This is a genomic window from Serratia sp. TSO36, assembly GCF_057808395.1.
The window spans coordinates 392893-449213 of record NZ_JBJZOU010000012.1 but is presented as its reverse complement, the minus strand read 5'-3'; the positions used below and the strand labels follow the sequence as shown (position 1 = coordinate 449213).

General features: G+C 59.3%; 55 protein-coding genes, 1 other RNA gene and 1 other annotated feature (2 of these 57 only partly in view). Of the genes, 20 read left to right on the top strand and 36 right to left on the bottom strand.

All coding sequences use genetic code 11. The features are described from left to right. A protein-coding gene (gene sufB / locus ACK3CV_RS11570) for a Fe-S cluster assembly protein SufB (protein WP_033638360.1) crosses the window boundary here: on the bottom strand, positions 1-67 show its start. The gene continues 1430 nt to the left of window position 1, outside the view; 67 of the gene's 1497 nt are visible here — the first part of the coding sequence; it begins with the start codon at positions 65-67; its stop codon lies beyond the left edge, outside the window. Positions 68-81: 14 nt separating this feature from the next. Next, complete coding sequence (sufA, locus tag ACK3CV_RS11565) at positions 82-453, bottom strand: Fe-S cluster assembly scaffold SufA (RefSeq protein WP_004931368.1); 372 nt, start codon at positions 451-453, stop codon at positions 82-84. Positions 454-980: 527 nt separating this feature from the next. Between sufA and ACK3CV_RS11560 the strand changes: the two genes are divergently transcribed. Further along, positions 981-1385, top strand: a complete 405-nt coding sequence (locus ACK3CV_RS11560; protein ID WP_004931369.1) for a hypothetical protein — start codon at positions 981-983, stop codon at positions 1383-1385. Between the two features lie 45 nt (positions 1386-1430). Here the strand turns inward: ACK3CV_RS11560 and menI are convergent, their stop codons facing one another. Both menI and ydiJ read right to left on the bottom strand, forming a co-directional pair. Continuing rightward, on the bottom strand, positions 1431-1847 hold the full coding sequence (menI, locus tag ACK3CV_RS11555) for a 1,4-dihydroxy-2-naphthoyl-CoA hydrolase (RefSeq protein WP_016927938.1): 417 nt from the start codon (positions 1845-1847) through the stop codon (positions 1431-1433). Continuing rightward, positions 1844-4900, bottom strand: a complete 3057-nt coding sequence (gene ydiJ / locus ACK3CV_RS11550) for a D-2-hydroxyglutarate dehydrogenase YdiJ (protein WP_164038289.1) — start codon at positions 4898-4900, stop codon at positions 1844-1846. The genes menI and ydiJ overlap by 4 nt, the downstream gene beginning before the upstream one ends. Before the next feature lie 244 nt (positions 4901-5144). On the opposite strand from ydiJ, the gene ydiK reads away from it, so the two are divergent. Then, positions 5145-6245 carry an AI-2E family transporter YdiK gene (ydiK, locus tag ACK3CV_RS11545; RefSeq protein WP_033646299.1) on the top strand — a complete coding sequence of 367 codons (1101 nt, stop codon included), beginning with the start codon at positions 5145-5147 and terminating at the stop codon, positions 6243-6245. 258 nt (positions 6246-6503) lie between these two features. Continuing rightward, positions 6504-6613, top strand: an RNA gene (gene rprA, locus ACK3CV_RS11540) — antisense sRNA RprA. A 109-nt stretch (positions 6614-6722) separates the two neighbouring features. Here the strand turns inward: rprA and ppsA are convergent. Further along, positions 6723-9101: a phosphoenolpyruvate synthase gene (gene ppsA, locus ACK3CV_RS11535; protein ID WP_041034881.1), complete on the bottom strand. Its 2379-nt coding sequence runs from the start codon at positions 9099-9101 to the stop codon at positions 6723-6725. Positions 9102-9560: 459 nt separating this feature from the next. On the opposite strand from ppsA, the gene ppsR reads away from it, so the two are divergent. The 9 genes from ppsR to ACK3CV_RS11490 all read left to right on the top strand — a co-directional run bounded on the left by ppsR (position 9561) and on the right by ACK3CV_RS11490 (position 18499). Beyond that, positions 9561-10421 (top strand): posphoenolpyruvate synthetase regulatory kinase/phosphorylase PpsR, encoded by an 861-nt coding sequence (gene ppsR, locus ACK3CV_RS11530; protein ID WP_049234269.1) that lies wholly within the window; start codon positions 9561-9563, stop codon positions 10419-10421. A gap of 197 nt (positions 10422-10618) precedes the next feature. After that, positions 10619-11665, top strand: a complete 1047-nt coding sequence (locus tag ACK3CV_RS11525; protein ID WP_004931381.1) for a 3-deoxy-7-phosphoheptulonate synthase — start codon at positions 10619-10621, stop codon at positions 11663-11665. A 105-nt stretch (positions 11666-11770) separates the two neighbouring features. Further along, on the top strand, positions 11771-12256 hold the full coding sequence (locus ACK3CV_RS11520; protein ID WP_033646302.1) for a glutathione peroxidase: 486 nt from the start codon (positions 11771-11773) through the stop codon (positions 12254-12256). 171 nt (positions 12257-12427) lie between these two features. After that, positions 12428-12610 (top strand): hemin uptake protein HemP, encoded by a 183-nt coding sequence (hemP, locus tag ACK3CV_RS11515; RefSeq protein WP_016927944.1) that lies wholly within the window; start codon positions 12428-12430, stop codon positions 12608-12610. Positions 12611-12704: 94 nt separating this feature from the next. Then, positions 12705-14786, top strand: coding sequence for a TonB-dependent hemoglobin/transferrin/lactoferrin family receptor (locus ACK3CV_RS11510; RefSeq protein ID WP_164141397.1), 2082 nt, complete (start codon positions 12705-12707; stop codon positions 14784-14786). 66 nt (positions 14787-14852) lie between these two features. Continuing rightward, a complete protein-coding gene (locus ACK3CV_RS11505) occupies positions 14853-15890 on the top strand; it encodes a hemin-degrading factor (protein WP_049196148.1) in 1038 nt (345 codons plus the stop codon). Further along, the gene (locus tag ACK3CV_RS11500) at positions 15887-16717 is read left to right on the top strand and encodes a heme/hemin ABC transporter substrate-binding protein (RefSeq protein ID WP_033638352.1); all 831 of its coding nucleotides are present in this window, start codon (positions 15887-15889) and stop codon (positions 16715-16717) included. Before ACK3CV_RS11505 ends, ACK3CV_RS11500 begins: the two co-directional genes overlap by 4 nt. Continuing rightward, positions 16717-17721, top strand: coding sequence for a FecCD family ABC transporter permease (locus ACK3CV_RS11495; protein WP_060438745.1), 1005 nt, complete (start codon positions 16717-16719; stop codon positions 17719-17721). Before ACK3CV_RS11500 ends, ACK3CV_RS11495 begins: the two co-directional genes overlap by 1 nt. After that, positions 17714-18499 (top strand): heme ABC transporter ATP-binding protein, encoded by a 786-nt coding sequence (locus ACK3CV_RS11490; protein WP_033646306.1) that lies wholly within the window; start codon positions 17714-17716, stop codon positions 18497-18499. The genes ACK3CV_RS11495 and ACK3CV_RS11490 overlap by 8 nt, the downstream gene beginning before the upstream one ends. A gap of 37 nt (positions 18500-18536) precedes the next feature. On the opposite strand, the gene ACK3CV_RS11485 is transcribed toward ACK3CV_RS11490, so the two are convergent. The 15 genes from ACK3CV_RS11485 to ACK3CV_RS11415 all read right to left on the bottom strand — a co-directional run bounded on the left by ACK3CV_RS11485 (position 18537) and on the right by ACK3CV_RS11415 (position 33949). After that, positions 18537-19979 carry a protein adenylyltransferase SelO gene (locus ACK3CV_RS11485; RefSeq protein WP_164141394.1) on the bottom strand — a complete coding sequence of 481 codons (1443 nt, stop codon included), beginning with the start codon at positions 19977-19979 and terminating at the stop codon, positions 18537-18539. 259 nt (positions 19980-20238) lie between these two features. Beyond that, on the bottom strand, positions 20239-20970 hold the full coding sequence (locus tag ACK3CV_RS11480; protein WP_033646308.1) for an EAL domain-containing protein: 732 nt from the start codon (positions 20968-20970) through the stop codon (positions 20239-20241). Positions 20971-21480: 510 nt separating this feature from the next. Further along, positions 21481-22494 (bottom strand): lipoate--protein ligase, encoded by a 1014-nt coding sequence (gene lplA, locus ACK3CV_RS11475; protein WP_164141392.1) that lies wholly within the window; start codon positions 22492-22494, stop codon positions 21481-21483. Positions 22495-22553: 59 nt separating this feature from the next. Further along, entirely contained in the window at positions 22554-23018 is a 465-nt protein-coding gene (locus tag ACK3CV_RS11470; protein WP_016927954.1) for an NlpC/P60 family protein, read from the bottom strand. A 176-nt stretch (positions 23019-23194) separates the two neighbouring features. Continuing rightward, entirely contained in the window at positions 23195-23587 is a 393-nt protein-coding gene (arnF, locus tag ACK3CV_RS11465; protein ID WP_033638346.1) for a 4-amino-4-deoxy-L-arabinose-phosphoundecaprenol flippase subunit ArnF, read from the bottom strand. Then, entirely contained in the window at positions 23584-23928 is a 345-nt protein-coding gene (gene arnE, locus ACK3CV_RS11460) for a 4-amino-4-deoxy-L-arabinose-phosphoundecaprenol flippase subunit ArnE (RefSeq protein ID WP_033638345.1), read from the bottom strand. Before arnE ends, arnF begins: the two co-directional genes overlap by 4 nt. Then, positions 23925-25589, bottom strand: coding sequence for a lipid IV(A) 4-amino-4-deoxy-L-arabinosyltransferase (gene arnT / locus ACK3CV_RS11455; RefSeq protein ID WP_164141391.1), 1665 nt, complete (start codon positions 25587-25589; stop codon positions 23925-23927). Before arnT ends, arnE begins: the two co-directional genes overlap by 4 nt. Continuing rightward, a complete protein-coding gene (gene arnD, locus ACK3CV_RS11450; RefSeq protein ID WP_033638341.1) occupies positions 25586-26491 on the bottom strand; it encodes a 4-deoxy-4-formamido-L-arabinose-phosphoundecaprenol deformylase in 906 nt (301 codons plus the stop codon). The genes arnT and arnD overlap by 4 nt, the downstream gene beginning before the upstream one ends. Next, positions 26488-28470, bottom strand: a complete 1983-nt coding sequence (gene arnA / locus ACK3CV_RS11445) for a bifunctional UDP-4-amino-4-deoxy-L-arabinose formyltransferase/UDP-glucuronic acid oxidase ArnA (RefSeq protein WP_033638761.1) — start codon at positions 28468-28470, stop codon at positions 26488-26490. The genes arnD and arnA overlap by 4 nt, the downstream gene beginning before the upstream one ends. Beyond that, a complete protein-coding gene (gene arnC / locus ACK3CV_RS11440; protein WP_194243198.1) occupies positions 28470-29480 on the bottom strand; it encodes an undecaprenyl-phosphate 4-deoxy-4-formamido-L-arabinose transferase in 1011 nt (336 codons plus the stop codon). Before arnC ends, arnA begins: the two co-directional genes overlap by 1 nt. Further along, on the bottom strand, positions 29437-30591 hold the full coding sequence (arnB, locus tag ACK3CV_RS11435; protein WP_033638335.1) for a UDP-4-amino-4-deoxy-L-arabinose aminotransferase: 1155 nt from the start codon (positions 30589-30591) through the stop codon (positions 29437-29439). The genes arnC and arnB overlap by 44 nt, the downstream gene beginning before the upstream one ends. 397 nt (positions 30592-30988) lie before the next feature. Further along, positions 30989-31744: a vitamin B12 ABC transporter ATP-binding protein BtuD gene (gene btuD / locus ACK3CV_RS11430; protein WP_033638333.1), complete on the bottom strand. Its 756-nt coding sequence runs from the start codon at positions 31742-31744 to the stop codon at positions 30989-30991. Between the two features lie 5 nt (positions 31745-31749). Next, positions 31750-32301 (bottom strand): glutathione peroxidase, encoded by a 552-nt coding sequence (locus ACK3CV_RS11425; protein WP_060387687.1) that lies wholly within the window; start codon positions 32299-32301, stop codon positions 31750-31752. A gap of 45 nt (positions 32302-32346) precedes the next feature. Beyond that, positions 32347-33354 carry a vitamin B12 ABC transporter permease BtuC gene (gene btuC / locus ACK3CV_RS11420; protein ID WP_033638330.1) on the bottom strand — a complete coding sequence of 336 codons (1008 nt, stop codon included), beginning with the start codon at positions 33352-33354 and terminating at the stop codon, positions 32347-32349. 178 nt (positions 33355-33532) lie between these two features. Then, entirely contained in the window at positions 33533-33949 is a 417-nt protein-coding gene (locus ACK3CV_RS11415; protein ID WP_164141389.1) for a DUF2502 domain-containing protein, read from the bottom strand. A 232-nt stretch (positions 33950-34181) separates the two neighbouring features. Between ACK3CV_RS11415 and ACK3CV_RS11410 the strand changes: the two genes are divergently transcribed. After that, positions 34182-34313, top strand: coding sequence for a hypothetical protein (locus tag ACK3CV_RS11410; protein ID WP_033638327.1), 132 nt, complete (start codon positions 34182-34184; stop codon positions 34311-34313). A gap of 184 nt (positions 34314-34497) precedes the next feature. Here the strand turns inward: ACK3CV_RS11410 and ihfA are convergent, their stop codons facing one another. The 10 genes from ihfA to ACK3CV_RS11360 form a co-directional block, all read right to left on the bottom strand. Continuing rightward, positions 34498-34794: an integration host factor subunit alpha gene (gene ihfA / locus ACK3CV_RS11405; protein WP_004931414.1), complete on the bottom strand. Its 297-nt coding sequence runs from the start codon at positions 34792-34794 to the stop codon at positions 34498-34500. A 4-nt stretch (positions 34795-34798) separates the two neighbouring features. Then, positions 34799-37186: a phenylalanine--tRNA ligase subunit beta gene (gene pheT, locus ACK3CV_RS11400; RefSeq protein ID WP_033653918.1), complete on the bottom strand. Its 2388-nt coding sequence runs from the start codon at positions 37184-37186 to the stop codon at positions 34799-34801. 14 nt (positions 37187-37200) lie between these two features. Further along, complete coding sequence (pheS, locus tag ACK3CV_RS11395; RefSeq protein ID WP_004931416.1) at positions 37201-38184, bottom strand: phenylalanine--tRNA ligase subunit alpha; 984 nt, start codon at positions 38182-38184, stop codon at positions 37201-37203. Positions 38185-38356: 172 nt separating this feature from the next. Further along, positions 38357-38479: a sequence feature (Phe leader region), on the bottom strand. Next, a complete protein-coding gene (gene pheM / locus ACK3CV_RS11390; RefSeq protein ID WP_121626058.1) occupies positions 38431-38475 on the bottom strand; it encodes a pheST operon leader peptide PheM in 45 nt (14 codons plus the stop codon). It overlaps the preceding feature by 45 nt. 113 nt (positions 38480-38592) lie before the next feature. Further along, positions 38593-38949 carry a 50S ribosomal protein L20 gene (gene rplT, locus ACK3CV_RS11385; protein WP_004931417.1) on the bottom strand — a complete coding sequence of 119 codons (357 nt, stop codon included), beginning with the start codon at positions 38947-38949 and terminating at the stop codon, positions 38593-38595. A gap of 43 nt (positions 38950-38992) precedes the next feature. Continuing rightward, a complete protein-coding gene (rpmI, locus tag ACK3CV_RS11380; RefSeq protein ID WP_004931418.1) occupies positions 38993-39190 on the bottom strand; it encodes a 50S ribosomal protein L35 in 198 nt (65 codons plus the stop codon). A gap of 98 nt (positions 39191-39288) precedes the next feature. Further along, positions 39289-39840, bottom strand: a complete 552-nt coding sequence (gene infC, locus ACK3CV_RS11375; protein ID WP_048233542.1) for a translation initiation factor IF-3 — start codon at positions 39838-39840, stop codon at positions 39289-39291. 3 nt (positions 39841-39843) lie between these two features. Continuing rightward, positions 39844-41772, bottom strand: a complete 1929-nt coding sequence (gene thrS / locus ACK3CV_RS11370) for a threonine--tRNA ligase (RefSeq protein WP_025159696.1) — start codon at positions 41770-41772, stop codon at positions 39844-39846. 215 nt (positions 41773-41987) lie between these two features. Continuing rightward, entirely contained in the window at positions 41988-42611 is a 624-nt protein-coding gene (locus ACK3CV_RS11365; RefSeq protein WP_060451513.1) for a hypothetical protein, read from the bottom strand. 239 nt (positions 42612-42850) lie between these two features. Further along, positions 42851-43900, bottom strand: coding sequence for an AAA family ATPase (locus tag ACK3CV_RS11360; protein ID WP_039566428.1), 1050 nt, complete (start codon positions 43898-43900; stop codon positions 42851-42853). Positions 43901-44018: 118 nt separating this feature from the next. Here ACK3CV_RS11360 and ACK3CV_RS11355 point away from each other — a divergent pair, with 118 nt between their 5' ends. Further along, positions 44019-44177 carry a hypothetical protein gene (locus ACK3CV_RS11355; protein WP_199885927.1) on the top strand — a complete coding sequence of 53 codons (159 nt, stop codon included), beginning with the start codon at positions 44019-44021 and terminating at the stop codon, positions 44175-44177. A gap of 105 nt (positions 44178-44282) precedes the next feature. Further along, complete coding sequence (locus tag ACK3CV_RS11350) at positions 44283-44972, top strand: MarC family NAAT transporter (protein WP_033653915.1); 690 nt, start codon at positions 44283-44285, stop codon at positions 44970-44972. A gap of 36 nt (positions 44973-45008) precedes the next feature. On the opposite strand, the gene ACK3CV_RS11345 is transcribed toward ACK3CV_RS11350, so the two are convergent. From ACK3CV_RS11345 to ACK3CV_RS11320, 6 genes are all read right to left on the bottom strand, one after another. Beyond that, positions 45009-46142 carry an ABC transporter substrate-binding protein gene (locus ACK3CV_RS11345; protein ID WP_049196140.1) on the bottom strand — a complete coding sequence of 378 codons (1134 nt, stop codon included), beginning with the start codon at positions 46140-46142 and terminating at the stop codon, positions 45009-45011. Between the two features lie 150 nt (positions 46143-46292). Beyond that, positions 46293-47576 (bottom strand): SLC5/6 family protein, encoded by a 1284-nt coding sequence (locus ACK3CV_RS11340; RefSeq protein ID WP_033638320.1) that lies wholly within the window; start codon positions 47574-47576, stop codon positions 46293-46295. Between the two features lie 257 nt (positions 47577-47833). Further along, the gene (locus ACK3CV_RS11335) at positions 47834-49171 is read right to left on the bottom strand and encodes a c-type cytochrome (RefSeq protein WP_033638319.1); all 1338 of its coding nucleotides are present in this window, start codon (positions 49169-49171) and stop codon (positions 47834-47836) included. Positions 49172-49183: 12 nt separating this feature from the next. Continuing rightward, positions 49184-50965 carry a GMC family oxidoreductase gene (locus tag ACK3CV_RS11330; RefSeq protein WP_004931432.1) on the bottom strand — a complete coding sequence of 594 codons (1782 nt, stop codon included), beginning with the start codon at positions 50963-50965 and terminating at the stop codon, positions 49184-49186. A 2-nt stretch (positions 50966-50967) separates the two neighbouring features. Continuing rightward, positions 50968-51693 (bottom strand): gluconate 2-dehydrogenase subunit 3 family protein, encoded by a 726-nt coding sequence (locus ACK3CV_RS11325; RefSeq protein ID WP_033638317.1) that lies wholly within the window; start codon positions 51691-51693, stop codon positions 50968-50970. Positions 51694-52000: 307 nt separating this feature from the next. Continuing rightward, on the bottom strand, positions 52001-52666 hold the full coding sequence (locus ACK3CV_RS11320; protein WP_004931439.1) for a transglycosylase SLT domain-containing protein: 666 nt from the start codon (positions 52664-52666) through the stop codon (positions 52001-52003). Positions 52667-52775: 109 nt separating this feature from the next. On the opposite strand from ACK3CV_RS11320, the gene ghoS reads away from it, so the two are divergent. The 5 genes from ghoS to ACK3CV_RS11295 form a co-directional block, all read left to right on the top strand. Next, positions 52776-53075 carry a type V toxin-antitoxin system endoribonuclease antitoxin GhoS gene (gene ghoS, locus ACK3CV_RS11315; protein WP_033646321.1) on the top strand — a complete coding sequence of 100 codons (300 nt, stop codon included), beginning with the start codon at positions 52776-52778 and terminating at the stop codon, positions 53073-53075. A gap of 131 nt (positions 53076-53206) precedes the next feature. Then, positions 53207-54151, top strand: a complete 945-nt coding sequence (locus tag ACK3CV_RS11310) for a metal ABC transporter substrate-binding protein (protein WP_033638313.1) — start codon at positions 53207-53209, stop codon at positions 54149-54151. Continuing rightward, the gene (locus ACK3CV_RS11305; RefSeq protein ID WP_033638312.1) at positions 54148-55038 is read left to right on the top strand and encodes a manganese/iron ABC transporter ATP-binding protein; all 891 of its coding nucleotides are present in this window, start codon (positions 54148-54150) and stop codon (positions 55036-55038) included. The genes ACK3CV_RS11310 and ACK3CV_RS11305 overlap by 4 nt, the downstream gene beginning before the upstream one ends. Continuing rightward, a complete protein-coding gene (yfeC, locus tag ACK3CV_RS11300; RefSeq protein ID WP_033638311.1) occupies positions 55038-55898 on the top strand; it encodes an iron/manganese ABC transporter permease subunit YfeC in 861 nt (286 codons plus the stop codon). The genes ACK3CV_RS11305 and yfeC overlap by 1 nt, the downstream gene beginning before the upstream one ends. Beyond that, positions 55898-56321 carry the beginning of a metal ABC transporter permease gene (locus tag ACK3CV_RS11295; protein WP_033646322.1) on the top strand. 431 nt of this gene lie beyond the right edge of the window, so the window shows 424 of its 855 coding nt (coding positions 1-424); it begins with the start codon at positions 55898-55900; its stop codon lies beyond the right edge, outside the window. The genes yfeC and ACK3CV_RS11295 overlap by 1 nt, the downstream gene beginning before the upstream one ends.

The window sequence follows — 56321 nt, the reverse complement described above, 5'->3', positions numbered from 1 at the left end:
CTTTGTAGCGACCTTCGCTGACCCAAGCCTGCACTTCATTAGGCATTTCTACATTGCTTCGTGTCATGTTGATTGCATCGCTCAAACGCCAAAGCTCTCGCCGCACCCGCAGGCATGCTGAGCTTTAGGGTTGTTAAATTTGAATATCTGATTCAGCCCTTCGCGGACGTAATCTACCGTGGTGCCATCGATGAACGGCATGGCCTTCAGCGGCACATAGAGTTTGGCGCCGTCGCGCTCAAACAGCAGATCGTCATCGGCGGGTTCGCGGGTCAGATCCAGCACATAGGCAAAGCCGGCGCAGCCGGATTGTTTCACCCCTAGCTGCAGCCCTTTCACCTGCGGATCCTGCTGCATCAGTTTGGTTATTTGTCGTACGGCGCTGTCGCTGAGCGAAATGCCTTGCCAGACATTTTCATCCAGAGAAAAAGTGCCGACATTTTCCGTTTGCATAGGGTCTACCTCACACTCGTGTTTGGCCACAGCCAATCTGGGTTGCTTATATGTTAGTGATAACGATTATCACTTCAACCGTTTGTTTTGCGGGGGTATCCGCCGCGAGCGCGGTTTTTCGCTGCGGCGCGCGGCAAGCCAACGGGACACCCGTGGCGGCTTGCGGCGTCTGGCGGCAAGGCGTGCATGCTATCCCTATGAATTTGTTCTCTATCCTGCATCACCGTACCGCACTCCCCGGTGGCCCGTCAGCGTTACAGCGCCGCGGGGCGTTGCCGATCTAAACATTCATAGAAAATACCTATTTCTGCATTCTGTCTGTCGTAAATGTGCGTTTATCGGCATTTCGTGGCGCGGCGCAAGCGCGCACCCTCAGGTTAAAGTTTAGTCGCTCAGGATTAAATTGGGTCGTCGGCGGCCTTTTACACCCCCGCGCGATGAAAAAACGCCGCGCCGGGGATTGATCGGCAACGCGGCAGTTTATATGATAATGATTATCATTCAATTGTAATTTGAGCGCGAAGCCAATGACTCTTTCGATCAACGCATGGTTGCTGGGCAAGATTGATGACTACAAATTCAGCGTGCGCGACGCCACGGTGGACTTTTACATGGCCGAAGCGGCGCTGCGGCGCCCGGAATGCAATATCGACCACCTGAAGCGGTACAACAGCGTCAGCCTCACCATGGCCAATCTGTGTCTGGAGAACGGCGACGACGACAGCTACCTGCATGCGCTCAGCAAGCTGCACAACCGGCTGATCGTCGAGATCAACAACCCACAGCGCTGCCAGCTTTTTCGGGTGCAAAGCTACCACTTCGCTCGCCACACGCTGACGCTGATCTGCCAAAAATATGCAATGGAAGGCACCTGGGAGAAGGCAAACGCGTTTCAGAAGGACTTCGTCAAACGCGTGCCGTTTCAGCTGTAAGGCGCAAGGCTCCGCAGGCCGATCGCCTGCGGAAACCGGCGGGAATCAGTCGATGACCGCCGTGGTCAGACGCGAGGTGCAGCACAGCCGATCGCGCGCGTCGAAGATCTCGATTTGCCACACCTGATGACGGCGGCCAACGTGCAGTGCGCGGCACACCCCGCGCACCTGGCCATCGAACACCGCGCGCAGGTGGTTGGCGTTGATCTCCAGCCCCACCACTTTCTGCTCGCCCTCGCTGCACAGGTAACCGGCCATCGATCCCATCGATTCCGCCAGCACCACCGACGCCCCGCCGTGCAACAGCCCGAACGGCTGCCGGGTGCGGCCATCGACCGGCATGGTGGCCTCGAGGAAATCCTCGCCCAGCTGGGTAAACTCGATGCCCACATGGCTGACCATGCAGCCGTCGCCGGCGCGGTTCAGCTGCTCCAGCGATGTTTCACGTTTCCACAATTTCACTCAATCATCTCCAGAAGTGCCTGTAATGGGTGGCGCACGCCATTGCCCTCGATGCGTTTCACCTGGCTGCGGCAGGAATAGCCGGTCGCCAGGCAGCGCTGGCGCGGCAAACGCTGCAGCGTCGGGTGCCATGATAGCTCATAAATGCCGAGCGAGTTTTGCAGGTTCTTGGCTTCATGGCCGTAAGTGCCCGCCATGCCGCAGCAGCCGACGCTGACGTTCTCCAGTTTGGCGCCGAAGCGCGCGAAGATCGCCGCCCACTGTTGGCCGCTGGCCGGCAGCGCGGTGGTTTCGGTACAGTGGCCGAACAGATACCAGGGTTCGCCGGTCGCCGGCTGTTCGGCGCGATCTGCGATCCGCTGCTGCAGCCATTCATGCACCAGCTGCACCTGGAAATCGCCGCGCTCGGCGCCGAGGATCTCGCGGTATTCGTCGCGGTAGCACAGCACCAGCGCCGGATCGACGCCCACCAGCGGCATGCCGAGCTGCGCCACGCGGTTGAGGAAATCGGCGGTTTTGCGCGCGGTGCGGGCAAAGCGCGTCAGGAAACCTTTCACATGCTGCGCCTTGCCGTTCGGCGAGAACGGCAGCAGCACCGGTTTATAGCCGAGTTTCTCCACCAGCCGGACAAAGTCCGCCACCACTTTGGCGTCGTAATAGCTGGTGAACGGATCCTGGACGATCAGCACGTGTTCTGCGCGCTGCTCGGCGCTCAGCCCTTCCAGCTGCTCCAGCGTCAGGGTGGTCGCGCGGTGGCCGGACAGCTGCTGACGCAGCGTCGGGCTGGACAGCAGCGGCAGATCGACCATGCCGATGGCGTTGCGGCTCATCTCCCGCAGCCACGGCTGGCGGAAGAAGAAGTTGAACACCTTCGGCGCGCGAGCCATCAATGGGGTATAGCTCTCCACGCCGGCGACCATATAGTCGCTTACCGGGCGCAGATAGCGGGTGTGGTAGAGCTGCAGGAAGCGCGAACGGAATCCTGGCACGTCAATCTTGATCGGGCACTGGGTGGAGCAGGCCTTGCAGGCCAGGCAACCGGACATCGCCTCTTTCACTTCGTGCGAAAAGTCGTACTCGCCTTTGCCGGCGTGCCAGCTGTTGCGGGTCTTTTCGATCAAACCGCGCAGGCTGACTCGCTGCTGCGGCAGCTGTTTCTCCAGCGCCAACGGATCGACGCCCTGCTCGGCCAACAGACGCAGCCACTCGCGCACCAGCGTCGCTCGCCCTTTCGGTGAATGAATGCGGTTGCCGCTGATCTTCATCGACGGGCACATCGGGCTGCGCACGTCGAAGTTGAAGCACAGGCCGTTGCCGTTACACTCCAGCGCGCCGCGGAACGAGGTGCGCACCTCGACCGGGATCTGGCGATCGAAGGTGCCGCGTTTGACCGCGTCCACCTGCATCATCGGTGCATCCACCGCCAGCGGCGCACAGATCTTGCCCGGGTTCAGACGGTTATCCGGATCGAACGCCGCTTTGATGCGGCGCAGCTCCTCATACAGCGTTTCCCCGAAGAATTCAGGGCTGTATTCCGCGCGGAAGCCCTTGCCGTGCTCACCCCACAGCAGGCCGCCGTATTTGGCGGTCAGCGCCACCACTCGATCGGAGATCTGCTTCATCAGCACTTCCTGCTGCGGGTCGCACATATCCAGCGCCGGGCGCACGTGCAGCACCCCAGCGTCGACGTGGCCGAACATGCCATAGCTCAGGTTATGGTCGTCGAGCAGTTGGCGAAATTCGACGATATAGTCCGCCAGGTGTTGCGGCGGCACGCAGGTGTCCTCGGCGAACGGAATCGGCTTGGCGCGCCCTTTGGCGTTGCCCAGCAGCCCGACCGCCTTCTTGCGCATGTTATAAATGCGCTCGATGCCCGCCAGATCGCCACAGATCTGGTAACCAATCACGCCGCCCTGCCGCTGCGCGATCAATTCGTCCAGCCGTTGACACAGGTTTTCCATCTGGCCGTCGATCAGCGCCCGATCGTCACCAGCGAACTCGACGATGTTCAGCCCGAGCATCTCTTTATCCGGCACGTCGGCGATCAGTTCGTTCACCGAGTGCCAAACGATGTCTTCACGCGCCAGGTTCAGCACCTTGGAATCGATGGTTTCCACCGACAGCGCCTTGGCTTCGACCATAAAGGGCGCATTGCGCAGCGCCGAGTCGAAGGAGTCGTATTTTACGTTAACCAAACGGCGCACTTTCGGCAGCGGCGTGATGTCCAGCCGCGCCTCGGTGATAAACGCCAGCGTGCCTTCGGCGCCGGTCAGGATGCGCGTCAGATCGAAGGTTTGCAGATCGTCGCTCAGCACGTGGCGCAAATCGTAGCCGGTGAGGAAGCGGTTGAGCTTGGGGAATTTCTCCAGGATCAGCGCGCGCTGCTCGCGGCAGCGGTTCAGCACCGTGCGGTAGATACGCCCTTCGGCGGTCTCGTCCAGAGCAATCGTTTCCGCCAGCGCCGTCGGCATGGCGCGGGTATCGATCATCTCGCCGCCCAGCAGCACCGCCCGCAGGCCCAACACGTGATCGGAGGTTTTGCCGTACACCAGCGAGCCCTGGCCGGAGGCGTCGGTATTGATCATGCCGCCCAGGGTGGCGCGGTTGCTGGTGGACAGTTCCGGCGAGAAGAAGTAGCCGAACGGCCGCAGATATTGATTCAGCTGATCCTTGATCACCCCGGCTTCGACTTTTACCCAGCCTTGTTCGACGTTGATCTCCAGAATGCGGTTCATATGGCGCGACATATCGACCACGATGCCGGTATTGAGCGACTGGCCGTTGGTGCCGGTGCCGCCGCCGCGCGGGCTGAAGGTCAGCGCATTGAATCGCTCTTCCCCGGCCAGGCGGGCGATCAGCGCCACGTCGGCGGTGGAACGGGGGAACACCACCGCATCGGGCAACAGCTGATAGATGCTGTTGTCGGTGGCCATCGTCAGCCGGTCGGCATAGCTGGTGGCGGTATCGCCGTTGAATCCGTTTTGCTTCAGTGCTTCCAAAAAGTCGAGCACCCGTTGAACGAGGCCGGGTGCCTGAGAAATCTGTGGGATCATTCGCTTTTTTGACCCTGTCCGTCTATTTTTTATGCGCTGATGTACGCTGAATCGGGCCTTTAATTCAGACCCACCCTATTTTTTAGTGACACTAAAAACTAACATACTCGTTTAGTGAAGGCATTCACATTATTACCGCCCTGCGAACGCCGCCACAGGCGGCCGCCCGGCGGTAATAAACCGACCGACAGGCACCCGATTCGCCGGTGCCAGGGATTTAATTGACCAGGATGAGAAGCCACTGATGCCACTCCCGCAATCGCGTTACGACTTACCGCGAATTATTTTCGGCGTGCTGTTTATCGCTATCATGATCGTCGCCTGTTTTTGGGTGATCCAACCGTTCATTCTCGGCTTCGCCTGGGCGGGAATGGTGGTGATCGCCACCTGGCCGCTGCTGCTCAAACTGCAAAAGCTGCTGTGGGGCCGCCGCTCGCTGGCGGTGCTGGTGATGACCCTGCTGCTGATCCTGCTGTTCATTTTGCCTATCTCTCTGCTGATCAGCAGCGTGGTGGATAACAGCGCGCCGCTGATCGCCTGGGCCAGCTCGCCGGGCAAACTGCATATTCCCGATCTCGCCTGGCTGCAGTCCGTGCCGATGATCGGCGACAGGCTCTATACCAGCTACCATACGCTGGTTAACGCCGGCGGCGCCGCGCTGCTGGCGAAGGTGCAGCCGTACTTCGGCCAAACCGCCACCTGGTTCGTGGCGCAGGCCGCGCATATCGGCCGTCTGCTGCTGCACTGCGCGCTGATGCTGCTGTTCAGTGCCCTGTTGTATGCGCGCGGCGAGCAGGTGGCGTTGGGCATCCGCCACTTTGCGGTGCGCCTCGGCTCTGCGCGCGGCGATGCGGCGGTGCTGCTGGGCGGCCAGGCGATCCGCGCCGTCGCGCTGGGTGTGGTGGTGACGGCGCTGGTGCAGTCGGTGCTGGGCGGCATCGGTCTGGCGGTGAGCGGCATTCCGGCCGCCACTCTGCTGACGATGCTGATCTTCATCTGCTGCGTGGCGCAATTGGGGCCGCTGCTGGTGCTGGTGCCGGCCATCATCTGGCTGTACTGGCACGGCGATACCACCTGGGGCACCGTGCTGCTGGTCTGGAGCTGCGTGGTGGCTACGCTGGATAACGTGCTGCGCCCGGTGCTGATCCGCATGGGCGCCGATCTGCCGCTGCTGCTGATCCTGTCCGGCGTTATCGGCGGCTTGCTGGCCTTCGGCATGATTGGCCTGTTCATCGGCCCGGTGGTGTTGGCGGTATCTTATCGCCTGCTGACCGCCTGGATGGATGAAGCGCCGGAGCCGACCACCGCGCCGGAGCAAGTCATCGAAGATTTGGAAAAACGCTAATTCCCCCTTTCCGCCCGCATCGTCGGGCGGAACTTTTCACTCCTGCCGTTATTCCTACCCCATTCGAGTAATATCTCCGCCCAATATAATGCCGCCATATATTGATTACGGTGCCGCGAATGAAAGGTGCAATGTAAATCCCTGTTTGTTGCAAACGGCAAAAAGAGATAACTCCCGCAAATAAAATGTGATGCCGCTATCGATTAGGATGATTCTTAATGACTAGTCGCGTTCAAAAATCTAGTATTATGGCCATCTATTGCTTCAAATCACTGATTTTAAAGCAACCTTTCTGAACAATGTAATGCCATACATGTGAATTGCTGTGTGTAGTCTTTGCCCATCTCCTACGGTGGGCTTTTTTTTATTCTTTTTTCGTCGAATTGATTATTTTACGCGCCGTTATTTACATTCAGAAATAAAAAGGCCGCAGCGTTAACTGCGGCCCGGCGTTAATGCCTCAGCGAGGCCGAGACATTATTTCTTTTTCGACAAATTGATCCAGGTCTGCACCACGGTGTCCGGATTAAGCGACAGGCTGTCGATGCCCTGCTCCATCAGCCACTCGGCGAAGTCTTCGTGGTCGGACGGGCCTTGGCCGCAGATGCCGACGTATTTGCCGTGGCGCTTGGCCGCCTGAATCGCCATCGACAGCAGCGCTTTCACCGCGTCGTTGCGTTCGTCGAACAGCTCCGACACCACGCCGGAATCGCGATCCAGCCCCAGCGCCAACTGGGTCATGTCGTTGGAGCCGATGGAGAAGCCGTCGAAGTGTTCGAGGAACTGATCCGCCAACAGCGCATTGGACGGGATCTCGCACATCATGATCACTTTCAGCCCGTTTTCGCCGCGCTTCAGCCCCTGACGCGCCAGCTCGGCCACCACCGCTTCCGCCTGCGCCACGGTGCGCACGAACGGCACCATGATTTCGACGTTGGTCAGCCCCATTTCGTTACGCACGCGTTTCACCGCCTCGCACTCCAGCGCGAAGCAATCGCGGAAGCTGTCGGCCACGTAGCGGCCGGCGCCGCGGAAGCCCAGCATCGGGTTCTCTTCGTGCGGTTCATATTTGTCGCCGCCCACCAGGTTGGCGTACTCGTTGGATTTGAAGTCGGACAGGCGCACGATCACGCGCTTCGGCCAGAAGGCGGCGCCCAGCGTCGCGATGCCCTCGGTCAGGCGGCCGACGTAGAACTCGACCGGATGATCGTAACCCTGCATCAGCGCGCGAATCTCGTTTTGCAGCGCCGGCGTCTGCTGATCGAACTCCAGCAGCGCACGCGGGTGCACGCCGATCATGCGGTTGATGATAAATTCCAGCCGCGCCAGGCCCACGCCTTCGTTCGGCAAACGCGCAAAGTCGAAGGCGCGATCCGGGTTGCCGACGTTCATCATGATCTTCAGCGGCAGATCCGGCAGCTCGGTCACTTCGGAGCTCTGCACGCTGAAATCCAGCATATCGCTGTAAACGAAGCCGGTGTCGCCTTCCGCGCAGGACACGGTGACTTTCTGGCCGTCTTTCAGCACGTCGGTGGCGTGGCCGCAGCCCACCACCGCCGGGATCCCCAGTTCACGGGCGATGATCGCCGCGTGACAGGTACGTCCGCCGCGGTTGGTGACGATCGCGGCGGCCTTCTTCATGATCGGTTCCCAGTCCGGGTCGGTCATGTCGGTGACCAGCACGTCGCCCGGCTGGATGCGATCCATTTCGCTGATGTCGTGGATCACTTTCACCGGACCGGCGCCGATGCGGTGGCCGATGGCGCGGCCTTCCACCAGCACCGGGCTGGAGCCGTTCAGCTGGTAGCGCTCCATGGTCTGTTCGTTGGAGCGCACGGTTTCCGGGCGCGCCTGCACGATCAGCAGCTTGCCGGTATGGCCGTCTTTCGCCCACTCGATATCCATCGGGCGGCCGTAATGTTTTTCGATCAGGATCGCCTGCTGCGCCAGCGCCTGCACTTCGTCATCCGTCAGCGAGAAACGGCTGCGCTGCGCTTCCGGCACGTCTTCGATGCGCACCTGCTTGCCGTGATCCTGCGACGGCGCGTACACCATGCGGATCTTTTTCGAACCCAGGTTGCGGCGCACGATCGCCGGCTTGCCGTTTTGCAGCGTCGGTTTGTGCACGTAGAACTCATCCGGGTTCACTGCGCCCTGCACCACCATTTCACCCAGGCCGAAGGCGGAGGTGATAAACACCACCTGATCAAAGCCGGACTCGGTATCGATGGTGAACATCACACCCGAAGAGGCCAAATCCGAGCGCACCATGCGCTGTACGCCCGCCGACAGCGCCACGCCGCGGTGGTCATAGCCCTGATGCACGCGATAAGAGATGGCACGGTCGTTGAACAGCGACGCGAACACGTGCTTGATCGCCACCATTACGGCGTCGATGCCCTGCACGTTGAGGAAGGTTTCCTGCTGGCCGGCGAAGGACGCGTCCGGCATGTCTTCCGCCGTGGCGGAGGAGCGCACCGCGAAGGAAGCTTCCGGTTCGCCGTCGGCGAGCTGTTGGTAAGCCTGATGAATTTCGCGTTCGAACTCGGCGTGGAACGGCGTGTCGATCACCCATTGGCGGATCTGGGCGCCGGCCTTGGCCAGTTGTGCAACGTCGTCAACGTCGGTCTGATCCAGTAGCTGATAGATGCGCTGGTTAACACCGCTTTGTTCGAGGAAATCGTTAAACGCCTGTGCGGTGGTGGCAAAACCGTTCGGCACGGCCACGCCCAAATCGGAAAGATTGGTGATCATTTCACCGAGGGAGGCGTTTTTGCCGCCGACACGGTCAACGTCGTGCATGCCAAGCTGGTTGTACCAAAGCACATTACGCAAGTCTGGGCCATTGTTGGACATCGAGACAATCCTTATTGCTATCAGTAGGGTAAAGACGGATTTAATTCGCTTGCTTTACGGCGCCGCTAACACGGAGCCGAATCAGACTAGCACACTGATCCGGGGAAAATGGAAAGGTGAATCGATCAACCCACTGAAGAAAGTGGTTTTTAAGAGAATGTCCTAACCGGCTGATTTGCCTGGGAACCGTTCCCAATCGCACGAAAAGCTTAGTTCTCAACAAATTACGCTCTTTTTAAACTTCTGTTTTAATGACCACGCAAACGCTACCGTTTTTGGTGAAAATAGCGGCAAATTTACGTTTCGGATCGAAAAGCGTCGCCGCGCCGCGATTTTTACCGCCGGCAAAACGCGCTTTTCTTCACGCGCCGCCGCAAGGCGCTTTACCGCCCCGCCGTCACAATTTTTCCCCTCGCCCCTTTACCGGCGGATCGTCTGCGGCTCATGATATTGACAGTGATGACAGCAGTAACACCGTTTTCAGGTAAGGAGCCTCGGGTGGAAAGAAGCGTTTTTTATATTTCGGATGGTACGGCGATCACCGCCGAAGTGCTGGGACACGCGGTGCTGTCGCAGTTCCCGGTCACGGCGACCACCTATACCCTGCCGTTTGTCGAAACCGAGGCGCGCGCTCGCGCAGTTCGCCAACAAATCGATGATATCTATAATGAAACCGGCGTGCGGCCGCTGGTGTTTTACTCCATCATCTCGCCGGAAGTGCGCGATGTGATCGTGCAGAGCCAGGGCTTCTGCCAGGATATCGTGCAGGCGCTGGTCGGCCCGCTGCAGGGCGAGCTGGAAGTGGAGCCGACGCCGGTGCCGAACCGCACCCACGGTCTGACCGCCAGCAACCTCGGCAAGTACGACGCGCGCATTGCCGCCATCGACTATACGCTGGCGCACGACGACGGCATTTCGCTGCGCAACCTCGATCAGGCGCAGGTGATCCTGCTCGGCGTGTCGCGCTGCGGCAAAACCCCCACCAGCCTTTATCTGGCGATGCAGTTCGGCATCCGCGCCGCCAACTACCCGTTTATCGCCGACGATATGGACAATTTGCACCTGCCGGCCTCGCTGAAACCGTTTCAGCATAAATTATTCGGCCTGACCATCGATCCGGAACGCCTGGCGGCGATCCGCGAGGAACGGCGTGAAAACAGCCGTTACGCTTCATTGCGCCAGTGCCGTATGGAGATCGCCGAAGTCGAGGCGCTGTTCCGCAAAAATCAGATCCGCTACCTCAATACCACCAACTATTCGGTCGAAGAGATCTCCACCAAAATCCTCGACATCCTCGGCATGAGCCGCCGCATGTTCTGACCTTTTCCTCGCGGGGCCGCCGCGCCCCGCCGCCTGCCGTTTATTTCAGCAGCCGCTGATTTTTTTGTGCTTTTTTTCGCGGCTTTGATCAACAGAACACAATCTCTACGGTTGAATTCAGCGCTTTTTGCGTTATTGTGATCGCCATCACTTCCCGGCACTCCTGCCGCAGAGAAGAACAGTTTCCAGGGAACAACATGCACAAAACAGATGAACTGCGGACCGCGCGCATCGACAGCCTCGTCACGCCGCAAGCGTTGGCGGACAAGCTGCCGATCTCGGCGGCCGTCGCCGACAACGTGACCGCGTCACGAAAACGCATTGAAAAAATCCTCACCGGTGAAGACCGCCGCCTGCTGGTGGTGATCGGCCCCTGCTCCATCCACGATCTCGACGCCGCCGTCGATTACGCCGGCCGGTTGAACGCCCTGCGCGAACGCTACCAGGATCGCCTGGAGATCGTGATGCGCACCTATTTCGAAAAACCGCGCACCGTCGTCGGCTGGAAAGGCCTGATATCCGATCCGGCGCTGGACGGCACCTTCCAGGTCAACCGCGGCATCGAAATGGCGCGCCGCCTGCTGCTGGAAGTGAACCAGCTCGGCCTGCCAACCGCCACCGAATTCCTGGACATGGTGGTCGGCCAATACATCGCCGATCTGATCAGCTGGGGCGCCATCGGCGCGCGCACCACCGAAAGCCAGATCCACCGTGAAATGGCCTCGGCGCTCTCCTGCCCGGTCGGCTTCAAAAACGGCACCGACGGCAACACCCGCATCGCCATCGACGCCATTCGCGCGGCGCGCGCCGGGCACATGTTCCTGTCGCCGGACAAACATGGCCAGATGACCATCTACCAGACCAGCGGCAACCCGTACGGCCACATCATCATGCGCGGCGGCAAAACGCCGAACTATCACGCCAGCGACATCGCCGCCGCCTGCGACAGCCTGCGCGAGTTCGATCTGCCGGAACACCTGGTGATCGACTTCAGCCACGGCAACTGCCAGAAAATGCACCGCCGCCAGCTGGAAGTGGCCGACAACGTCTGCCAACAGATCCGCGCCGGCTCCGCCGCCATCACCGGCGTGATGGCGGAAAGCTTCCTGGTGGAAGGCACGCAGAAGATCGTCGCCGGCCAGCCGCTGACCTATGGCCAATCAATCACCGATCCTTGCCTGAGCTGGTCCGACAGCGAACAGTTGCTGGCGATGCTGGCGGATGCGGTCGATAGCCGTTTCTGACGCACTAGAGGCCGGGGCCTCGCCCCGGCTTTATCCCTTCTGTCCCGCTCATCTATACTGATTGCAACGCTTTAGCACCCGCCGAAACGCACCTGGAGCCACGGCATGATTCACTCTCTGTTATCCATCCCCTGCGTCACGCTGCAGGGCGAGCAAAAAACGCTGGGCGATTACCCGGCGCGCGCTTATCTGGTGGTCAACACCGCCAGCAAGTGCGGCTTCACCCCGCAATACCGCGGGCTGGAAAATTTGTGGCAATACTATCGCGAACGCGGCCTGGTGGTGCTCGGCTTCCCCTGCAACCAGTTTGGTTCTCAGGAGCCGGGCAGCCCGCTGGAGATCGCCAACTTTTGCAGCCTCAACTACGGCGTCAGTTTCCCGCTGTTCAGCAAGATAGACGTTAACGGCCCCGGCGCGCACCCGCTGTTCAATGAGTTGAAACGCCTGGCGCCCGGCATTCTGGGCAGCCGCCGCATCAAATGGAATTTCACCAAGTTCCTGCTCACCGCCGACGGCCAGCGCGTCACGCGCTTTGCGCCGATCACCAAACCCGAACGCCTGTTTGACCGCATCGAAACCCTGCTGAAATAACGCCCCTTTTACACGGGCCGGGTACGCTCGGCCCGCCGCCGGATGTCCATTCGACAAAAAGGTTCCATCGGTAAGAAAATTTTCCTTGATGTAACCTTTCCTTCACATGATAATGATTCTCAGTTTGATATTAATTACCATTTAATAGTCTGTTTTATAAGCACAATGATAATGGATACTGCCAACACGCCTACCCCCGCCGCCGCGGCCCCGACCGAGCACAGCGCAAACGCGCCGCCCAGCTACGACAGCGCACAGCTGCTCGGCGCCGACGGCATCGCGTTCATTACCCATCAGGGCCAGCGCTATCAGCTGCGGCAGACCAAAGCCGGGAAATTGATCCTGACCAAATAACCACAGAATCCTCAAACGCCAGCCACCCCGATCTTTTGATCCAGGCAGCCAGCAAATCTATTGATATGTTTTATTACATACGGAGAGTTGCACCATGCCTCTGACATTTTCCACCCGGCTGCGTTTTTCCGCTTTGAGTCTGGCGATTGCCTGCGCTCTGCCTACGGTGGCCTTGGCACAAAACACCAGCACAACATCCTCTTCCAACGCGGCGCCGGCTAAAAAAGCCAAAGCCGCCGACGAGACCATGACCGTGGTCGCCACCGGTAACCAACGCAGCAGCTTTGAAGCGCCGATGATGGTCACGGTCATCGAAGGCAACTCGCCGGAAAGCCAGACTGCCACCTCGGCCGCCGATATGCTGCGCCGCGTGCCGGGCATCACCGTCAACGGCACCGGGCGCAGCAACGGTCAGGACGTAACGATGCGCGGCTACGGCAAAAACGGCGTGCTGACGCTGGTCGACGGCATCCGCCAGGGTACCGATACCGGCCACATCGGCGGCACCTTCCTCGATCCGGCGCTGGTCAAGCGCATTGAAATCGTGCGCGGCCCCTCTGCGTTGCTGTACGGCAGCGGCGCACTGGGCGGCGTCATCGCCTACGAGACCGTCGATGCCGCCGATCTGCTGCTGCCGGGCCACGATACCGGGTTCCGCGTCTACGGCACCGCCGGCACCGGCGATCACAGCTTGGGCATGGGCGCCAGCGCTTACGGCAAGACCGATAACCTCGACGGCCTGCTGTCGTTCGGCACCCGCGACGTCGGCGATCTGCGCCAGGGCAACGGCTTCGATGCGCCTAACGACGAAACCATCAGCAACGTGCTGGCCAAAGGCACCTGGAAAATCGACGACAATCAGTCATTGAGCGGCGATCTGCGTTACTACAACAACAGCGCCCAGGAGCCGAAAAACCCGCAGACGCCGGGCAGCTCGAGCGGCAACCCGGTGACCAACCGCTCCACCATCCAGCGCGATGCCGCTCTGAGCTATAAGCTCAAGCCGGTCGGCCAGGATTGGCTGGACGCCACCTTGAAACTGTATACCTCGGAAGTCAAAATCAATGCGCACAACGCCGGTGCGACCGACGAATTCCGCAAGCAGACCACCAACGGCGGCAAGCTGGAAAACCGCACGCGTCTGTTCGCCGACAGCTTTGCGTCACACCTGCTGACCTACGGCTCCGAGGTCTATGAACAGAAACAGCAGCCGGGCGGCGCCACCACCAGCTTCCCGCAGGCCAAGATCAACTTCGCCTCCGGCTGGCTGCAGGATGAAATTACGCTGCGCGATCTGCCCATCACGCTGCTCGCCGGCACCCGCTATGACAACTACAAAGGTTCAAGCGACGGTTATGCCGATGTCAATGCTGACAAGTGGTCGTCACGCGGTGCAGTCAGCATTACCCCCACCGATTGGTTGATGCTGTTCGGCTCCTACTCTCAGGCGTTCCGCGCGCCGACGATGGGTGAGATGTACAACGACTCCAAACACTTTTCGATACCCATGGGACCTACCACCCTCACCAACTATTGGGTGCCTAACCCAAATTTGAAACCAGAAACCAACGAAACCCAAGAGTACGGATTTGGTCTGCGTTTCGATGATTTGATGCTGGCCGATGATAGCCTGCAGTTCAAAGCCAGCTACTTCGATACCAAGGCTAAGGATTACATCACTCCCGATTACACCATGGAGATAGGGCGTGGGCCACGCGGGCCTTACTGCATCAGCTGCACCACATTTTCAACCAACGTCGATCGCGCCAAGATCTGGGGATGGGACACGGCACTCAGTTATAAAACACCGTGGTTTGGCTGGGACTTGGTCTATAACCGCACCCGTGGCAAAAATGAAGCGACCGGTGAATGGCTGGCCGACATCAACCCGGATACCGTCACCAGCTCGCTGGACGTGCCACTGGGCGAAACCGGTCTGTCCGTCGGCTGGGTCGCCACCTTCGCCGAGCGCGCCAAGCGAGTGCCCACCACCTACTCGGAACAAGGCGGCTACGGCGTCAACGACTTCTATCTGAGCTATAAGGGCCGCGATCGTCTGCAGGGCATGACCACCACCGTGGTGCTGGGCAACGCCTTCGACAAAGAATATTACTCGCCGCCGGGCATCCCGCAGGATGGCCGCAACGCCAAACTGCTGGTCAGCTACCAGTGGTAATCATTTGACTATCTGGCGGACAACCCGGTTGTCCGCCGTTCGCATTACAGCGCAGGAGAATCCCGCATGAGCAATACCCTATACGAACGCTACCAACAGGCTAAAATCGATCACCCCGGCAAATACGCCCGCGATCTGGCGGCGATCCTCGGCGTCAGCGAAGCGGAGCTAACGCACGCCCGCGTCGGCCACGACACTCGCCGCCTGCAGGCCGACGCGCGCACCCTGCTGACCGAGCTTGAGCAGGTCGGCGTCACCAAGTCCATCACCCGCAACAGCTATGCGGTGCATGAGCAGATGGGCCGCTACCGCAACCAGCACCTCAACGGCCACGCCGGGCTGATCCTCAACCCGCGCGAGCTGGATCTGCGCCTGTTCCTCAACCACTGGACCAGCGTTTTCGCCATGAGCGAAACCAACAAGCGCGGCGTGCGCCACAGCATCCAGTTCTTCGACCAACAGGGCGATGCGCTGCACAAGGTCTACACCACCGAAGAGACCGATCTGCCGGCCTGGATGGCGCTGGTGGAGCGCCACCTGAGCGAAGAAAACCCGGCGCTGGCGCTGCAGCCCGCCGAGGCGGCAACCACCGATGAAACGACGCAGGATCATGCCAAAATCGACGGTGAGTGGCGCGCGATGACTGACGTTCACCAGTTCTTCCAGCTGCTGAGCCGCAACAAGCTGACGCGCCAACAGGCCTTCCGCGCCGTCGGCAACGATCTGGCCTACCAGGTGGACAACAGCGCGCTGTCGCAGCTGCTCGAAGCGGCGCAGCAACAGCAAAACGAGATCATGATCTTCGTCGGCAACCGCGGCTGCGTGCAGATCTTCACCGGCCAGATCGAACGTTTGATGCCGCAGGAAGGCTGGATCAACGTGTTCAACCGCCGCTTCACGCTGCACCTGATTGAAGACGCCATCGCCGAAAGCTGGATCACCCGTAAACCGACCAAAGACGGCATCGTCACCAGCCTGGAGCTGTTCGCCGCCGACGGCACGCAGATTGCGCAGCTGTATGGCCAGCGCACCGAAGGCCAGCCGGAACAAACCCAGTGGCGCGAGCAGGTTGCCGCGCTCGCCGCCAAGGACATCGCCGCATGAAATCTTCCTTGATCCGCCGCCTGGCGTTGATGATGTCGCTGGCGCTGCCGCTCACCGCCGCAGCGGCGCAGCGCATCGTCTCGATCGGCGGCGACGTGACGGAAATCGCCTTCGCGCTCGGCGCCGGCGACGAGGTGATCGCCCGCGACAGCACCAGTCTGCATCCGGAAGCGGTGAAAAAGCTGCCGGACGTCGGCTACATGCGCCAGCTGAACGCCGAAGGCATTTTGGCGCTGAAGCCGACGCTGGTGCTGACGACCGAGCTGGCACAGCCGGCGCTGGTGCTCAAACAGCTGGCGGACAGCGGTGTCAACGTGGTCAGCGTGCCGGGTGACACCACCCTGCAGGCGGTGCCGCAGAAAATCGCTACGATCGCCGCCGCGCTGCAGCGCGTTGAGCAAGGCAAACAGCTGAGCGAGCGCTATCGACAACAGCTGGCGGCGGTGGATACCTCCCCGCTGCCGGTCAAGGTGCTGTTCGTAATGAGCCACGGCGGCATTACGCCGATGGCCGCCGGGCAACACACCGCTGCCGACGCGGTGATCGCCGCCGCCGGGCTGAAAAACGCCATGCAGGGCTTTGACCGCTACCGGCCGCTGTCGCAGGAAGGCGTCATCGCCAGCGCGCCGGATCTGTTGCTGGTCACCACCGACGGCGTGCGCACCCTCGGCGGCGAACAGCAGCTGTGGACGCTGCCGGGCCTGGCGTTGACGCCGGCAGGCAAGCAGCGCCGCGTGCTGATCGTCGATGACATGGCGCTGCTGGGCTTCGGTCTGGAAACGCCGGCGGCGCTGGCCAAGCTGCGCCACGCGGCGGAGCAAAAGTAATGCGCTGTCGCACCTCGCCTCAGCTGGCCATCATCGGTCTGCTGGTGCTGCTGACGCTGCTGGCGCTGGTCGCCGCCAACCTGGGCGCGCTGACGCTGTCGTTTCGCACCCTATGGCGCGAGCCCTTCAGCGACGCAGCCTGGCACATCTGGTTGAACATTCGCCTGCCGCGCGTGCTGCTGGCGGTGGTGATCGGCTGCGCGCTGGCGGTGTCCGGCGCCGTGATGCAAGGGCTGTTCCGCAACCCGCTGGCGGATCCGAGCCTGCTGGGCATCAGCAGCGGCGGCGCGCTGTTTGTCGCGCTGTTCATCGTGATGCCGCTGGCGTTGCCGGTGACGATCGCGCTGTACGGTCATATGCTGGCGGCGTTCCTCGGCAGCCTGCTGGTGTCATTGTTGATCTACGGCATCAGCCGCAGCGGGCACGGCAATCTGTCGCGGCTGCTGCTGGCGGGCATCGCCATCAACGCCCTGTGCATGGCGGCCATCGGCGTGCTCTCTTACGTCAGCAGCGATCAACAGCTGCGCCAGTTCTCGCTGTGGATGATGGGCAGCCTCAGCCAGTCGCAGTGGCCGACCCTGGCGGTTTCCGCCTCCCTGATCCTGCCTGCGGCGCTGCTGACGCTGCTGCAGGCGCGCCGACTGAACCTGTTGCAGTTGGGGGACGAAGAGGCCCACTACCTCGGGGTGAACGTCCAGCGCGCCAAGCTGCAGCTGCTGTTGTTGAGCGCCTTGCTGATCGGCGCGGCGGTAGCGATGAGCGGTGTGATCGGCTTCATCGGCCTGGTGGTGCCGCATCTGGTGCGCATGCGCCTCGGCGGCGATCACCGCTGGCTGCTGCCCTGCTCCGCGCTGGGCGGCGCCTGCCTGCTGCTGGTCAGCGATACGCTGGCGCGCACGCTGGTGGCGCCGGCCGAAATGCCGGTGGGGCTGATGACCAGCCTGATCGGCGGTCCCTATTTCTTGTGGCTGGTGATGCGCCAGCGGGAGCGAGCCGGTGGATAACGCCGCCTGCCTGACAGCCCGGGAGCTGCGTTACAGCCTCGGTACGCGCCGGTTGATCAACGACGTTTCGCTCAGCCTTGCCGGCGGTGAAATGGTGGCGATTATCGGCCCTAACGGCGCCGGCAAATCGACGCTGCTGCGCTTGCTGACCGGCTATTTGACGCCGGACTGCGGCGAATGTCGGCTGCTTGACCGCCCACTGGAACACTGGGCGCCGCAACAGTTGGCCAAAGTCCGGGCCGTGATGCGCCAGTACAGCGATTTGGCGTTTCCGTTCAGCGTGGAAGAAGTGGTCAGCATGGGGCGTTCGCCGCACGGCAAACGCGACGAGCATCAGGCGATCCAACAGGTGATGGCGCAAACCGACTGCCTGGCGCTGGCGCAGCGCGACTACCGCCAGCTGTCCGGCGGCGAACAACAGCGGGTGCAGCTGGCGCGGGTGTTGGCGCAGCTGTGGCAACCACAGCCGTCCCCCGCCTGGCTGTTCCTCGACGAACCGACCTCGGCACTGGATCTGTATCACCAGCAGCACACCCTGCGCCTGCTGCGCTCGCTGACGCGCCAACAGCCGCTGGGCGTCTGCTGCGTGCTGCACGATCTCAATCTGGCCGCGCTGTACGCCGATCGGATCCTGCTGTTGCATCAGGGGCGGTTGGTGGCGAGCGGCACGCCGCAGGAAGTGTTGCAAACGGAGATCCTCACCCGCTGGTATCAGGCCGATCTCGGCGTGGTGCATCATCCCGAAGTGTCGCTGCCGCAGGTCTACCTGCGCCAATAAAAAATTTAAGGGCGCTATCAAGCGCCCTTTCTTCATCTCAGCTGGAGCAGGAAATCTCCAGGTGCTTGCCCCAGTCCGGCGGCAGCGCGGCGAGATCGTCATACTCCGGCACATCGTCGAACGGCCGCAGCAGGGCCTGATGCAATCGCTGCAAACGGCCCACGTCGTCGTTCTCCGCGTCCTCAATCGCCTGCTGCGCCAGGTAGTTGCGCAGGATCAGCCGCGGATTCACCGCCTTCATCGCCCGTTGCCGCTCCGCATCGCTCACCTGCTCCTGTTGCAAACGCTGACGATACTGCTGATACCAGGCGTCGAACGCCGCGCGATCGATAAACTCGTCGCGCAGCGGCGACTGCGCCTGCTGCTGTTCGGTCTCGCTCAACAGGCGGAACGTGCGGGTATAGTCCCGCCCTTCCTGCGCCATCAGGCTCAACAGACCGGTGAGCACGTCGTTGTCCTGCGCCGTCGGGGTGAAGAAGCCGAGTTTGGCGCGCATCTGTTCGCCGTAGGTGCGCATCAGCTCCGGCTCATACGCCGCCAGCGCCTGCTGCAGCTGTTCGGTGGTCATCAGCCCCGATAGGGTCTGCGCCAGACGATGCAGGTTCCACAACGCCACCGCCGGCTGATTGTCGAAGGCGTAACGCCCCTGGTGATCGGAATGGTTGCAGATATAGCCGGGCTGGTAGTCGTCAAGGAAACCGTAAGGGCCGTAATCGATGGTGATACCGAGAATCGACATGTTGTCGGTGTTCATCACGCCGTGCGCGAAACCGACGGTTTGCCAATGGGCGATCAGGCGCGCCGTCCGTTCGACCACGTCGGTAAACCACAACAGGTAGCGCTCGGCCTGATCCTGCAGCTGCGGCCAGTGACGGGCAATGACGAAATCCGCCAGCTGCCGTACCTGCTCCGGCTGTTTATGGTAGTAAAAGTGTTCGAAGTGGCCGAAGCGCACGTGGCTTTCCGCCACCCGCATCAGCATGGCACCGCGTTCCGGCTGCTCGCGGAACACCGGCTGCCTGCTGGTGACGATGGTCAACGCTCGGGTGGTGGGGATCCCCAAATGGTGCAGCGCCTCAGAGGCCAGAAACTCACGGATAACCGAACGCAGCACCGCGCGGCCGTCCCCCATGCGCGAATACGGCGTCAGCCCGGCGCCCTTCAGGTGCCAATCGCGGTGGCTGCCGTCCGCCAGAACCTGTTCGCCAAGCAAAATGCCGCGGCCATCGCCCAACTGCCCGGCCCACACGCCGAACTGGTGGCCACTGTACACCTGCGCCAGCGGCTGCATGCCCGGCAGCAGCGTTTCTCCCGCCCAAATCGGGGTTTTATCCTGAGTAAACCAGCTTTCATCCAGCCCCAGCTCGCGCGCCAGCGGCTCGCTGTGGTACAGCAGGCGCGCATCCTTGAGCGGCGTCGGGTTCAGAGCGGTGTAGAAGCCGGGTAACTGTTGGTAGTAAGCGTTATCGAACTGCGGCATAGGCCCTCCGTTTCAGCGTAGTGTAGAGCCTGAACGAGCGGATTAACACCGAAGGAATGCAGGGAGAACGCATCCGCCTGTCGTCAGGACGGATGCGGGGAGTTTGGCGTTCCGCCTGGCTGAGGAAGCGCGGGTTTAATGCCGGCTGATAAACGGTGTTATCAGCCCAACAACGAGGATCAATAACGGTAGCGGAATCACGGTAACCTCACTCCACGCATGATTTCCCTCATTGTGTGTAATTTTTTTATATCACTTCTTAATTATTGAACTCGCTGGGCGTCGCCAGCAAAGCTTGCAGATTATCCACACCAACGCTGGGCCATAAAAAACCTTGCAGACCTAAAACACCGGCGTACCTGAGTTTATTAAAATACTCTTTTTTCTCTATTCCTCCGACGATCACGCCTTTACATAACAGGTTGATATTCTTTAACAACGAGTCGATGACCACGTCATATCCCTGATGGGTAAACAGCTGCCAGTAAAAACGCTTGTCTATCTTTACGTAGTCAAACAAACCATCGTACAACGCGGTCAGCGTGGCTTTACCGGAACCGAAATCATCGAGCCACAGCGTAAACATTTCGCTTAATCGCCGCACGCTCGGGTTGTTCTTCCCGGCCGAAAGATTCGGAAAACTCTCACTCACTTCAAATGCAATAAAAGGATATTGCCCGATCCGTTGGCACAACGCCGAATCGGAAAGAATAAGCTCAACGATGGTTTCTTCGATATTGATGGTCAACTGCACGTTGTTACCGGTAAACCAAGCCGCATGCTGCTCCGCAAGTTTCAGTTGCTCATTAAATAACTCAATCCTTTGTTCAGGCGCCAATAAATTAATCCCAATTTCGGCCGGCATGGCTAAATCACCGTCGAGACTGTTGAATCGGCTCAACATTTCCACCGCCAACAGCCCACCCTCCATTGAGTAAACAGGTTGAAAAACATAGCTACTAATAAAGTCAGCTTCGAGTTGGATGTTCATTTTAATGCCACAGGATGAATGGCTAGCGTATCATCGTATATCAATATATTTTATCGATCAATCCCTCTGGGATTAATCGGAAATATCAATGTAAATACCCATGAAATATCATTTAATTGATAGATTAAAGCTATACGACAATCGTGAAAGGCGCAAAGAAAAGCAGCCTAACTTATGCCATGGCGCCCGCCAAACGCGTTATGTGAAAAGGTATTTGGCTTAAGTGGAATGGATTGACGGCCAAATTTGACTTATCTCCTTTGTTTTATTTAAGAAAAATCTTAAATAAAGTAAAATAATCTTCCCGCCTTAACGCCGATTTTTCCTGCCGTTAACGATGACTGATTAAATTTAATAACGCATCAATTCCGCCCGTTATTCTCAGCATTGAAAACGCAAAAAAATGCCCACCTTGATTTTCAGAAAATCTGCGCTACCGCCGTGCAAAACGTCGATTTCAGCGATAAAAAAAGGGATGAGCACGCTCATCCCTTCATCACCAGGCCTTCGCTAACGGATCGTTTCACTCAGCCATTGCCGCAGTTCGGCTAATTCGGCCGCCTGCTGCGGATAATCCTCCATTAGTCGGTCACAGCAGGCGGCAACGGGCTCGCTTCGATACGGGCAGCCCACCAGCATATCCGCCAGCCGCTGCAGCGGGGCGGGATTAAGGCTGTCGGTGAACACCTGCGCGCGAACGATAGCCCCCTTCTCCACATCGAAGAACAGGTCTACGCCGCCCCAGACAAAGCGCTCGTTAAGCAAGTGGCTGAACGCCGGCGCCTTGCCGAAATTCCATTCCCAGCTGCTTTGTTTGGCGAACTGCGCGGCAAAATCGGGCAGATCGGGGAACACGTCCGGCGAAATGATCTCCGGCTCGGCCGTTTCGCCATAGTGAGCGAAGAAAGCCTGCACGATGGCGTCGCATACCTGCTCATGGCTGATGCCCGGCAAAAACTCCGCCAGATTGGCGACGCGTGAACGCACCGAGGTGATGCCCTTGGCCTGCAGCTTTTTGGGATCGGGATTGAGGTAGTCCGCCAGCCGCTCCAGATCGGCGTTCAGCAGCAGCGTGCCGTGGTGGAAACCGCGATCCTGGGTTTCTCGATAGGCCGAGCCGGATATTTTACGCGGCCCGTCGGCGGTTTCCATCACCAGATCGTTGCGCCCCGACGCGCTAGCCGCGACGCCCAGCTGCCGCAGCGCTTGCAGAATGATGTTGGTCGAGACGCTCTTGTCGTAGCCCGGCTTGCCGGCCATAAAGGTGAAGCAGGTATTGCCCAGATCGTGAAATACCGCCCCGCCGCCGCTGCTGCGCCGCGCCAGCCGAATGCCGTCCTGCTCCATGCGCCGGGTGTTGCACTCTTTCCAGGGGTTCTGCGACTGGCCAATCACCACCGTTTCGGCATTGCGCCACAGGAAGAGAATTTTTTGCGTGGTCATTTCGCGGAAGATGCACTCTTCCACCGCCAGGTTGAACCAGGGATCGTAGGAGTCGGAGATCAGTAAACGCAGGCTGTTCATGGCAGGCACCGTCCAAAACATGAGATGCCGCCATGATACACCAAATCAATGGGTTAAGGCTAAATGCGTCGCGCCTGCCAGTACACCCGCTTCCAGTAGACGTTATCGAGCGAGGAGCGGATCACTCCACGGCTGGTCGACGCGTGGATAAATTGGTCGTTGGTATCGTAAATGCCGACGTGCAGGCCGTTCTCACCGCCGCCGGTTTTGAAAAACACCAGATCGCCCGGCATCAGCTCATCGCGTGAGACCTTGGTGCCCAGCGAGGTCTGTTCTTCGGTCGAACGCGGCAGTTGCATGTCAAAACGATCGCGGAACGTGCGGTAAACAAAGCCGGAACAATCTACGCCGCCCCGATCCAGGCCGCCGTAACGGTACGGCGTACCGTACCACTGGCGCAGCTGCTCATTGAGCTGGGCCACCACCACGATAGAGTCCGCCAGGCGGCCGCTGGGCGGCGGCGCATGGCTGCTGCACCCGGCGAGGATCAAACTGGCTAATAAAAACCACACACGCATCCGCATAATATCCCTTCATTGAACACGTTGCCGCATTATGCCATCCGGTACACCACCACACCGCCTGCGAGGCAAAGCCGGCACCACGTAAGGAGAGCGCTATTTGGCGTTAATTTATCTCCCGCACGGGGAAAAAGGCAAGCGCCATAAGGGAGATAATGACAGGATCGCCGGTTTTGGCCCTATTCCGGCGATTTAGTCTCGGACTTGCTGTTAATCAGCCAGACGCCGAACAGAATAAACAGCGTGCCCAGCGTTTTCAGCAGCGTAGCGGACTCGTTGAACCACGGCAGGATCACCGCCGCCAGATAGACCAGCGCGTAACTGACGCTCAACAGAGGATAAGCGCGGTTTAACGGCAGGTGGCGCAGCGCAAAGAACCAACACAGCATCGACAGCGCATAACCGCAGATGCCGCCGCCCACCGCCAACAGCGGCAGCCAGTAGCCGCCGATCAGCGCCAACGAGACGTCGGCGAACGACATCAGCGGGATTTGCACCATGCCCCACTTCATCAGCAACTGCGCCAACGTCACCAGCAACACGCTGGCGGCGCCCCAGGCATAGCCCCTCATGAATGCACGCTCATCAGCAGGATCCCCAACATAATCGACGCTATGCCGCACCAGTGGCGGGCGGTCGTCGGCTCATGAAACAGCCAGCGCGCCGCCAGCGTCACCATCACGAAGTTCAGGCTGAGCATCGGGTAAGCCAGGCTGAGCGGCAGGCGTTGCAGCACATTGAGCCACACCGCCATGCCCAGCCCCAGCAGCAGCACCGCCAGCGCCAACCAGCGCAGCGTCAGCTTCAGCCGCGCCTCGTCCGCCCGTTCCCAACAGTGCGCCGCCTGTTTCTGGCACAGCTGCCCACCACAGGTGAGCAGGCTGACCACAATCACCAACAGAAAACCCATCATGGTTGCTGTTTATACCACATCAGCACCAGGCGGTTCATGCGATCCACCTTGTCTGCGGCGGGCAGTTCCTGCGGCAGCGCTTCGCCACGGGACAGCTGCAGCACCAGCGACACGTTCCCCTGCTTGCGCGCCTGCGCCAGCCACTGCGGGAAGTCGGCATCGCTGATCAGGTGCCCCTTGGCGTCCGGGTACTCCAGACCATAGGCCACCTCACCTTTCTGGCTGTACATCAGCACGTCGCTGCGCTTCAGCTCCCAGGCCAGGCCGGCCGCCAGCCCGACGCTGTCGCTCAACACATAGCGGCTGTCGCTCAGTTCGGCCATCGTGGCGCGGGCAAAGTTTTGCGGCAGTTTGGAATCGGTCACCTGTTGCGGGATGGCGTAACCGATCACCAGGCACAGCAGCACCGGGCAAGCCGCCGCCCAGCGCCATTGGCGGCCGTTGTCGCGTACGGACACCAGCGCGAACAGCAGCCAGCCGCCGAAGGCGATCAGGCCGAGCACCAGTTTCGGCCACTCCTGCGGAGTAAACAGATGCGCCTTCGGCAGCAGACCGGAGCTCAACACCACCAGCGCCACGATGCCGATCAGGCCGAACAGGCCGTTCAGCCAGGCGTTGGCCTTGAACAGCCTGGCGCGCAGCGTGGCGGCGTAGTCTTCCGCATAGGCGGTCATCAGCAGCGCCAGCGGGGCCATGCACGGCAGAATGTAGGTCGGCAGCTTGCCTTTGGCGATGCTGAAGAAGATCAGCGGCATCAGCGCCCAGCTCAGCAGGAAGAACAGCTCCGGACGCTGTACGCGCTCGCGCCAACCCTTGAGCAGCGCGCCAGGCAGCAGCGCCAGCCACGGCAGCACCGCCGCCAGCAGGACCGGCAGGTAATACCAGAACGGCGCCTTGTGCTGGGCGTTATCTTCGGCGAAACGCTGAATATGCTCGACCCAGAAGAAGTAATTCCAGAAATCGGGTTCGCGTTGCGCGATCGCCAGCGCCCACGGCAGGCTGAGCAGCGTAGCGGTCACGATCGCCACCGGGCCATAGCACAGCAGATCCTTGATGCGGCGTTGCTGAATGACGATCGGGATCACCGCGATCACCGGCACCGCCAGCGCCAGGAAGCCCTTGGTCATAAAGCCCATGCCGCAGGCCAGGCCCAGCAACGCATAAGCGCCCAGCTTGCCTTTGACCGAGGTGGCTTTCAGCGTCAGGTAATAACTGACCATCGCCGCCGCCAACCACAGCGAGATCATCGGATCCAGCACGCTGTAGGTGCCGATGCTGAACACCAGCACCATCGACAGGAACATCAGCGCCGCCAGGCTGGCGCGGCGCGCATTGCGCCACATCAGCATCGCCAGCGCGAACACCAGCAGCGCGGTCATGCCGGTGCTGAACACCGAGCCGAAACGCACCGCAAAGTTGCTTTCGCCAAACAGCCACTGGCTGATGTTATTGAACCAGTAACCCGCCACCGGCTTTTCGAAATAGCGCAACCCCAGCAGGTGCGGCACGACCCAATCGCCGCGCTGCAGCATTTCACGGCTGATCTCGGCATAACGCGTCTCATCCGGCTGCCACAGCAGGCGGCCGTTAAGCGGGATCAGGTAAACCAGAGCAAAAAAAACGGCCAGCACAATGGCCCAGGTTCCTTTTAGCGCCTTCATGTAACGTCCTTCACATCGGTTTGACAGCCCAGCCAACCTTCGCGGCCGGGGAAAGGAGCGCGCTTGATGCGGCCCAACGGCAGTGACGCCAAATCTTGCGGTAACAGCGCGCTCAGCGGACAGAATTCGATGCCCTGCCGCTGTGCGCGTTGCAATAACTGTTCGAACATCGCCACCTGCGACATGCCTTCCACTTCGGTGTGAATGGTGTACACCGGTACGCCGCGATCGTTCTCGATGGCACGCAGAATATAGTCGTTGAAGTCGGCCATGCTGACTTCGCTGCCAATCACTTCATCGAAGGTCGGCAGCGTCACCGGGATCTGCACCGTACCGTGGCGCCCGTCGCTCAATACCGGACGGAACGGATGGGTGCCGCGGCAATCGCTGTTGTAATGGAAGCCGAAGCGTTGTTTGACCTCCAGCACGCGCGTATCGGCGCGCCAGCCCGCCACGGCGGAGCATTTCACCGGCTGGCCGGTGCTGGCGCTCAGGGCGTCGACGCCCCGCTGCACCTGTTCGGTCAGCTGGGCGTCGCTCCACTTGCCGACCTTGGCCTGCCACCCCTGGTGATCCCAGGCGTGCAGCCCGACTTCATGGCCGGCTTCGGCGGTGCGCTTCATCAGCGGCCCCAGCGCGCGTGAAATGTTGCGCCCCGGCCAGGCGGTGCCGGCCAGCAGAATGTCCAGACCGTACAGCGAGGCGGCGTTCGAACGCAGCATTTTCCACAAAAATTTCGGACGCAAAAGGCGCCAAAGATGGCGCCCCATGTTGTCCGGTCCCACGCTGAAGAAGAAGCTGGCCTGAATGTCGTACTTTTCGAACAGATCCAGCAACTGCGGCACCCCTTCACGGGTGCCGCTGAAGGTATCTACATCAACCCGCAGACCGACTTTCTTCATGCACCGTTCCCTTCCTGAACGGTAGTGCGCAGGAAGTAGTCCAGCGTATCGGCGATGGTTTGCTTCATCTCGATGGTCGGCTGCCAGCCCAGCAGGCGGTGAGCATTTTTGATGCTCGGCGTGCGGTGCTCGACGTCCTGATACCCTTTACCGTAGTAGCTGCTGCTCTCCACGTCCTTGAAGCCGGCAAACGGCGGGAAGCGGTCGCGCAGCGGATGGTTGTTGAAGCTTTCCAGCAGCATTTCTGCCAGTTCGCGGATGCTCGCTTCGTTGGTCGGGTTGCCGATGTTGACGATCTGGCCGTCGCACAGGCCGTCGCGGTTCTCGATGATGCGGAACAGCGCTTCGATGCCGTCGTTGATGTCGGTGAAGCAACGTTTCTGCGCGCCACCGTCCATCAGTTTGATCGGCGAACCTTCCACCAGGTTGAGGATCAGCTGGGTGATGGCACGGGAAGAGCCGATACGCGCCGCGTCCAGGTTATCCAGGCGCGGCCCCATCCAGTTGAACGGACGGAACAGCGTGAACTTCAGACCTTCTTTGGCGCCGTAAGCCCAGATCACCCGATCCAGCAGCTGCTTGGAGACCGAATAGATCCAGCGCTGCTTGTTGATCGGCCCAACGATCAGGCGCGAATGGTCTTCGTCGAACTCTTTGTCGTCGCACATGCCGTACACTTCAGAGGTGGACGGGAAGATGATGCGCTTGTTGTATTTCACGCAGTCGCGAACGATCTTCAGGTTCTCTTCGAAGTCCAGCTCGAACACGCGCAGCGGGTTACGGGTGTATTCGATCGGCGTCGCGATCGCCACCAGCGGCAGCACCACGTCGCATTTCTTGATGTGATACTCGATCCACTCGGAGTGGATGCTGATGTCGCCTTCCACGAAGTGGAAGCGCGGATTGTCGAGGAAGCGGCTGATGGCGTCAGAGCCGATATCCAGACCGTAGATGTCGTAGCGATCGTCGCGCAGCAGGCGCTCGGTCAGGTGGTTGCCGATGAAGCCGTTGACCCCGAGGATCAGTACGCGGGTGCGGCGTTTCATCGCGGCGTTCGGCTTGGCGGCCAAACGCACGTCGGTGACGATGCCCATTTCCTGCGCCAGGCGGCTGCCCTGCACGTACAGACCGCTGTCGTTTTGACCGGCGACGATCTCCAGCGCGCCTTCGCCACAGGCGATGACCAGCGGCGAGGTGCTCAGCACGGTGCCCGGCTGCTTATCGTGTTGGGTATCCAGCACGCGAGAGCGCCAGACGATCAGCTGGCGCTGGCCGAGGTAGCTGAACGCACCCGGGTACGGCTCGGTGACGGCGCGCACCAGGTTGTTGATCTCTTTGGCGGATTTGTGCCACAGGATCTCGCCGTCCGCCGCGCTGCGGCGGCCGAAGTAGCTGGCCTGGGACTCATCCTGCTTGGTGAAAGTGGCGGTGCCGTTCTTCAGCTTCGGCAGTTGCTCTTTCAACACGATCTGCGCGGCTTCCAGCACTTTTTTGTGCAGCGTCAGCGCGGTATCGCTGTCGGCGATGGCCACTTTTTGCTGCCCGACGATGTCGCCGGCGTCCGGGCGTTTCACCATCTTGTGCAGCGTGGCGCCGGTTTCGGTTTCGCCGTTCACCAGCGCCCAGTTCACCGGCGCACGGCCACGGTAACGCGGCAGCAGCGAACCATGCAGATTGAAACCGCCCTGCGGTGCCAGCGACAGGATCTCGTCGCTCAGCATGTGGCGGTAATAGAACGAGAAGATCACGTCCGGCTGCAGTGCGCGAATGCGGTCAACCCACAGCGGGTGGTTTACGTCCTCTGGCGCATAGACTGGCAGATCCAATTCGGCGCCCAAACGGGCCACGGAGGAGAAGAAGTTGTTCTCGCCAGGGTCGTCGGTGTGCGTGAACACGGCCTGCACGTCATAACCCGCCTCAGTCAGCGCTTTCAGACCGGCGCAGCCAATATCATGGTAAGCAAATACAATAGCTTTCATCATTCTTCTTCCTGAGTATTGTGGCCCTGCTGTGCACCGACCACTTTCTGAACAAAATAGCGAGGACGCGCGCGCACGTCGGTATAGATGCGGCCGATGTATTCACCCAGCAGCCCCATGCCGACAAACTGGGCGCCGATAAAGGTGAACAGGACGGCGAAAAGGGTGAACACGCCGCCGGCGGCCCATTCAGGGCCGAGCAGCAGACGCAGCGCTATCAGCACCAGCGCCAGCACAAACCCGGACAGCGCCACGATGCTGCCGACCACGCTGAGCAAACGCAGCGGCGTGGTGGTCAGGCAGGTGATCAGGTCATACATCAGGTTGATCAACTTCATCAGGCTGTACTTGGAGTCACCAAACTCGCGTTCGGCGTGACGCACGTCGATCTCGGTCGTGCGGCGGGCGAAGGTATTCGCCAGGATCGGGATAAAGGTGCTACGCTCATGGCAGTGCAGCATCGCCTCAACGATATGACGACGGTAGGCGCGCAGCATGCAGCCGTAGTCCCCCATCGACTTGCCGGTGGCGCGTTGAATCATCATGTTGATCACGCGCGAGGCGCTTTTGCGGAACCAGGAGTCCTGACGGTTGGCGCGCACGGTGCCCACCACGTCATAGCCCTCTTCCGCCACGCTGACCAGCCGTGGGATCTCCTCCGGCGGGTTCTGCAGATCGGCGTCCAGCGTAATCACCAGATCGCCGGTCACCTGATTGAAGCCGGCCATAATGGCCGAGTGCTGGCCATAGTTGCGGTTCAGCAAGACGGCGATCACGTGGCTATCCGGCTTTTCCGCCGCCGCAGTCAGCATGTCAGCGGAGTTGTCGCTGCTGCCATCGTCGACGAGGATGATTTCATAAGGTTGAGATAACTGCTTACAGGCGGCAGTAGTCCGCTCCAGCAACGCCGGCAGGCTTTCCTGCTCGTTGTATACCGGGATGACTACCGAGACTTTTTTAATCGGTTCAACGCGAGGCACGTAAAGACTCCACAACAGAAGACAAGGCATTGACCACGCGATCCACGTCGGCGTCGGTCATATCAGGGAATAGCGGTAAGGTGCACAGCCGCGCCGAGTTCCATTCGGTATTCGGCAAAGAAAGCTGCGGATAACGCTCACGGTAGAATTTCTGAGTATGCGCGGCGCGGAAATGCAGCCCAGTGCCGACGCCAACCTCTTTCAGGCGCTCCATCAGCTGGTCGCGATCGATGCCGCAACGCGCGGGATCGACGCGAACCATAAACAGGTGCCAGGCGTGATCATGCGGATAATCCGGCACGCCCAACGGTTGGAACGGCGAGCCTTCCAGCGCGCTCAGGTAGCGCTGTGCCAGCGCCTTACGGCGCGCGTTCAGCTCAGCAAAGCGCGACAGCTGCACCACGGCGATCGCCGCATGAATGTCGGACAGGTTGTATTTGTAACCCGGCTCGACCACTTCGGCCTGCGGTTTACGGCCAAGCTGCTGGCGATCGAAGGCATCGACGGCCAGACCGTGGAACTTCAGGCAACGCAGGCGATCCGCCAGCGCATCGTCGTCGGTGGCGATCAGGCCGCCTTCGGCGCAGGTCACGTTTTTAATCGCGTGGAAAGAGAAAATCGCCGTGCCGCGTGCGCCGACCCATTCGCCGTTGTAGCGCGTGCCGACCGCGTGGGCGGCGTCTTCGATCAGCGGCAAGCGATGGCGTGCGGCTACGGCGCGCAGCGCATCCATTTGCAGGGGAGCACCGGCATAATGCACCGGAACAATCGCTTTGGTGTTCGGGGTGATGGCAGCCTCGACATCGGCGGCGCTGACCATCAACGTATCACGGTCAACGTCGATCATCACCGGCGTGGCGCCCAGCAGCTCGATCATGTTGAGGGTGGAGACCCAGGTTTGCGAAGGGGTGATGACTTCGTCGCCGGGGCCGATGCCCAGCGCCATCAGCGTGATGTGCATGCCCGCCGTGGCGGAACTGACGGCGATGGCGTGCTTACAGCCGAAAGTGGAGCAGAAGTCGCTTTCCAGTTGCTGGTTTTGCGGCCCGGTGGTGATCCAACCGGAACGCAACACTTTCTCTACCGCGGCGATTTCTTCATCGCCGATGGCCGGACGAGAGAAAGGCAAAAATTGATCCATAGTTAACCCCAAACGTATCGAGCTGCTTTTGATGACACTGTAAATCCCTTTCGTTTAACGAATATTAAACGCCAGAGAAGAATCGTTTCCGTGGATTAACTGACAATGTAAGGCCGCAAGCTTAACTAAACCTTAAGACGAGACGTGTCATCAGTGGGAGAACTGATGGATAGGTGCCGTCATCATTAATTTAAATTTACTATGAAAATCAATTTATTATATATATTAATAATTATTTACTTATTTTATTTTTGCCGAATCAAGCCTAGCACGTCATTGACGTTTTTCAATAAAACCCACGATAAAATGAGCGGTGGAACAATAATAGCCGATGATTACCCGGCTATTTATATTCACTACGTTTAGTTTTCGTTTACATTTATGCTGCCGGGACGAATTAAGCCGTGCGCGTCATGATCCAACGCTGGTTCCCCACCCATTGCAGGTGAAAATCCACTTCATAGATCTGCGACAACAGGTCGGGCGCCATCACCTCACGGGTGATGCCCTGCGCGACCAGCTGCCCAGCGTGCAGCAACCAAACCCGATCGGCCTGCTGCAGGGTATGATTCAGATCGTGCGCGCACACCAGCGCGCTGCGCCCACTTTGGCAGAATTCGCGCAGCAGGCGATCCAGCGCGACCTTTTGCGCCACATCCAGGCTATTGGTCGGTTCATCCAGCAACAACAACCGGCTGTGCGGATTGACGCTGGGCCACACCTGCAGCAACACCGCCGCCAGCCGCACCCGCTGCCATTCGCCACCGGAAAGCTGCGTCAACGTGCGTGACAGCTTATCCACCAGCTTCAACCGCTGGCATAGATAGAGAATGGCGTGCTCCACCTCGGTTTGCGCCGCGCCGGCAGGCCGGTGCAACGCCAAATACTGAAACACCGGCATCAGCGACACCGGCGGCTGTTGCTGGCTGAGATAACCACGTCGGCGCGCCAGCTCGCTCCCCGGATAATCGGCCAACGCGCGTCCGTCCAGGCAGATTTCGCCCAGCCCCGGCAGCATGCCCGCCACCCGCGCCAACAGGGTGCTCTTCCCTGCACCATTGGGGCCGATCAGGTGAACCTGCAACCCGCCGTCAATCTGTGCCGAAAAAGGCGCCAGGCGCCCCGCCACCCCAACCTCAACGAGTTGCAGCATCTGTCTTATCCTGCCAGCGCTTGTTTCACTGCCGCCACCAGCGCCGGATCTTCCGGCGTAGTGTCAGGCGAGAAGCGCTGGATCACCGTGCCGTCGCGCGCGATCAGGAATTTCTCGAAGTTCCACAGAATATCGCCGGTGTGCTTCGGCGCACGCCCTTTGCTGGTCATCCGCGCCAGAAACTCGCTGCCCTGCGGTGCGACAGCCTCCGGCTGTGCGGCAATCAGCGCCTGGTACAGCGGATGACGGCGTTCGCCGTTCACCTCAATCTTGGCGAACATCGGGAATTGCACGCCGAAGGTGCCACGGCAAAACGCCAGGATCTCTTCGTTGCTGCCCGGCTCCTGGCCCAGGAATTCATTGGACGGGAACCCGAGGACTTCCAGCCCTTGATCGCGGTAGGCTTCGTACAGCGCTTCCAGCCCTTCGTACTGTTTGGTCAGGCCGCACTCCGAGGCCACGTTGACCACCAGCAACACCTTACCCCGGTAGGCGCCCAGCGTGGTCGGCTGATTTTCAATGGTTTGTAACGGCAGGTTGTCGATTGGCTTGCTCATCGGTTGTCATCCTTTGGTTTTTTAATGGCAGGTGAATGAAGAGAACTACCTTACGCCTTTTGCCCGGGTCAGTAACCAGATAAATAGCGGCGCCCCCAGCGTGGCGGTCACCACGCCGATCGGCAGCTCGGCCGCCAGCAGCGCAATGCGGGCAACCACATCGGCCACCAGCAACACCCCGGCCCCGGCCAGCGCGCAGGCCGGCAACAGATAGCGTTGGTCGGTCAGGCCGATAAGCCGCAAAATATGCGGGATCACCAACCCAACGAAGCCAATCACCCCGGCGAGCGCCACGCTGACGCCGACCAGCCAGCCGATCGCCAGCACCAGCAGGTTACGCCACAGATGCAGCGACAGCCCTAGTTGCCGCGCTTGTACCTCGCCCAGCGCCATCAGGTTGAGCGCTTTGCCCTGGCCACACAGCCACAGCAGCACCGGCAGCAGCGCCAGCACCAGCCACTTTTGGCGCCAGTCGACCCCGCCGAAACCGCCCATCATCCAGTACATCAGCTGCCGCAGATCGAGGCTGGTGCTGAAATAGACCGCCCAGGTCATCAGCGCGCTGCACACGATGCCCAGCGCCACGCCGACCAGCAACAGCCGCGCATTGGTCAGACGTCGGCGGCGAGCGAAGCCCAGCAACAAGAAGGTCATCGCCAGCGCACCGGCTATCGCGGCGGCGCTCATCAGCGCCACCGGCAACAACCCCTGCCCCAACAACACCGTCAGCACCAGCGCTACGCCGGCGCCGTTAGCGACGCCCAGCAGACCGGGCTCCGCCAGCGGGTTTTCAAACAGCGCCTGCATTACCGCGCCCGCCACCGCCAGGGCGGCGCCGACCAGCATCACCGCCAGCGCGCGCGGCAAACGCAGTTGCCAGACGAACAGTTGCGCCCGATCGCTGAACCACTCTGACGGCCATATCCATTGGTCGCCGGCGCAAAGGCTGAACAGCAACGCCACCGCCACGCCCAGCGCCAACAGACCGATCTGGCGTTTATCGCGGTAGCGTTGATGTTGCAACAATAAGGTGAAGGTACGGCTGGTTGGCATGGCGCGGCGGTTCCCTGCCGGCCGCTGTCGTGGCCGGATAATTGACGTTTGAGTCGAATATTAGGGGGTTAACGCCGCAAGGGGAAGCCTTGCGTGGATGATGACGCAGGAAAGCAGCGGCTGGCCTTGCCCGTCATCGCAACGATGATGGCAAAACCAGCCGCCGATAAACTCAGGGTTAACGATGCGGGCCGGCGTTACCCGGTGGATAAGGCTGGCCGCGGCCGTCATCGCGGCGGTCGGAGGCACCGCGATCGTCATGATTGCGCTCGTGGTCGCGATTATCGCGATCGCCGCGGAACGGATTGCCGCTGCGTACCGGCTCACGGTGATCGTAGCCACGCGGCGGCGATGGCTGCCAGCGGCCGCCGTCCCAGTACATGCCGCGCGCATTGCGCTCACCCAGACCGCGGCCCTGATGCGCATGCCACCACTGCGGTGGACGCCAGTCGTAACCATCCCAGTAGTAGCCGCGACGGTCCTGATCCCCCAGATGCAGAGAAACGCCCGGCACATTGATATCGACAGAGACATCGGCCTGCGCCGCCAGCGGCAGCAACAGCGGGAAACACACCAGCAACAGGATCTTTTTCATTTTGCCTTCTCACTCTATTTTTCTTGCTGCAGTGGTTATATCAGCGCGTTTATTTAACCACTATCTCACCGATGCCTATTTTCAGATTGTTTTCGACGGCCTTACACAATCCCTACACTGTTTGCCCTCGCCTTTAATTATCATAATCGCTGACAAGGCTTAACGAATAACTGACGGCTCTCAAGCGGCGCGGCAATTATAATTAAGCGAGTTTCCATCGGAGGATAATAAGATGATTAAACGTATAGGCAGCCTGCTGGCCGTTGTGGCCCTGGCCGCGAGCCTCAGCGCCTGCTGCTGGGGCCCACACTGGGGCGGCGGCCACCGTGGCGATGGCCCTGGCCATTATCACGGCCGTTATTGAAGCGAAAAAAACGCCACTCACCAAATAAGAGTTAAGAATATTCCGCAATTGAGATTAAATAAATTTTTCCGTAGCGCTTGAGCGCAGAATTTTAATTCTTACATTGCCCATTAGGAATAAACTGAATTTTATGCCAAAAAAGAAAAAGGCCGCGCAAGCGGCCTTTTTTGATATCACACGTCACTCACCCTTTCGGGCTGGCGTTTTCTACCCGGCTTTTCAGCTTCTGCCCCGGACGGAAGGTCACCACGCGGCGCGCCGTAATCGGAATGTCTTCGCCGGTCTTCGGGTTACGCCCCGGACGTTGGTTCTTGTCACGCAGATCAAAGTTGCCAAAACCCGACAGTTTTACCTGTTCGCCATTCTCAAGGGCCCGACGGACCTCTTCAAAGAACAGTTCCACCAGGTCTTTGGCGTCCCGTTTGCTAAGCCCAAGCTTCTCAAACAGGTGTTCTGACATTTCAGCTTTAGTAAGCGCCATAGGTTCAATCCCTCAAGGATGCTTGGAATCGCTGTTTTAGAGCCTCTACGCATTTTGCAACGGTAGCGGCTATCTCCTCTTCTTCCAGTGTACGAGCGGTATCCTGCAATACCAGACTGATAGCCAGGCTCTTGTCACCTTCTGCCACGCCCTTGCCACGGTACACGTCAAACAAGTTTACGCCAACTACCTGATTTGCGCCAACTTTCTTACACTCGGCCAAAATATCTTCTGCGGGGACGTTTTCAGCCACCACAACGGCGATATCACGGCGGTTTGCCGGGAAGCGCGAAATCTCCCGCGCCTGAGGCACGGCGCGGCTCGCAAGCTTGTTCCACTCCAGTTCAAACACCACGGTGCGGCCGTTAAGATCCAGTTTACGTTCAAGTTCCGGGTGAATCACACCGATGAAACCTACGCGTTCGCCGTGCAAATAAATCGCCGCACTCTGCCCTGGATGCAGGGCCGGATTGGCTTCCGCCCGGAACTGAATTTCGGATAATTTACCGGTCAGTTCGAGGACAGACTCCAGATCCCCTTTTAAATCATAGAAGTCGACGGGCTTGCGCGCCAGATCCCAATGCTCATCGTGCGTATGGCCGGCGATCACGCCTGCCAGCATGACGTCCTGACGAATCCCCAGATCTGCCGCACTATCAGGCACAAAGCGCAGGCCGCTTTCGAACAGGCGCAGACGCGTCTGCTGACGGTTCTGGTTATACACCACCGCGGACAGCAAACCGGTCCACAACGACAGGCGCATCGCCGACATCTCGACCGAAATCGGGCTCGGCAGGATCAGCGCTTCTTCATTCGGGTGCAGCAGCGCCTGCACTTTCGGATCGACGAAGCTGTAGGTGATCGCTTCCTGGTAGCCGTGATCGACCAGCATGGTCTTCACGCGCTTGAGCGTCAGATCGGCTTCGCGATGCTGGGTCATCACCAGATCGGCGCGCACCGGCACATCCGGGATGTTGTCGTAGCCGTAAACGCGCGCCACTTCTTCCACCAGATCCTCTTCGATTTCCATATCGAAACGCCAGCTCGGCGCGACCGCTTGCCAGCTGTCGCCCTGCTCGGTCACCTGGCAGCCCAGGCGGCGCAGAATGTCGCTGACCTGCTCGCTCGGTACCACGTGGCCGATCAGACGATCCAGCTTCTCGCGGCGCAGCGTGATGGTGGCACGCTTCGGCAGTTCGTTTTCGTGGGTTACGTCGATAACCGGGCCGGCCTGGCCGCCGCAGATGTCGAGCAGCAGGCGCGTGGCGCGCTCCATCGCTTTGTACTGCAGCGCCGGATCGACGCCGCGTTCATAGCGGTGAGACGCATCGGTGTGCAAGCCGTGACGGCGTGCGCGGCCGGTGATCGACAGCGGGCTGAAGAAGGCGCATTCCAGCAGCACGTCCTGAGTTTCCCCGTTGACGCCGGAATGCTCACCGCCGAAGATACCGCCCATCGCCAACGCTTTTTGATGATCGGCGATCACTAAGGTGTCGGCGCTCAGTTTGGCTTCGTTGCCGTCCAGCAGCGTCAGGGTTTCCCCTTCTTCCGCCATGCGCACCACGATACCGCCGTCGATGCGGCCCAGATCGAAAGCGTGCATCGGCTGGCCAAGCTCCAGCAGCACATAGTTGGTGACGTCTACCACGGCATCGATAGAACGGATGCCGCAACGACGCAGTTTTTCACGCATCCACAGCGGGCTTGGCGCCTTGACGTCGATACCTTTCACCACGCGCCCCAGATAGCGTGGGCACGCCTGCGGCGCGTCAACGCGGATCGGCAGCGTGGCGTCGATGGTGGCGGCCACCGGGCTCATGTCCGGCTCGGTCAGCGCAACCTGGTTTAGTACGCCCACGTCGCGCGCGACGCCGATGATGCCCAGGCAGTCGGCGCGGTTCGGCGTGACGCTGATCTCGATGGTGTTGTCGTTCAGTTTCAGGTAGTCACGGATGTCGGTGCCGATCGGCGCATCCAGCGGCAGCTCGATGATGCCGTCATGATCGTCGGAAATGCCCAGCTCGGAGAACGAGCACAGCATCCCTTCCGAAGGCTCGCCGCGCAGCTTGGCGGCCTTGATTTTGAAGTCGCCCGGCAGCACCGCGCCCACGGTGGCGACCGCCACTTTCAGGCCGGTACGGCAGTTTGGCGCGCCGCAGACGATGTCGAGCAGGCGTTCGCCGCCTACGTTAACCTTGGTGACGCGCAGTTTGTCGGCGTTCGGATGTTGACCGCACTCGACCACCTCGCCCACGACGACGCCGTTAAACGCGCCTGCGACCGGATCCACGCCGTCCACTTCCAGGCCGGCCATGGTGATTTGATCGGATAATGCTTCGCTGCTGATGGCCGGGTTTACCCACTCGCGCAACCAGAGTTCACTGAATTTCATGTGATATTCCCGCCTTACTTAAACTGTTTGAGGAAACGCAGATCGTTTTCGAAGAATGCGCGCAGGTCGGTGACGCCGTAACGCAGCATCGTCAGGCGCTCCATGCCCATACCGAAGGCGAAGCCGGAGTAAACTTCCGGATCGATGCCCACGTTGCGCAGCACGTTCGGATGCACCATGCCGCAGCCCAGCACTTCCAGCCATTTGCCGTTCTTGCCCATCACGTCCACTTCAGCGGACGGCTCGGTGAACGGGAAGTAGGACGGACGGAAACGAACCTGCAGGTCTTCTTCAAAGAAGTTGTTCAGGAAATCGTGCAGCGTGCCCTTCAGATTGGTGAAACTGATGTCTTTATCGACGATCAGCCCTTCCATCTGATGGAACATCGGGGTGTGCGTCTGATCGTAGTCGTTACGATAAACGCGGCCCGGCGCAATGATGCGGATCGGCGGCTGCTGGTTCTTCATGGTGCGGATCTGCACGCCGGAAGTCTGGGTGCGCAGCAGGCGCGTGGCGTCGAACCAGAAAGTATCGTGGTCGGCGCGCGCCGGGTGATGCCCTGGAATGTTCAGCGCGTCGAAGTTGTGGTAATCGTCTTCAATCTCCGGGCCGGTGGCAACGGAGAAGCCCAGCTCGCCGAAGAAGGTTTCGATACGGTCGATGGTGCGGGTCACCGGATGCAGACCGCCGTTTTCCATGCGACGGCCCGGCAGGGAGACGTCGATGGTTTCAGCCGCCAGGCGCGCGTTCAGCGCAGCGCTTTCCAGCGCGTTCTTACGCGCGTTCAGGGCGTCTTGCACCTCCTGCTTGGCCTGGTTGATCACCGCGCCGGCCGCCGGACGATCTTCCGCCGGGACGTCGCGCAGAGACTGCATCTGCAAGGTGAAATGACCTTTCTTGCCAAAATATTCGACGCGCACCAAATCTAACGCGGCAACATCCTGGGCATCTTCTACGGCTGCCTTGGCATTGGCAACCAGCTCTGCGAGATGTGGCATTGCTTTCCTCTTCCTCTGGCCGGGATGGCCCTAAGTAATTGTTATCTATATTCGAACACGCCTTTGAGCAATCTTCAAAGACTTTTCAATGCGTTGCCGGCCGGGCGGCTCACCTGAGCTGAACGCCAGCCATACTCACCGCAACGCGTTGCAAGGCGGGACGATGGCCAAAAACAAAAAAGCCTCCACGAGGGAGGCTTAGGCGCTACTTTTCGTTTCTTTTCTTACGCGCAAAGCCTCCTGAAATCAGGCGCTAAAGTAAAAAAAGAAACGAAAAATAGCTGCGTGCATGATTGCGGTACCTTGTCGATGATTGCCCACCAGTGATATAGCTGCGGACAATGAAAGTCAATATTTGTCGCTGAAAACAAAGATTAAAAGAGGGAGCAAGCTCCCTCTTCTACTGACTTACGCCAGAGCTGCTTTCGCTTTCTCAACCAGTGCGCCGAAGGCCACTTTGTCGAAGACTGCGATGTCAGCCAGGATCTTACGGTCAATTTCGATCGACGCTTTTTTCAAGCCGTTGATGAACTTGCTGTAAGACAGACCGTTCTGACGAGCAGCTGCGTTGATACGTGCAATCCACAGCTGACGGAACTGACGCTTACGTTGACGACGGTCACGGTAAGCATACTGGCCTGCTTTGATTACTGCCTGGAAGGCAACACGATATACGCGCGAACGGGCACCGTAGTAACCTTTCGCCTGCTTCATAATTTTCTTGTGACGTGCGCGTGCAATTACACCACGTTTTACGCGAGCCATATGCTCTCTCCTAAAGTCTTATTCTAAATTCAAAAAAAATGGCTTATGCGTACGGCAGGCACGCGGTAACCAGGACCAGATCGTTTTTAGACACCATGCCTTTCGGACGCAGGTGACGTTTACGCTTGGTTGCTTTTTTGGTCAGAATATGACGCAGGTTGGCATGTTTACGCTTAAAACCACCGCTGCCGGTTTTTTTGAAGCGCTTGGCTGCACCACGTACAGTTTTAATCTTTGGCATTTTAATTAAATCCACTTCGCATTGTTAAACAACGAATCAGTTGGGCGAATAAAACCCACACAGCGCAAGCGCCGCGCGGGTTCCATTACTTGTAAGCCTTACTGTTTCTTCTTAGGAGCGAGCACCATAATCATCTGGCGGCCTTCGATCTTCGTAGGGAAGGATTCGACCACTGCCAGATCCATATCTTCACACAGGTCTTTACGGACGCGGTTAAGCACTTCCATACCGATCTGCTGGTGCGCCATCTCACGCCCGCGGAAACGCAGGGTGATTTTGGCTTTATCGCCATCTTCCAGAAAGCGAATCAGGTTGCGTAGTTTGACCTGATAGTCGCCATCATCGGTGCCAGGACGGAATTTGATTTCCTTGACCTGGATAACTTTTTGCTTCTTCTTCTGTTCTTTCGTCGACTTGCTCTTCTCGTAGAGGAATTTGCCGTAATCCATGATTCGGCAAACTGGCGGTTCGGCATTTGGGCTGATTTCTACTAAATCAACGCCCGCTTCCTCAGCTTTTTCAAGAGCTTCATTCAGACTGACAATACCAATCTGCTCGCCATCGACGCCGGTTAGGCGAACTTCTTGCGCGCGAATTTCTCTGTTAATGCGATTAGGACGCGCCGGTTGAACTCGTTTTCCGCCTTTAATACTTTATTCCTCCAGTTGATGAAGACTACGGCTGCGAATCTCTTTCAGCAGCTTGTCTACGACTTCGTTTACGTCCAGGCTTCCCAGGTCTTTGCCACGGCGGGTACGAACGGCAACTTTGCCTGCTTCGACCTCTTTGTCGCCGCACACCAACATGTAAGGGACTCGACGTAAAGTATGTTCGCGAATTTTAAAGCCAATCTTCTCATTTCTCAAGTCCGCTTTCACGCGAATGCCTGCATCCTGCAGTTTTTTGGTCAATTGCTGGACGTAATCAGACTGGCTGTCGGTGATATTCATCACCACCACCTGCACCGGAGCGATCCAGGTCGGGTAGAACCCGGCGTATTCTTCGGTCAGGATACCGATGAAACGTTCCATGGAGCCCAAAATGGCGCGGTGAATCATTACCGGCACGACGCGATCGTTGTTTTCGCCAACATACGAAGCGCCCAAACGGCCCGGCAAGAAGAAATCGAGCTGCACGGTACCACATTGCCATGCGCGATCCAAACAATCATGCAGGGTAAATTCAATTTTCGGTCCGTAGAAGGCGCCCTCACCCGGCTGATATTCAAACGGAATGCCGTTCTCGGTCAGCGCGGCGGCCAGGTCTTCTTCCGCACGGGTCCACATGTCGTCGGTGCCGATGCGTTTTTCCGGGCGAGTGGACAGCTTGACGGCGATCTTGTCGAAGCCGAAAGTGCCGTACACGTCATACACCATGCGGATGCATTCGTTCACTTCAGCGCGCACCTGCTCTTCGGTACAGAAGATGTGGGCGTCATCCTGCGTGAAGCCGCGCACGCGCATCAGGCCGTGCAGGGAACCCGATGGCTCATTGCGGTGGCAGCTGCCGAACTCGCCCATGCGCAGCGGCAAATCGCGGTACGACTTCAGTCCCTGGTTGAAGATCTGCACGTGGCCCGGGCAGTTCATCGGCTTGATGCAGTATTCGCGGTTTTCCGACGCGGTGGTGAACATGGCGTCTTTGTAGTTTTCCCAGTGGCCGGTTTTTTCCCACAGCACGCGGTCCATCATGAACGGACCTTTCACTTCCTGGTACTGGTACTCTTTGAGCTTCATGCGCACGAAGGCTTCCAGCTCGCGGAAGATGGTCCAACCGTCGTTGTGCCAGAACACCATGCCCGGCGCTTCTTCCTGCATGTGATACAGGTCGAGCTGTTTGCCGATCTTGCGGTGATCGCGCTTGGCCGCTTCTTCCAGGCGTTGCAGGTAGGCGTTCAACTGCTTCTTGTCTGCCCAGGCGGTGCCGTAGATACGCTGCAGCATTTTGTTTTTGCTGTCGCCGCGCCAGTAAGCGCCGGAGGTTTTCTGCAGCTTGAAATGGTGGCAAAAACGCATGTTCGGCACGTGCGGGCCGCGGCACATGTCGACGTATTCTTCGTGGTGGTACAGGCCAGGACGATCGTCATGGCTGATGTTCTCATCCAGTATCGCCACTTTGTAGATTTCGCCGCGCTCAGCGAAGGTGTCGCGGGCTTCTTGCCAGCTGACCTTCTTCTTGATGACGTCGTAATCCTTATCGGCCAACTCGTGCATCCGCTTTTCCAGCAGATCCAGGTCTTCCTGCGTCAGGGTGCGGTCGATATCCACGTCATAATAGAAACCGTTGTCGATCACCGGACCGATCGCCATTTTGGTATCCGGCCACAGCTGCTTGATCGCATGACCCAGCAGGTGAGCACAGGAGTGGCGCATGATTTCCAGGCCGTCCTCATCTTTGATGGTGATGATGGCCAGCTGCGCATCCGATTCGATCAGATCGCCGGCGTCGACCAGCTCGCCGTTGACGCGGCCGGCGATACAGGCTTTCGCCAGGCCAGGGCCGATATCGCGCGCGACATCCATCGGGGAAACGGGGTGATCGAAATGACGCTGACTACCGTCAGGAAGGGTAATAACAGGCATTAATAATTCCTTATCTACAGTGGTGACCCACACGACAGATCACATGCAGTACGAAAATTGGATTTTGGGTTTGGTCAGCCAGGTTCCAGATCTCGCCCACAATTGCCAGATTGAAACCTCACTGGGTATACAGAATGGAACGCATACCTTCTCAGCCACATTCGGCTAAGCGAATAGTATCACTAAAATTGTTCCGGATAAATAAAGCGCCGCCCTCACGCTTTCGCGTCAGCCGGCGTAAAAACGGTTTTCATGTAGCTGAGGGTGGCCAGCAGGCACAGGCCGTAGCCCAGCAGTTCGCAGCCCTCTTCCACCATGTTTTTCACCACCCGGTTGTAGCCGTCCAGCATCAGCGTTTGCCACAGCGCGCTCATGCCGAACAGGCGTGAAAACACCAAAATGCACAGCAGGCCGGCGCACATCATGCCGTAGGCGGGATGCGTCACGAAATAGGCCAGGCCGCGCACCGTCGCCGCGATGTGCCGCGCTGCATGCACCAGGCAGGCCAAGGCGACCGCCAGCGCGAACCACACCCAGGCGCCGTGCCACAGCGCATCGAAGGCGAAATCCATCTCGCGGATCAGCATGCAGAGAAAGAAACCGCCGACCAGCATCCAGGCGGAGCGGCGTTCAGCCTGCCGCCGGGCCGCGGCGAAGAAACCGCCGGAGATGGCGAGCAGCAACAGCTCCTGCGCCGCTTCGGTCAGCGAGGTTTCATGCACGAAATTATGCAGCCAGTGTACGTCGATAAATACCAGGCCGACCAAGGCCGCCAAAAAAGCGCAGTAGAGCAGAAAGGCAACGGCTTTCCCCAGCAAAATATGCAGTTCTTGTTTCATAATCACACTCATTATTATTTACAGCGCATCTATGTTATCCACCTGTCCCCAGGGATCGTGGCAATTGATGCCTAATACCCTACACAGCGATTAAGGTGGTCATTAATCACGCCGCAAACAATAAAAACCCCGGTACATGGCCGGGGTAAGCGCCAGTCTTTCCTGGCTGTCATTTCATCATCGTCGGTATTTCAGGCTCTCATCCCTATATCATCGAGACGCGCAAACGAGCCTGGAGATTACGCCTGCGGAGATGATACGGTTACACGTCGGGCATTGGTGTTAACGCCCCACAAGCCTGCCAATGCACTGACCACTGCGCCAATCAACAACGCAAAGAATGACCACAGGGCAGCCCGAGACAATTCGTCCGCAGCCGCGGCAGCCTGTTCGCGCGCCTTCTGTTTCAGCTCAGCATACTCCTGTTTTGCCTGATTGATTTTTGCTTCGGCTTCATCCAAGCGCTGATTAACCAGCTGCGCAGTTTTATTTTTGGCGTCGACCAAATTCTTCACCGTCTGGTCCACTTCCTGCGGCGTCATATTGGTATTTTCAACCAGAGCTTTTTTCAGTGTGTCTTGATCCACATCTTGCGAGATGGCCTCACCATGTTTTTTAAGCTTGTCGACCAGTTGCTTAATAATCGCATCGCTATTGTCAGGCTGAAGTGCCAGGGCTTTTACTGCGTCTGCCAAATCAGTCTTGGCCGCATTCAACTGTTGCTGCATGAATTCAGGCTGCAATGACGGAATACCACTTTTTTTGAGCGCCGTAACCACATCACCATGCAGCTGTTCAGGTTCCAACGTGGTGTCGATACCCAACTTGTCAAACACCTTACCGCCCACGTCTGCCAACCCGGTTGCCCCTTTGCCAATCGCGGAACCGGCGCCGGAAAGCAAACTGCCAGAGGTCGAAGCGATAGCACCCAACGCATTACCGGTGGCCTTCACTGCAGACCCGACCAGCATTCCACCCAACACCGCCGCCACAATCAGTGACGTAGCCCATACCAGGAAGCCATGAATAAGGCCGTCATTAGCAGCCAAACGTCCGGCAATAAAAGCGCCGGCAGCCAAGCTAATGATGATTGAAACAGCGGACCAAATCACTACGGTGGTACCGGCTCCGTTGATCGGATCGTCTGATGTCGGATCCACGATGGAAAATCCCAAACTGGTGCCCAACGTCGACAGCAACAGTGAAACAGCCAATACGGTGATCACACCACCGATGACGCTGCCCCAGGAGATTTTTTTCGCCGCTACCCATTCTTTTGCCACTTCCATAGTAAAACTCCTTTTAAGCTTTTCGATTATGAAGAAATGCCACAAAGCCTTACCAGTATAGAAGTGTTTAATCTCTTAAGCGGTTAAACGGTAAAAACAGTTAAAAATAATTAATAATATGTGCCCAGTATTAGCGACGCTGTATGGGCGGGTGCATTTTGGCTCGCGTTCGGTGCCGCGGGCGATTGCGGGCAACGAAGCGCCGCTGGGGTGCGAGGATGGACCAGAGCTCACCGGCGAGTGCAACGGCAGTGATGAAACGCCGGCCGACGGTTAATTAACGTTACGAGCTATCCCCATTGCCGCCAGGCGCACGGCAGGCTAGGCTGTTCAGCTCATGGGCCGCCGCCTGGCGGCTTGAACGTTGCACAGGGAGTTTTTTATGACGGGTATTTTGCAGTTATTCCAGGCCATCGGACTGGGTTTGGTGCTGCTGTTGCCGCTGGCCAACCCGCTGACCACGGTGGCGTTGCTGCTCGGGTTGTCCGGCAATATGACGCGCGAAGAGCGTAATCAGCAGTCGCTGATGGCCTCGGTTTATGTGTTCTGCATCATGACGGTGGCGTTTTACGCCGGCCAGGTGGTGATGAACACCTTCGGCATTTCGATCCCCGGCCTGCGCATCGCCGGCGGCCTGATCGTCGCCTTCATCGGTTTCCGCATGTTGTTCCCGCAACAAAGCGCCGATGAGGCGCCGGAGGTGGAGAGCAAGTCGCACGAGCTGCGCCATAAGACCTCGGCCAACATCGCCTTCGTGCCGCTCGCCATGCCGAGCACCGCCGGGCCGGGCACCATCGCGATGATCATCAGCTCAGCGTCGAGCGTCAAAGATAACACGCTGGGTTTTGAACCCTGGGTGCTGGCGGTGGCGCCGGTCGCCATCTTCCTGACGGTCGCGGTGATCCTGTGGGGCTGCCTGCTCAGTTCCGGCGCCATCATGCGCTTGGTGGGGAAAAGCGGCATCGAGGCGATCTCGCGCCTGATGGGCTTCCTGCTGGTGTGCATGGGCGTGCAGTTCATCATCAACGGCGTGCTGGAGATCATCTCCACCTATACGCCGGCCGCCGCTTAAAGATCAAAAACGGGCGCGTCGTCGCGCCCGTTGCCGTTATTTCCCCTTCGGCGCCTGCGCGCCCAAAATGCCTTTGCCTTCCGGCACTTCGGTAAAGCGGCTGAGGATCTCGCTGTAGGTCTTGGCCGGATCCAGATCCGGGAACTGCGCCGGATAGATAAACTTCGCCAGATACTCCAGCCCGACAATGTTGTACGGATGGTTGTAGAAGTTATGGTAGATGCCGTAGAACCGCCCTTCTTTCACCGCCGACACCTGCGCGAAGCCCGGGCGCTGTTTCATGCGATTGAAAGCCTCATCCACCTGCTGCTGCGTGACGCCATAGCCGAACGGCACCGCGGCGTTAGTCTTGCTGGCCCACTGCGAGCCGGAAACAATGTAGGCATCCGGTTTCATAGCGATCACCTTTTCCAGCGCCACGTCGCCGGTCGCGCCCGGCAACAGCGCAGAGCCGATGTTGCGCGCGCCGACCGCTTCCACCAACGCGCCCCAGCCGACGTGCGCATGGGTGAAGCAGCAGGACTCCAGCCCGTTCAGGCCGGCCTTGGCTTCAAAGAACACCAGCGGCTTGGGTTCCACCGCCTGCGTCTTGGCCAGAATGGCCTGATAATGCTGCTGATAATAATCGGTATATTGCTTGGCTTCACTTTCCCGGTTGAGGGTTTCCCCCAGCAGCGTCACGCTTTTCGGCGTGTTTTCCACCGGCTTGAGCATGGTGTCGATAAACAGCACCGGCACATTCAGCGCCTTAAGCTTATCCAGCACGCCGGTTTGGCTCAGCGAAGGTTTGGAACGCAGCTGGGCGATCATCAGATCGGGCCGCTTGGCGATCACGCTCTCCAGATTCACTTCACCTTTGTCGCTGAATCCCATATCGATGATGTTTTTCGCCGCCGGCCATTTGCTCTGCAAGATATCCCAGGTCGCCGCGTCGCTTTTCTTCAGCAGGTTATTCCAGGCCACCAGCCGGCCGAACGGGTTGGCGCGATCGAGCAGCGCCAGCGTGAGAATGTCGCGCCCGTCCTGCACCACGATACGTTTCGGTTCTTGCTGGAGGGTGAGCGTCTGGCCGGAGGTGTCGGTCAGGGTCAGCGGATAGGTGGTGGCCATCGCCGGAGAGGCGAGTAAGGCGGCGCAAATCAGCGCCGGCAAAGTGATTCGACGGTGCACGAAAGACTCCTTAGTCATGAACGCAATCAGGAAATACTAATGAGAATGGCTTGCATTATCAAAGATAACGCCCGGCAACCCGACGATTAATTGCAAAGGGATGTGTAACGCAGGATTGAGAGGCGCGCCGAAGGCGGCGCGCCCAGGGGATCACACCAGGCCGTAAATCAGCGCCGACAGCGCGATCAGGCCCATCACCAGCACGAAGACGTTGCTCGCCGCGCGGTATTTGCGCATCGCCGGCACCGCGCGCACCGCGTACATCGGCAGGATAAACAGGATAGCCGCAATCAGCGGGCCGCTGATGGTTTCGATGATGTGCAGCGCACTGGGGTTCCACACCGTCGCCGCCCAGGTGAGCAGGAACAGCGAAACCGCCGAGATGCGGTGCGTCATGCGCGAGCTGAGCGGTTTGCCGACCGCGCGCGTGACGCCGTCGATCAGGCTGGTCGCCCCCTCCGTGACCCCCAGCGAGGTGCCGAGATAGGATTTCGCCATTGCCAGCATCGCCATCACCGGGCCGAGATAGGCGATCAGCGGGTTGGAAAACTTGTTGGCCAGGGTGGTCAGCACCGTGATGTTCTGATCTTTCGCCTGCTGCATGTCTTCATGGGACAAACTCAGCACGCAGCTGAACACGAAGAACAGCACGGTGACGCAGATCAGCACATAGCTGTAGCGCATGATGCGCGCGCAGCGGCGTTCCGCCTTATCGCCATACAGGCTCTTCTGCGTCGAGGCGAAGGAAGAGATGATCGGCGCATGGCTGAAGGAAAACACCATCACCGGCACCGCCAGCCACAGCGAATGCCACAGCCCCGGCGTGTCGAAGCGGGTGGCGGCCAGGCCGTGAACGAAATTGGCGGTATTCCAGCTCGGCATCAGGTACAGCGAAATGCCCATCAGGAACACCAACAGCGGGAACACCAGCATGCCCATCGCCGCCACGATGCTGTCTTTGCCGCGCAGCAGCACCAGATTGAGCACCACCACTACCGCCAGGCTTAGCCAGATGCGCGGCAGCGGCGCCACGTGGAACTGGTGGATCAGGAAGCTGTCCAGCGCATTGGTGATCGAAATGCTGTACACCAGCACGATCGGGAAGAACGCCATCAGATACAGCATCATGATGATTTTGCCGGCCAGTACGCCGAAGTGTTCGACCACCACATCGTGAATATTGCCGTCGCGGCTGGAGCCGGAAAGCACGAAGCGGCTGAGCGCGCGGTGCGGCAAATAAGTCAGCGGGAAAGCGAACAGCGCCATCAACAGCAACACCAGCGGGCCATTCAGGCCGGCGTTGATCGGCAAGAACAGCGTGCCGGCGCCCACCGCGGTGGCATAGAGACCGAACATCCAGACGGTGTCGGTTTTGTTCCATTTGGCGGGCTGAGCGGCCGTCAGCGTGCCTGAATCGGGAGAAATCGTACTCATGAGACAGTCTACCTTAATCTGCGGCGCCAACGATTGCGCCTAACGGGATATCCTTCTCCGCGAATTTTTTAATAATAATCAGTGAATTAAAGCGATACTTCATACTTGCGCCTGATGAAAGGACGGCAAAGGATAATGAAAAATCCGTTGTGGGTCTATGTTTTATCGGCCGAACGAACGATTTGCGAACAGGAAATGCTGAAAAAACCGGCGCACCCAGTAAAAACTAAGGGCCCCTTGCGGAGCCCTTAAACGGTTTACTTCTTCGCGTCCGGATGGTCCGGCACCTCGGCGCTGCCCATCTCCTTCTCGTCGCGGATCATCGAGCGGTCTTTACGCACGTCGGCCACGTCGGAGGCGCTCACCGGTTTGGCGCTGTTGCCCCAGCTGGTGCGGATGAAGTTCACCACGTCCGCCACCTGCTGATCGTTCAGACGCCAGCCGAACGGCGGCATGGTGATGTTGGACACCGCCCCCTGCACCGCCGGCGTGGTGTTGCCGGTCAGCACGATGTGGATCAGCGAGGTCGCGTCCTCGGTCTGCACCACCGGATTGCCCTTCAGCGATGGGAAGGCGCGCTTGTAACCCACCCCGTCGGTGCGGTGGCAGGCCGCGCAGTTATCGACATACAGCGCCGCGCCGGGCTTGCTGTCGTCGCCGCGCCACAGATCCTTGGCCACGCTGTCTTCGACCGGCGCCGCCTGCTGCTTGCCGTCTTTCGGCGGCAGCGATTTCAGGTAGCGTGCGATAGCGGTCAGATCGTCATCGCTCAGGTATTGCAGGCTGTGCTCCACCACATCGCTCATGCCGCCGAATACGATCGCCTTGTCGTTACGGCCGGTTTTCAGGAACTCGGTCAGCTCGGCTTCGCTCCAGCTGCCCAGGCCGTCCTTGTTATCACCGCGCAGGCTGGAAGCCACCCAGCCGTCGATCGGCGCGTTGCTGCCGGACAGGTAATCGTCGCTTTCGCTGTTGCTCAGCGCTTTTTCCTGCATGGTGATGCTGCGCGGGGTATGGCAGGCACCACAGTGGCCCAGGCCTTCCACCAGGTAGCGGCCGCGTTCGATGATCGGATCGGCCTTGGCGTCGGCGACGAAGTCCGCCGGCGACGGCGCGAACATGCCGCGCCAGATGCTCAGCGGCCAGCGCATCGACAGCGGCCACGGGATGTCGGAATCCTTGTTGGCCTGCTCCACCGGCTGCACGCCGTGCATGAAATAGGCATACATGGCGCGCATGTCGTCTTCTTTCACCAGCGCGAACGACGGGTACGGCATCGCCGGATACAGGGTGCTGCCGTTTTTGGCTACGCCCTTACGCACCGCGTTGTCGAAATCCTCGAAGCTGTAATCGCCGATGCCGGTTTTCTTGTCCGGCGTGATGTTGGTGGAGTAGATGGTGCCGATCGGCGTCTCCATCGCCAGGCCGCCGGCGAAGGTTTTGCCGCTCTTGCCGTCGGTGTGGCAGGCCACGCAGTCGCCGGCGCGCGCCAGGTATTCACCGCGCTTGATCAGCTCGCTGCTGACGGTGGCGTCCTGCGCCCAAACGGAAAAACTCACTGCACTGAGAACCAGTGCCGGTACAAATGCTTTCATCGTTCGCCGTCCTTATGCCTGCACCAATGGGCCTGGGTTTTTCAGATACTGCTCGCGAATGGCGCGGGCAGACCAGTAAGCCAGCGCCGCCACGGTGCCGGTCGGGTTGTAGCCCAGCCCCTGCGGGAAGGCCGATGCGCCGATCGAGAACACGTTGTGCACGTCCCAGCTCTGCAGATAGCGGTTGACCGCGCTGGTCTTCGGATCTTCCCCCATCACCGCACCGCCGTTCATGTGGGTGGTCTGGTAGCTGGTGGTGTCGAAGTGGCTGTTGGCGTTTTTCGGGCTGCCGGCGATCAGTTTCGGGTTCATCGCCTTGGCGATCGGCGCCATTTTGTCATACATGAACTGCGCCATCTTGATGTCGTTCTCCTGCCAGTCGAACGTCATGCGCAGCAGCGGCTGGCCAAAGACGTTCTTGTAGTTGGGATCGAGATCCAGATAGTTGTTGCGGTACGACTGGTGCGCGCCGTGGGCGTCCATCGAAACGTGGTGAGTGTAAGCATCCGCCACCGCCGCTTTCCATTTGCTGCCCCAGGCCGGGGTGCCCGGAGGCGTCGGCAGACCGGAGATCGGCTTGGTGCCCGCCTGGTTGACCCAGAACGGCGAACCGCCGACGAAGCCTTCTTTGGCATGGTCGAAGTTGTCGGCGTTGAAGTCGTCCACGCCCACGCCGTTGCCGCCGGCGCCGATAAACGGGTTGGTGAACACGTCTTTATCGAAGAACGCCTTGATGGTGGTCATGTTCTGGTAGGCGAAGTTACGCCCGACCACACCCTCGCCGGTCACCGGATCGTAAGGCTTGCCGATGCCGGACAGCAGCATCAGATGCACGTTGTGGAACTGGAACGCGCCCAGGATCACCAGATCGGCCGGCTGTTCAATCTCGCGCCCCTGCGCATCGACGTAGTTCACGCCGGTGGCGCGGGACTTGTCGTCGGTCAGGTTGACCTTCAGCACGTTGGCGTTGGTGCGCAGCTCGAAGCGTTTCTCCATGCGCAGCGCCGGCAAGATGTTGACGTTCGGCGAGGCCTTGGAATACATGTAGCAGGCGTAGCCGCTGCAGAAACCGCAGAAGTTGCACGGGCCCATCTGCGCGCCGTACGGATTGGTGTAAGAATCCGAGGTGTTGGCGGACGGCAGGTTGTAAGGGTGATAACCCACCTCCAGCGCCGCCTTCTCGAACAGTTGGGCGGAGTAGGTATTTTTCTGCGCCGGCAGCGGGAAATCGTCGGAGCGATCCGGCGCAAAGCGGTTGCCGCCCTTCTGCGCCACTTTCTGCCCTTTGATGGTCCAGGCGGTGCCGGAGGTGCCGAACACTTTCTCCGCCTTGTCGAAGAACGGTTCCAGCTCGTCGTAGGTCACGCCGAAGTCCTGGATGGTCATGTCCTTCGGAATGAAGTTTTTGCCGTAGCGCTCTTCATAGTGGCTGCGCATGCGCAGTTCGATCGGATCGACGCGGAAATGCACGCCCGACCAGTGCAAACCGGCGCCGCCGACGCCGGTGCCCGGCAGGAACGCCGCCAGCTGGCGGTAAGGCACCGCGGTCTGGCTGCTGTTATGGCGAATGGTGACGGTGCTTTTCGACAGATCCTGGAACAGTTTGCGGCGGATGTTATAGGTCAGCTCGTCGATCACCTGCGGATAAGACCCGTCCGGATAGGTATCGCGCATCGGGCCGCGCTCCAGCGCCACCACGTTGAGGCCGGCCTCGGTCAGCTCTTTGGCCATGATCGCGCCCACCCAGCCGAAGCCGACGATCACCGCGTCTACTTTTTTCATTACCGTTGCCATGCTTAGCCCCTCTCCCCACGAATCGAAACCGGCGGGAAGGGATAACGCTCCCCTCGCTCAACCCAGTCCATAAAATCGGCGCGCGCGCCCGGAAAATTAATCAGCTTCCAGCCCACCATGTCTTTGTTGCCGCCATGGATGGGATCGCTGAAGAAACCTTCGCGGGTGTTTTGCAGCAGATAGGAGAAGAACAGTTTCGACGGCAGCTGCGGGAACTCCGCCTCGCCGGACTCGAACTTTTGCAGCATGGCGTCTTGCTGCGCGCCATCCAGTTCGGCGAAGGGCTTGCCGGCGGTTTTCTTGCTGTAGGCGTCGGCGTCACTGATGCCGAGGTTGTAGATTTGCTTGGGCACCAGCGGCAGCTGATAGCCCATCTCCTTCGGCACATCGGGGTTGAACGGCCCCTGCATGTACCAGATGGCGCCGGTGGCGTACGGGGTATTCATCTGGCGATCGATAAACTCCGGCACGCCGGCTTCCAGTGCGCCTGGGCCGCGCTCGTCGGCCGGGATCAGGCGCGCCACGGCGGCCTTGATGAAGGCCCACTCTTCCGGGGTGAAAAAGGTCGGTTGGTAATCGTTCTGCGTTGAGGTGTTCGAGGCAGCGACCGCCGGTGTCGGTGCCGTCAGCGCGCCAACGCCGCTGCCACCAATTACCGCCGCAGGAATTAAGGTCATCGATTTCAACAAGAAATCGCGCCGCGAATTGTTGGTTTTATGATTCGACATGTCACATTCCATCCAAAGATAGTCACAACTATTTAACCGCAACCTTGCGATCGATACGGGTTTTTAAAATAATTTGTTACTTATTTGTATATTTATTGAAGGTCAGAATGCATCCAAGCGCAAAAATGTTACCGGTAACTTATTGAATGAACGTAAAGATTTATCTGCTAACGTAAATTTAACTTTTCGTGCGGTTTTTCCGATAAGCGGTGAGGAAATAACGAAAAATGAGAAGCAGCTCGCGCGCTGAAACGGTGCCGGAAACAAAATCGGCCGCGTTCAGCGGCCGATTCGACAAGAGAGAGGGTTACTGCGACATCGCCTGATAGGCGGTGGTCACCTTCCACAAATAGCGCGGTGCCTGCGGCGCCGGATGCTTTTTCTGGATGTGCTGATAAAACTCATCCGGGCTCATCTGATTAATGCGATTGACCGCCACGCGCTTGTCCGATGAGAAGGTGCGCAACATGGCGCCCGCCCCGTTCACGTACGAAACGATGGTGGCATAACGCAAAGTCTGTGGGTTGTTGATCCCGGCTAGCTGCTGGCTTTGAAGAATATTGATATAGGCCGTTCCCAGATCAATATTGACCGCCGGATCCTTCAGCTCACGCGAGCTGGGTTGCCCGCTTCGTCCTTTCATGCGATAGGCGTCGCGGCCGGCGGTAGAAGCCTTAAGCTGCATCAATCCCACTGCGTTCGAGGTGCTGACCACGTTCGGGTTAAACCCGGACTCCACCTGAATAATCGCTTTAATCAGCGTTTCGTCAACGCCGTAGTTGCTGGCGGCCTGACGAATGTAATCGTTATAGGCAACCGGCGTGCCTGTGCGGTTTACCGGTGCCTGCGGAGGGGGTTTTAACCAACCGCCGCGCGTTGTGCCACTGCCTGAAATATTGCTTGCCGTTTGCGGATCTTTGGCGCACCCCGACAAAAGCAAAATTGCCGTAAGGCAACCTATTTTTGTTTTCACAGAATCCCTCACTCCTTTCAATGAGTTGCGTAGCATATACAACTTGTAAGGACACCTGCAGTAATTTTTTGGGCTAATCTCAAGCTATCCATATACCAAGAGGTGATTTATGAGTCAATCTGCAACAAACTGCTTTGTGGTGACTTTTCGCTATCAGGAAGAGGGATTAACCGACCTGGCGAAGCTGACCGGGCAATTGACGCGCGAAGGTTTTGTCACGTCGGTGACAGACGAAAATGGCGTGCACCATGAGCTCGGCAGCAACAGTTTTGCGTTCATAACCGTGCTGGATCAAGAGGATGTACAGCGCCTGGCGCAGGGGTTCGGGCAGTTGGCATTGGGAAAACAGCCGGAGGTGGCGATATGCGCCTGTAAGGACTACCTTCAGCGGTTACATACTGATACATAAAATGCTATAACTTCCCGGAGGGTATTATTTTTTCAGTTGGAGATGTACCCCGCCGGCGGTGGGCAAGTGGCGCTTGACTTCGCTTCAATTGATATTGATAATCATTTTCATTTGAACCAGGAGACGTCATCATGCCATTGATAAGTTGCGCTTTTCGTCGCAGTCGCCCTTTCCGCGCTGCCACACTGTTACGCCCTTTCACGCTCGCCTGCCTGCTGCTCGGTGCCGCCTTGGTCAGCCAAAACGCGCTGGCGGAAAAAAAGCTGCGCGTGGTGACGACCTTTACCATCATTCAGGACATCGCCCAGAACGTGGCGGGTGATGCCGCCGTGGTAGAGTCCATCACCAAGCCGGGCGCCGAGATCCACGACTATCAACCGACCCCTCGCGATATCGTCAAAGCGCAGCACGCCGACCTGATCCTGTGGAACGGCATGAACCTGGAACGCTGGTTCCAGCGTTTCTTCGAAAACATCAAGCAGGTGCCGGCGGCGGTAGTCACCGAAGGCATTACCCCACTGCCGATCCGCGAAGGTCCGTATAACGGCAACCCTAATCCGCACGCCTGGATGTCGCCGAGCAACGCGCTGGTGTACATCGAGAACATCCGCAAAGCGCTGGTGGAGCACGATCCGGCCAACGCGGCAACCTATAACCGCAATGCCAAGGCCTACGCAGAGAAAATCGGTGCGCTGGACGCCCCGTTGCGCGAACGCCTGGCGCGCATTCCGGCCGCACAGCGCTGGCTGGTGACCAGCGAAGGCGCCTTCAGCTACCTGGCGCAGGACTATCAGCTGAAAGAAGTCTATCTGTGGCCGATCAACGCCGATGAGCAAGGCTCGCCGCAGCAGGTGCGCCGGGTGATCGACGCAGTGCGCGCCCACCATATTCCGGTAGTGTTCAGCGAGAGCACCATTTCCGACAAGCCGGCCAAACAGGTGGCGAAAGAAACCGGCGCCAAATACGGCGGCGTGCTGTACGTAGACTCGCTGTCCACCCGCGACGGTCCGGTGCCGACCTACATCGACCTGCTTAACACCACCGTGCAAACCATCGCCAAAGGATTCGATCAATGACCCATGAACCGTTTGTCCGCCCTGAGTTGAACGTGGACGACGTCACAGTGACCTACAACAACGGACACACTGCCATTCACAACGCCAGCTTTACCCTGAGCGGCGGTTCGATCTGCGCGCTGGTCGGCGTCAACGGCAGCGGCAAGTCGACGTTGTTCAAAAGCATCATGGGCCTGGTCAGGCCCACCGCCGGCCGGGTGTCGCTGAGCGACAAACCGGTGGCGGAGGCGCTGAAAAAGAATCTGATCGCCTACGTGCCGCAGACCGAAGACGTCGACTGGAACTTTCCGGTGCTGGTGGAAGACGTGGTGATGATGGGCCGCTACGGCAAGATGAACTTCCTGCGCATTCCGTCGCGCGAGGATCGGCTGCGGGTCGACAAGGCGCTGGAGCGCGTCGGCCTGAGCGAGCTGCGCGGCCGGCAGATCGGCGAGCTGTCGGGCGGCCAGAAGAAGCGCGTGTTTCTGGCGCGCGCGCTGGCGCAACAGGGCACCGTGCTGCTGCTGGATGAACCGTTCACCGGCGTGGATGTGAAAACCGAGAATGCCATTATCGATCTGCTGCGCGCATTGCGCGACGAGGGGCACCTGATCCTGGTCTCCACCCACAACCTCGGCAGCGTGCCGGAGTTTTGCGATCGGGTGATCCTCATCAACCGCACGGTGCTGGCCGCCGGCCCGACCGAAACCACCTTCACCCAGAGCAATCTGGAGCAGGCGTTCGGCGGCGTGCTGCGCCATATCAACCTCTCCGGACCGGATCTGCACGACGACAACGATCCGCGCACCGTTACGGTGTTGACCGACGATGAGCGCCCGGCGGTGTTCTACGGCCACACCAAGAGCGATCCGCCGGCCAACAGCCAGGCCAGGGAGAAACAATCCTGATGCTGGACCTTCTGCTGCAACCTTTCAGTTACAACTACATGGTGAAGGCCATCTGGGTCAGCGCCATCGTCGGCGCCGCCTGCGCGTTCCTCTCCGCCTACCTGATGTTGAAAGGGTGGTCGCTGATGGGCGATGCGCTGTCGCACTCGGTGGTGCCCGGCGTGGCCGGCGCCTACGCCCTCGGCCTGCCCTACGCCGCCGGCGCCTTCTTTACCGGCATGCTGGCGGCGCTGGCGATGACGCTGGTGCGCCACATCACCCGGCTGCGCGAAGACGCCATCATCGGCTTTATCTTCTCCACCTTCTTCGCCGTCGGCCTGCTGATCGTGTCGCTCAACCCCACCTCGGTCAACGTGCAGTCGATCATCTTCGGCAACATCCTCGGCATCGCCGATGAAGACGTGCTGCAGGTGGAAATCATTATCGGCGTTTCGCTGCTGATCCTGTGCCTGGTGTGGAAAGACCTGCTGGCGGTGTTCTTCGACGAAAGCCACGCGGTGTCGATCGGCCTGTCGCCGCTGCGGCTGAAGATCCTGTTCTTCACCCTGCTCAGCGCCTGCACCGTCGCCGCGCTGCAAACCGTCGGCGCCATTTTGGTGATCGCCATGGTGATCACGCCGGGCGCTACCGCCTATCTGTTGACCGATCGCTTCAGCCGGCTGGTGATCATCGCCATCATCATCGGCGCATTGACCAGCGGCATCGGCGCCTACCTGAGCTTCTTCCTCGACGGCGCCACCGGGGGGGTGATCGTCACCCTGCAAACGCTGGTGTTCCTCGCGGCGTTCTTCTTCGCGCCGAAACACGGCCTGCTGGCGTCCCGGCGCCGCGTGGCGCATTCGCAAACCGGAGGCCGCTGATGGACACTCTGTATCAACTGCTCAGCGAACCCTTCGCCTACCCGTTCATGCAGCGGGCGATCGTCGCCGCCATCGTCACCGGCGTGGTGTGCGCCGTGCTCTCCTGTTATCTGGTGCTCAAAGGCTGGTCGCTGATGGGCGACGCCATCTCGCACGCGGTGCTGCCCGGCATCGTGGTGGCGTTCGTGGTCGGCATTCCGCTGGCGATCGGCGCCTTCCTTTCCGGCATCTTTTGCGCGGTAGCCACCGGCTACCTGAAAGAGAACAGCCGGGTGAAAGAAGACACGGTGATGGGCATCGTCTTTTCCGGCATGTTCGCCTTCGGCCTGGTGCTGTTCTCACGCATCGATACCGACCAGCACCTGAGCCACATTTTGTTCGGCAACATGCTGGGCATTACCGACGGCGAGCTGAAGCAAACAC

What these genes read in the sequence shown, in the direction of transcription:
- ACK3CV_RS11495 (WP_060438745.1), top strand. Translation starts at nt 16,717, where the DNA reads ATGCGCTGTCGCACCTCGCCTCAGCTGGCCATCATCGGTCTGCTGGTG.
- ACK3CV_RS11325 (WP_033638317.1), bottom strand. Translation starts at nt 51,693, where the DNA reads ATGTCGAATCATAAAACCAACAATTCGCGGCGCGATTTCTTGTTGAAA.
- thrS (WP_025159696.1), bottom strand. Translation starts at nt 41,772, where the DNA reads ATGCCTGTTATTACCCTTCCTGACGGTAGTCAGCGTCATTTCGATCAC.
- ACK3CV_RS11525 (WP_004931381.1), top strand. Translation starts at nt 10,619, where the DNA reads ATGCACAAAACAGATGAACTGCGGACCGCGCGCATCGACAGCCTCGTC.
- arnE (WP_033638345.1), bottom strand. Translation starts at nt 23,928, where the DNA reads ATGATGGGTTTTCTGTTGGTGATTGTGGTCAGCCTGCTCACCTGTGGT.
- ACK3CV_RS11310 (WP_033638313.1), top strand. Translation starts at nt 53,207, where the DNA reads ATGCCATTGATAAGTTGCGCTTTTCGTCGCAGTCGCCCTTTCCGCGCT.
- ydiJ (WP_164038289.1), bottom strand. Translation starts at nt 4,900, where the DNA reads ATGATCCCACAGATTTCTCAGGCACCCGGCCTCGTTCAACGGGTGCTC.
- ACK3CV_RS11470 (WP_016927954.1), bottom strand. Translation starts at nt 23,018, where the DNA reads ATGCGGATGCGTGTGTGGTTTTTATTAGCCAGTTTGATCCTCGCCGGG.
- arnB (WP_033638335.1), bottom strand. Translation starts at nt 30,591, where the DNA reads ATGGATCAATTTTTGCCTTTCTCTCGTCCGGCCATCGGCGATGAAGAA.
- yfeC (WP_033638311.1), top strand. Translation starts at nt 55,038, where the DNA reads ATGCTGGACCTTCTGCTGCAACCTTTCAGTTACAACTACATGGTGAAG.
- ACK3CV_RS11560 (WP_004931369.1), top strand. Translation starts at nt 981, where the DNA reads ATGACTCTTTCGATCAACGCATGGTTGCTGGGCAAGATTGATGACTAC.
- ACK3CV_RS11505 (WP_049196148.1), top strand. Translation starts at nt 14,853, where the DNA reads ATGAGCAATACCCTATACGAACGCTACCAACAGGCTAAAATCGATCAC.
- ppsR (WP_049234269.1), top strand. Translation starts at nt 9,561, where the DNA reads ATGACAGCAGTAACACCGTTTTCAGGTAAGGAGCCTCGGGTGGAAAGA.
- ihfA (WP_004931414.1), bottom strand. Translation starts at nt 34,794, where the DNA reads ATGGCGCTTACTAAAGCTGAAATGTCAGAACACCTGTTTGAGAAGCTT.
- arnD (WP_033638341.1), bottom strand. Translation starts at nt 26,491, where the DNA reads ATGAAGAAAGTCGGTCTGCGGGTTGATGTAGATACCTTCAGCGGCACC.
- arnC (WP_194243198.1), bottom strand. Translation starts at nt 29,480, where the DNA reads ATGCCTTGTCTTCTGTTGTGGAGTCTTTACGTGCCTCGCGTTGAACCG.
- ACK3CV_RS11335 (WP_033638319.1), bottom strand. Translation starts at nt 49,171, where the DNA reads ATGAAAGCATTTGTACCGGCACTGGTTCTCAGTGCAGTGAGTTTTTCC.
- ACK3CV_RS11425 (WP_060387687.1), bottom strand. Translation starts at nt 32,301, where the DNA reads ATGAGCAAGCCAATCGACAACCTGCCGTTACAAACCATTGAAAATCAG.
- ACK3CV_RS11500 (WP_033638352.1), top strand. Translation starts at nt 15,887, where the DNA reads ATGAAATCTTCCTTGATCCGCCGCCTGGCGTTGATGATGTCGCTGGCG.
- ydiK (WP_033646299.1), top strand. Translation starts at nt 5,145, where the DNA reads ATGCCACTCCCGCAATCGCGTTACGACTTACCGCGAATTATTTTCGGC.
- ACK3CV_RS11480 (WP_033646308.1), bottom strand. Translation starts at nt 20,970, where the DNA reads ATGAACATCCAACTCGAAGCTGACTTTATTAGTAGCTATGTTTTTCAA.
- arnT (WP_164141391.1), bottom strand. Translation starts at nt 25,589, where the DNA reads ATGAAGGCGCTAAAAGGAACCTGGGCCATTGTGCTGGCCGTTTTTTTT.
- arnA (WP_033638761.1), bottom strand. Translation starts at nt 28,470, where the DNA reads ATGAAAGCTATTGTATTTGCTTACCATGATATTGGCTGCGCCGGTCTG.
- hemP (WP_016927944.1), top strand. Translation starts at nt 12,428, where the DNA reads ATGGATACTGCCAACACGCCTACCCCCGCCGCCGCGGCCCCGACCGAG.
- ACK3CV_RS11355 (WP_199885927.1), top strand. Translation starts at nt 44,019, where the DNA reads ATGTGCCCAGTATTAGCGACGCTGTATGGGCGGGTGCATTTTGGCTCG.
- ACK3CV_RS11510 (WP_164141397.1), top strand. Translation starts at nt 12,705, where the DNA reads ATGCCTCTGACATTTTCCACCCGGCTGCGTTTTTCCGCTTTGAGTCTG.
- ACK3CV_RS11520 (WP_033646302.1), top strand. Translation starts at nt 11,771, where the DNA reads ATGATTCACTCTCTGTTATCCATCCCCTGCGTCACGCTGCAGGGCGAG.
- pheT (WP_033653918.1), bottom strand. Translation starts at nt 37,186, where the DNA reads ATGAAATTCAGTGAACTCTGGTTGCGCGAGTGGGTAAACCCGGCCATC.
- ACK3CV_RS11415 (WP_164141389.1), bottom strand. Translation starts at nt 33,949, where the DNA reads ATGAAAAAGATCCTGTTGCTGGTGTGTTTCCCGCTGTTGCTGCCGCTG.
- rplT (WP_004931417.1), bottom strand. Translation starts at nt 38,949, where the DNA reads ATGGCTCGCGTAAAACGTGGTGTAATTGCACGCGCACGTCACAAGAAA.
- ACK3CV_RS11350 (WP_033653915.1), top strand. Translation starts at nt 44,283, where the DNA reads ATGACGGGTATTTTGCAGTTATTCCAGGCCATCGGACTGGGTTTGGTG.
- pheS (WP_004931416.1), bottom strand. Translation starts at nt 38,184, where the DNA reads ATGCCACATCTCGCAGAGCTGGTTGCCAATGCCAAGGCAGCCGTAGAA.
- lplA (WP_164141392.1), bottom strand. Translation starts at nt 22,494, where the DNA reads ATGAACAGCCTGCGTTTACTGATCTCCGACTCCTACGATCCCTGGTTC.
- ppsA (WP_041034881.1), bottom strand. Translation starts at nt 9,101, where the DNA reads ATGTCCAACAATGGCCCAGACTTGCGTAATGTGCTTTGGTACAACCAG.
- ACK3CV_RS11340 (WP_033638320.1), bottom strand. Translation starts at nt 47,576, where the DNA reads ATGAGTACGATTTCTCCCGATTCAGGCACGCTGACGGCCGCTCAGCCC.
- ACK3CV_RS11410 (WP_033638327.1), top strand. Translation starts at nt 34,182, where the DNA reads ATGATTAAACGTATAGGCAGCCTGCTGGCCGTTGTGGCCCTGGCCGCG.
- btuD (WP_033638333.1), bottom strand. Translation starts at nt 31,744, where the DNA reads ATGCTGCAACTCGTTGAGGTTGGGGTGGCGGGGCGCCTGGCGCCTTTT.
- ACK3CV_RS11305 (WP_033638312.1), top strand. Translation starts at nt 54,148, where the DNA reads ATGACCCATGAACCGTTTGTCCGCCCTGAGTTGAACGTGGACGACGTC.
- rpmI (WP_004931418.1), bottom strand. Translation starts at nt 39,190, where the DNA reads ATGCCAAAGATTAAAACTGTACGTGGTGCAGCCAAGCGCTTCAAAAAA.
- ACK3CV_RS11360 (WP_039566428.1), bottom strand. Translation starts at nt 43,900, where the DNA reads ATGGAAGTGGCAAAAGAATGGGTAGCGGCGAAAAAAATCTCCTGGGGC.
- ACK3CV_RS11365 (WP_060451513.1), bottom strand. Translation starts at nt 42,611, where the DNA reads ATGAAACAAGAACTGCATATTTTGCTGGGGAAAGCCGTTGCCTTTCTG.
- arnF (WP_033638346.1), bottom strand. Translation starts at nt 23,587, where the DNA reads ATGAGGGGCTATGCCTGGGGCGCCGCCAGCGTGTTGCTGGTGACGTTG.
- sufA (WP_004931368.1), bottom strand. Translation starts at nt 453, where the DNA reads ATGCAAACGGAAAATGTCGGCACTTTTTCTCTGGATGAAAATGTCTGG.
- btuC (WP_033638330.1), bottom strand. Translation starts at nt 33,354, where the DNA reads ATGCCAACCAGCCGTACCTTCACCTTATTGTTGCAACATCAACGCTAC.
- ghoS (WP_033646321.1), top strand. Translation starts at nt 52,776, where the DNA reads ATGAGTCAATCTGCAACAAACTGCTTTGTGGTGACTTTTCGCTATCAG.
- ACK3CV_RS11485 (WP_164141394.1), bottom strand. Translation starts at nt 19,979, where the DNA reads ATGCCGCAGTTCGATAACGCTTACTACCAACAGTTACCCGGCTTCTAC.
- ACK3CV_RS11330 (WP_004931432.1), bottom strand. Translation starts at nt 50,965, where the DNA reads ATGGCAACGGTAATGAAAAAAGTAGACGCGGTGATCGTCGGCTTCGGC.